We start from the raw sequence: 57671 nt of genomic DNA on the forward strand, positions 1-57671 counted from the left end.
CTTTCTACCACAACTGTGCTTTCAGCAAAACAGGACGAATTTCCTGGTACAAATGCTTTAACTGTATAAGTACCTGGCAAAGTAACTACCCTATCTGGATCTTGAGGATTATCGCCCGGTATAAGTACCATTGAAGGATCATACCATTTAATTTCTGCTCCCTGTGGAGAAACATTTGTAGCTGTAATTGTAGCATCTTGATTAACACAATCGATGACACGATTAACGGTTGCACTTACTGTTGGAGTAATAGTAGTTCCAAATAAATACGGACCCGCAAAATCTTTTAGTTCACTACCAAAAGCACCTTCGGTTGGACCTCCACCACTACTTCTAGTTTTAACCAACAAGCTACCTAATAAATTACTACATGGACCTTGTGTCCCCCCTTTATCCAATCCGAAAGCCGTAAGATTAATACCAACTTCTACAAATTGTAAAGCTTGAAAATCGGTTACTGGGTCTGGTCCGGAACCAGTAAAAGTACCCCATGGAGGCCCTAATGTACTGGCGTTATTATTTACTCTACCCCAAATATTTGTCGTCCCTACATTAGACAAAATAACACCATACCCAAAATTTCCAGAACCTTCCCCTTTTTCAAAGGTTCCAGGACTGGTTGTAAAAGGGCGTAATGGTTTGGTATTATCATAGTTATTAAAAACGGTTTCATCCATCCAAACCCTAATTCTAACTTGTGGTACCGTTCCTCCGTTTGTATAATCTACAGAAACAATAAGAGTTCCTGGAACATTAACACTTCCGTCAGCATTAAATGTCCAAGCCGTTCTACCACCATCTAATCCTGTACTATTAGGCACTAACAAGTCTGAAACTTCATCTAATTCAGTTCGAAAAAATTCAAAATCAATATGTTTATTGCCATCAGTTACCACAATAGTAGCTCCAGCATAGGCCCAAAGTGTAGTATACGGTCTTGGATTATTACCATCTGGGGTTCTAATACCTTCCCCCCTTAAATGAGCAAATACGTCTACAATGTCCGTTTTTTGTGGTACACTTCCCGAAGTTCCTATCGACCAAGTAGAAGGATTATCCGAATTTTTATCTCCAGATCCTGCAAAATAAGAGGTTTCAGAATTACCTCCTTTGACGTAAGTATCTCGACCATATACAGCATCTAGCCATAAGAAGTCTGCTTGATCAGCACCTAAACCACTACGAACCACAGGATATCCGTTAATAGATACATAACCTGGAGTTGTAGAGGTAATCGATTGTCTTCTTGAAAACGGGGTATTGTTTAGTAATGGAAATGGTAAAGATTGATCTATCACTCCAAAACCAGGCCCAGGATAGGTTTGTTGAAACCAATCATCAGTCCCGTTTTGATTTGAAAGACTACCAAATTGTAACAGGTTAGCATATGCATCTCCTTCTACCCCAAAATTTGCTTTGACTGCGGCACCACCAACAAGTTGACCATAGGTGTTTTGACTAAAACTCAATCCTAAAAAGAGTATCATTCCAACATAAACAAACCTCTTATAAAAAATTTTGGTTCCATAAGATAATGCCAAAAATGGAATAGAAAAATAAGATAAAACACATGAACAACCTTGGATGCTTTTAGCTTTAAATAAAATAGAATTTTTCATAATATAATGGTTTTAGGACCAAAACATTAGGAAGTTGGATTTAGTAGTAGATGGGATAAAAAAATGCTTTAGTAGTTTGTTCCATTATAATTTAATAAAGTAGTTGATACAATAAGTACTAAACTTTTGCATGATTTTCTATATAATTTCAAATACGCTATGCTGTAATGAAACGCAAGAAAATAAAGTAAAACAGTTAAGTACTGGATAACTAAATCAAAGACATCGATTTGGGAAAAAACTTTGACAAAATTAGCTTCATAAAAAATACGTTTATGAAAAGCTCCTTCTTCCAAAAAAAAATAGTGCTGGGTACAATACAATTTTTTAGAACCACGTATTTATTTTAAATTTTAAATCAAATAATAAATAAATACACTTAAAAGTAAAAAATTTAAACAGACATCATAAAAAAAACTAAATAAACATCGACTAACAACACTAATAATCGATAAAAAAAAAGCTTATAAGAATACTTATACAAGCTGAGCTTGAACAACTTACAAAAAAAACAGATTTATATTAACAATTGTTTACGATAAAAAACACATATTGACAAGCAACACTAGAGGATGCTTTTGCTTAAGTTTAATCCAAACATTTTTCATCATCAAAATAAACCCAAATGCATATGTAATTATTGACTAAATTCCTTTGGCTACGAAATCTTTTGTGTAATTGTTCTTTATAAAATAGATTTATAAGGCAACCATAAAAAAACGCATTTAGTCAACTCTTAGTCAACCAAATGCGTTTTAAACTGAACAAATACAAACAAGGATAAACGTAAAAACCTTTAAAACAAGGGATTTATTTAATCCTAATTTGCAAGTAGCGAATTTTACATATTCCTTCTATACTGCCCCCCTACTTCAAACAAAGCAGCTGTTATTTGCCCTAAAGAACAAACCTTTGTGGCTTCCATCAAATGATCGAAGATGTTTTCATTGTTGATTGCTGCATCTTGTAAGGTTTTCAAATGTTGGGTTACCAAATCAGCATTTGCTTGGTGTAAATTATTCAACATGGTGATTTGGTATTGCTTTTCTTCTTCGGTAGCACGAATCACTTCCGCTGGAATCACCGTTGGAGATCCTTTAGAACTCAAGAACGTATTAACTCCAATAATTGGAAACTCACCTGTATGCTTTAATGTTTCGTAATACAAACTTTCTTCTTGAATTTTAGAACGTTGGTACATTGTCTCCATAGCGCCAAGTACGCCACCACGCTCTGTAATTCTATCAAATTCTTGTAAAACCGCTGCTTCCACCAAATCAGTCAATTCTTCGATGATAAAAGCACCTTGAATTGGATTCTCATTTTTAGCCAAACCTAACTCTTTATTAATAATCAACTGAATGGCCATCGCTCTACGCACCGATTCTTCTGTTGGCGTAGTAATCGCTTCGTCGTACGCATTGGTATGCAAAGAGTTACAGTTGTCATAAATCGCATACAAAGCTTGTAAAGTCGTACGAATATCATTGAAATCAATTTCCTGAGCATGTAAAGAACGTCCAGAAGTTTGAATATGGTATTTCAACATCTGAGCTCTTTCATTGGCACCATATTTATTTTTCAAAGCTTTCGCCCAAATTCTTCTGGCCACGCGTCCGATAACTGCATATTCTGGATCGACACCATTTGAGAAAAAGAACGATAAATTGGGTCCAAAATCATTGATATTCATTCCTCTACTCAAGTAATATTCTACATAAGTAAAACCATTGGCCAAAGTAAAAGCCAATTGCGTAATAGGATTAGCTCCAGCCTCGGCAATATGATAGCCTGAAATAGAAACCGAATAAAAATTTCTAACATTTTTAGCAATAAAATACTCCTGAACATCTCCCATTAGTCGCAAGGCAAACTCCGTAGAGAAAATACAAGTGTTTTGTGCTTGGTCCTCTTTTAAAATATCGGCTTGAACGGTTCCGCGAACTTGCGCTAGTGTTTTGGTTTTTATTTCATTATAAACTTCTAAAGGCAACACTTGATCTCCGGTTACTCCCAAAAGTAGTAATCCCAAACCATTATTCCCTTCTGGTAAATCACCTTGATATTTTGGACGCTCTACCCCTTTTTCTTGGTAAATCGCTTTAATTTTAGCTTCCACTTCTTCCACCAAATCATTCTGCTTGATATAGATTTCACATTGTTGATCGATAGCAGCATTCATAAAGAATCCAAGCAACATAGGCGCTGGTCCATTGATAGTCATACTCACCGAAGTCATAGCGTGCACCAAATCAAAACCAGAATACAATTTTTTAGCATCATCCAAGCAACAAATAGAAACTCCTGCATTTCCGATTTTACCATATATATCAGGACGAACATGAGGATCGTTTCCGTATAAAGTCACACTATCAAAAGCAGTGGAAAGTCTTTTAGCTGGTAAACCCGCACTTACATAATGAAAACGTTTGTTCGTTCTTTCTGGTCCACCTTCACCGGCAAACATTCGGGAAGGATCTTCTCCTTCGCGTTTAAAAGGATACAATCCTGCAGTAAATGGAAACTCTCCTGGAACATTTTCTTGCAAACACCAACGCAAAATATCACCCCAAGCTTGATATTTAGGCAAAGCCACTTTTGGGATTTGAGTATGCGACAAACTCTCGGTATGCGTCGCCATTTTGATTTCACGATCTCTAACTTTAAAGGTATAGACTGGATTCTTATACTTATTCACTTTTTCATTCCAAGTCAGAATCATTTCCCAATTGTAAGGATCTAAATCCATTTTTACTTTGTCGAATTGATTCAACAATAAATTCAAAAAGATGCGGTTTTCATCATGCGACGCTGTAGCTGTTGGCAATACAGATGCGTCATCAATTCCTGCTTTATTAAGTTCTGGTTTCTTGTTGGAAACCGTTTCAATCGTTTTGTAAATTCCGTATAACTTTTGGGCCACTTGCTCTTGGGTTAAAGCCGTTTCATCATACTTACGGTTGTTCTCAGCAATTTCAGATAAGTAACGCGTGCGATGTGGCGGAATCACAAAAATTTTCTCACTCATTTCACGAGTAATCTCGAAAGTCGACTTTAAGTCCGAACTCGTTTTCTCTACAATTTTATCCATAATCGATTTGTAGAGCGTGTTCATTCCTGGATCGTTAAACTGAGAAGCAATCGTTCCAAAAACCGGCATTTCATCAGGATTTACATCCCATAAATTATGATTGCGTTGGTATTGCTTTTTCACATCTCTAAGCGCATCCAAAGCACCACGCTTGTCGAATTTATTCAAGGCTACTAAATCGGCAAAATCAAGCATGTCAATTTTTTCCAATTGCGTAGCTGCTCCAAACTCAGGTGTCATTACATATAATGAAACATCTGAATGGTCCATAATTTCAGTATCCGATTGCCCGATTCCTGAAGTTTCTAAAATAATAATATCGTATTTCGCCGCCTTAAGCACCTGAATCGCTTCGGCTACATATTTAGATAAAGCCAAATTAGATTGACGTGTCGCCAACGAACGCATATACACTCTAGGATTATTGATGGCATTCATACGAATTCTATCACCTAACAAGGCGCCGCCTGTCTTACGTTTCGATGGATCTACAGATATTAATCCAATGGTTTTCTCTGGAAAATCAATTAAAAAACGACGAACCAATTCATCTACCAAAGAAGATTTTCCTGCTCCACCGGTTCCTGTAATTCCTAGAACTGGAATTTTAGAAGTTTCATTTTTAGCATGAATCTTATCAAAAACTGGTTTTGCAATTTCTGGAAAATTCTCAGCCGCCGAAATAAGTCTTGCAATCGCAGTTGGTGTTTTATCTTCAATTAATTCTAATTCATTAGACAATTGATCACCAATAGCAAAATCAGAACGTTCCACCAAATCATTAATCATTCCCTGTAATCCCATAGCACGACCGTCATCTGGAGAATAAATTCTGGTGATGCCGTATTGATGTAATTCTTCAATTTCTGAAGGTAGAATAACACCTCCGCCTCCACCAAAAATCTTGATATGTCCGGCTCCTTTTTCTTGAAGCAAATCATACATGTATTTAAAGTATTCGTTATGTCCCCCTTGATAAGAAGTCATGGCAATAGCATTGGCATCTTCTTGAATGGCAGTATTTACTACTTCTTCAACACTTCTATCATGGCCTAAGTGAATTACCTCCACTCCTGTAGATTGGATAATACGACGCATAATGTTGATCGCGGCATCATGGCCATCAAAAAGTGAGGCCGCAGTAACAATTCTTACTTTATTAATAGGGGTGTATGGTTTTTGTTGTTCCATTTTGTGAATATGATATTTTAAGTAAGCAATTTACATCTTTTTTAAAATAAAAAAGACGGTTTAGTGGAATTACCATAAATCTGCTTTTACACAATTTTTGTTAAAAAAATAAAGCTAGTTTTGGTTAAAAAAAAGAACTAATCGCAATGGTTTTCGTGTAATACACTACAATTTATTTTGGACCATTGCTTTAACCAAAGTAAAAACAAATAAAAATCAATCGATTTCGCTTTTTTATTTTAAATTATTTAAAAAAACAATCATAATTCCCCTTTGACAAACATAAAATGCAAAAAATTACCATCCTCATACATTGTAAAGATCAAAAGTCAATTATAGCCTCAGTTACCAACTATATCGCTTCTATAGAAGGAAACATTATTTATTTGGACCAACACGTTGATGCCGATGAAAATGTTTTTTTTATGCGATTGGAATGCGAATTAGAGTCGGAAAAATGGCCTATCGATGCCATAAAAGCTGATTTTGAAACCAATCTAGCCATTCCATTTGCTATGGATTGGAAAATTTATCCGCAACATCAAAAACCGAGAATGGCTTTGTTTGTTTCAAAATACGATCATTGTTTATATGATATTTTGGGACGTTATAGCGCTGGCGAATTACCACTTGAAATCCCTGTAATCATTAGCAATCACGAAGATTTACGAAAAGTAGCCGAACAATTTGCTATTCCTTTTTATTGTGTTCCTTTCACCAAAGAAATTAAAGAAATTGGCGAAAAAGGACAATTAGAATTATTAGATAAATACAATATCGACTTCATTGTATTGGCGCGCTACATGCAAATCATTACCCCGAAACTGATAGAAAAATATCAAAACAATATCATCAATATCCACCATTCCTTCTTACCCGCTTTTCCTGGGGCTAAACCTTATCATTCTGCTTTTAAACGCGGTGTAAAAATCATTGGCGCTACCAGTCATTATGTAACCGAAGGTTTGGACGAAGGACCAATCATCGAACAAGACATCACCAGAGTAACCCACAGTCATTCCATTGAAGATTTTATAATGAAAGGACGAGACTTAGAACGCACTGTTTTGGCAACAGCAATAAAATTACATGCTGAAAGAAAAACCATGGTATACAACAACAAAACGGTTGTTTTCTATTAATTTAGAAAAGCAACCGTTTCATCATTATCAAAAAAAAAAAAACTATTTATAGGCTATTGCTGCACTTGTTGGGCCAGTCAATGGCATGATAATGGTGTTTTTAAAACCGACACTTTTGGTCCATTTATCAAAACTAGAAAAAGTATAATCAAAACCAGTTCCTGTTTCTATCAACATATTTAAACTCATCATTAATCCAAATACATTTTTAACTCTTTCTTCATCTATAATATTTTCTATCGCTACAAAGGCCCCACCCTCTGGAAGTGCGTCATAGGCTTTTTGGATTAATAAAAGTTTTTGAGATTCATCCCAATCATGAAGAATATTTCCCATAACAATTACATCAGATTTTGGAAAATCATCCGTAAAAAAATCACCATTTGCAATTTTCACACGTTCTGAAACATCGGTCTTAGCTATTTTTGCTTTTGCTATTGGTCCCACAGCTGCTAAGTCAAAACTGGTACAAGTCATATGTGGTTGATGTTTTGCAACTACAACCGATAAAACCGCACCAGATCCTCCAATATCAGTTAAAGTTGCATAAGATGAAAAATCAAATTGTTGGGCAAAGACATTAAAATTTCCATATTGAATGCCTCCCATGGCATTGATAAACTCAGTTAATTTTTCTGGAGACTTGTATATTTCTTCAAAAAGATTTTGGTTTCCAGATTTTATTTCATTTTGAGGCAAACCAGTAAGTAAGCCATCTTCTAAATTACCCCAGAATGCATACAATCTATTATTTAACATTTCGAGTAACCCACCAATATAAGTTGGTTTATTAGCATCTAAAAAAAGGGCTACATCGCTACTATTAGAATATAAAGCAGACTCTAAAATACCTTCTCGAGTAAGAAAACCAAAACCTGTGAGTGCATCTAAAAAGTCAAACAAATGAATATCTGAACATTGAAAATTAAGCATCGCTTTAATTTCGTATCCACTCATTTTACTTTTTTCTTCTAAACGGGTAAACAACTGAAAATGAATGGCTGATAAAAGGATTTTTGATGCCCAAAATCCGGAACCAATTTGCATAATCATAGTTGGTGATGGTTGATTGTTTAGGTGTTTCATTTTTACATTTTATTAAATTCATGCCTACTCTTGTTGGTTTTCAGCTAACCCATGATTGAAAAGCGAATAATTATAAAAAATTAAATCTGCCAAAAGGACTGATTCAAGTTTAAAACAGAGGACAATTTACTAAAAAATACGACACATCACAAATACAACACCTTGTATATCAATATTTTAATGCGGTGTTCTTTATAATAAATAACAATCATTTATTATAAATCCCTTTAAACAATACTATTTTTCATTGAAAAGCTTTTTTTACATTTGAAAAAAAAAAAAAAAAAAGAAATAAAATGAAAAAAGCCCTAGTACTACTATTTATTCTACCAACAATTTGTAATGCCCAATTAAAAACGTTACTAAAAAAAAACGCTGAATCTGCCATTGGAATTATAAATTCTCAAGAAACTTTAGATATCTCCACTGGACTAAAAGAAGCTTTAAACAAAGGAATCACCGATCAAGTTTCGAAATTGACCCAAGTAGATGTTTTCTACAAAAACGAATGGGTCAAAATCGTAATGCCCGAAGAATTATCCAAAGTGGATAAAACCATGCGAAAACTAGGAATGGGTTCGTTAGCCGATGACGGAATCAAAGCCCTAAACAGAGCCGCAGAAGATGCTGTAAAAGAAGCAACTCCAGTGTTTGTAAACGCCATAAAAAACATCAAATTTGCAGACGCCAAAACCATTTTAATGGGCAATGAAAATGCTGCAACAACCTATTTGCAACAATCAACCAACAAAGAATTATATGCTAAATTCATACCTATAGTACAACAATCTATAGGAAAAGTTGGTGCCGATAAAATTTGGAATGGAATCATTCAAAAATACAATACCCTTCCTTTGGTATCAAAAATCAATCCCGACTTGAATGATTATGTCACCAACAAAGCGCTAGAAGGTGTTTTTAAGATGATTGCTATTGAAGAAAAAAACATTAGAACCAATTTGCAATCAAGAACTTCGACTGTTTTAAAGAAGGTTTTTGCTATGCAAGATTAGCCTAAAATTGGAGCTAAAAAACAATAAATTTGACTCACAAAAAAACTTAACTCATTGACAACAAAGTAATAACATAATTTTAACAGTTACCTATCAACTTATTGCTGACCTTTGTACTGTAATAAACTGGTTATTTATTATTTGGTTTTGGTTAGTTATAAAAATGCCGATATCTTGCGATGTCGGCATTTTTTATTTTGTTGTATTTAAAAAAGAAATCACAGCAGTATTGAAGGCTAAAGGTTGCTCAACATTCACCACATGGCCGCATTTTTCTATCACAAAAAGCTTGGAAGAGCGATAATGATTTTCAACTACTTTACGAACCGAAGGCAAAAACATATAATCTTCTTCTCCCATAACGTAAAGTGTTGGAATATTCAATTCTACTTGTCGAAACCATTTCAGAACAGGATTGATTTCGGCTGTGAGTTTAAACCATTTTATAAACTCCTTTTGGTATAATTTTTTAGCTTCATTGATAAACAATACTCTGGATTGTTTATGGCTTTTCTTGGGCATAATGACGAAAGCAAAAAAACGATACAATACCAAGTAAGGTAATACATATTTGAAGGCATTACCCAAACGCATTAAAATTTGAGAACGGAAATTCATTTTCAAAATGGCGCCTCCCAAAATCATACTTTGTACTTTTTGAGGATACATTTCTGCCAATTGACGAATTAAAATTGTACCAAGTGAAATACCTACAAAATGAGAGCGTTCAATTTTCAAATGCTCTAAAACCTCCACAATATCATTCGCCAAAGCCGAAAAAGTATATTTCTGTGTAAAAGCCGATTTCAGGGTTGGTTTAGATTCTCCGTGTCCTCTGAGGTCCAAAAGTAAAACGTTGTATTGTTTTTGAAAATCTCGAATTTGCTTAAACCATATCGACGAACTACCGCCTGCACCGTGCACAAAAGTTACCCATTGTGTACTTGTTTCATTCTTGTAGATAGTGTAATTAAGCATTCCTAAGTTTTTTGGCAAAAATAGAATAATAATTTTAAAAGCCAATTACTATCTTGAAATTAGCAATTTACACACAAAACACTTTCTAACAACTTAAATATTCAAAAACAACTCTTGATGCCATTTTTTGAAATAAGGAATAGCCTTCAACAAACGGCTGCCGTGCCAAGAGAAATACTCGCCATCGACTAAACGTATTTTGGCGTTGGGAAAAAAGGAAGCAAATTCGGCTACATCTTGGTTCTTAAAAGGATAAGGTTCCGAAGAAAGTAACACCAAATCAACAGCCTCAAATCGGGTTGACGAATCAACAACAATTTCAGGATAACGGGATTGTGTTCTGAAAAAATTAATGAATCGATTCAATTGCAACAACTTGTTGATAAAAGTACCTGATCCTGCCACCATATAAGGTTTTTTCCAAATAAAATAGGCTGCTTTTTGAGGAGGAATGGCTGCTATAAAAGTCTTAAAATCAGCCAAGACCAAGTCTATACTTTGATTTAAGGTTTGAGCCTCGATTGTTTTATCGAAAAGCAACCCAAAATCAGTAATCATTTGAGAATTATCTGTAATCGTAACTACATTGGTCACCCAAACTGGCGCAATTGCAGAAAGTTCTTGCACCATTTCTAGTGTATTTTCTTCTTTGTTGCAGATAATGATATCCGGTTGTAAGGCTTTGATTTTATCAAAATGAACCTGTTTGGTTCCTCCTACTATTTTTTTTGTTTTAAGTAAATGCTTTGGATGCACGCAAAACTTGGTAATTCCAACGATTTGGTCTTCTAATCCTAAATCAAACAACAACTCTGTTTGTGAAGGAACCAACGAAACAATTCGACACGGTGTCGATTCAAATAAATGAGAAGTACCGATTTGATCTGTTAGTTGTTTCATATTGTTTGGATTTAACCGCAAAGCACGCAAGGATTTACGCAAGGGTCGCAAAGAAAAACTTCAATGACCTTAAAAGCCTTAAATGGTTTAAAAAAATTAACTACAAAGTTCACAAAGACTTACACAAGGGTCGCAAAGAAAAAACTTCAATGAACTTAAATACCTTAAATGGTTTGAAAAAATTAACCGCAAAGTACGCAAGGATTTACGCAAGGGTCGCAAAGAAAAACTTGAATGACCTTAAATGCCTTATATGTTTAAAAAAAATAACCGCAAAGCACGCAACGGTTTAACAAACAATATTAAACTTTAAAACCTTAAACTTTAAAACCTTAAACTTTAAAACCTTAAACTTTAAACATTTAACCTAAGAATCTCCTCCATTTCCTGTTGCATTTTCAACGCTTCAGCTCTTGCAACTTCGGCAAAATCTTCTTTATTTGAAGCATAAATTATGGCTCTAGACGAATTGATCAACAAACCAACTTGACTATTCAATCCGTATTTGCAAACCTCTGACAAACTTCCTCCTTGTGCGCCAACACCGGGAACCAACAAGAAGCTATCAGGAACAATTTTACGAATCTCAGTAAAGTATTCTGCTTTTGTGGCACCAACAACATACATCAAGTTATGGCTGTTTTTCCACGATTTTGAGGTTTCTAAAACCTGTTTGTACAATTCTGTACCATTTACCGATAAGGTTTGGAAATCAAAAGCGCCCTCGTTAGATGTCAAGGCCAACATTATGGTGTGTTTGTTTTCGAAAGCTAAAAATGGCTCTACCGAATCTTTCCCCATATAGGGCGCTACCGTTACACTATCAAAGTTCAAATCCTCAAAAAAGGCTTTGGCATACATTGAAGAAGTATTGCCAATATCACCGCGTTTTGCATCCGCAATCGTAAAGAGTTTTGGATAATTGGCATTGATGTATTCGATGGTTCTTTGTAACGACTGCCACCCTTTTATGCCATACGCTTCAAAAAAAGCCGTATTGGGTTTGTAGGCAACGCATAAATCGTGCGTCGCATCGATAATGGCTTTATTGAATTCGAAGATTGGATCTTCCGTTGCTAATAAATGTGGCGGAATTTTATTCAAGTCAACATCTAAGCCTACGCATAGAAAAGACTTTTTCAATTGTATTTGTTCTAGTAGTTGTTGTGTAGTCAAAACAGGAGTTGTTTGTTGTTTGTTGTTGTTGGCAAAGTTCGCAAAGTTTTTTCCAAAGTTAGCAACCTGTTAAAAAAAATGCCAAACATTTCAGTATGGCATCTTTTCTAATATCTTAATACTTAATACTTAATACTTAATACTCAATACTTTGTACTTAATTAATTAAAAAACCTCGCTAGCTTCTTTCAGTTTTTCCATATTATTCACCAATTGCAATTCGGCTACAATTTTCTGAATATCACCGTTCATAATGTTACCCAAATCATATAAGGTCAAACCAATTCGGTGATCCGTTACACGACCTTGAGCATAGTTATAAGTACGAATTTTAGCAGAACGGTCACCTGAACTCACTTGCGAAGTACGTTTTGAAGCGTCTTCGGCTTGTTTTTTGGCCAATTCCATTTCGTACAAACGAGAACGCAATACGTTCAACGCTTTGTCTTTATTCTTATGTTGTGATTTTTGATCCTGACATTGCGCCACCAAACCAGTTGGAATGTGCGTCAAACGAACAGCTGATTTTGTGGTATTTACCGATTGCCCACCAGGTCCTGACGAACAGAAAAAGTCCACACGAACATCGTTCATATCAATTTGTACATCAAATTCCTCTGCTTCTGGAAGCACCATAACCGTTGCTGCCGAAGTATGCACACGTCCTTGTGTTTCTGTTTGTGGGACACGTTGCACACGGTGAACACCCGCTTCAAACTTCAAAGTACCGTACACATCCTCTCCTGTAACTTCAAAAATCACCTCTTTGAAACCACCCGAAGTTCCTTCATTCATATCCACAACCGATGTTCTCCAACCTTTACTTTCGCAATATTTGGTATACATACGGAACAAATCTCCAGCAAAAATACTCGCTTCATCACCACCCGTACCTGCACGAATCTCGACCATTACGTTTTTCGCGTCTTCTGGGTCTTTCGGAATCAACATAAACTTAATTTCGTCTTCCAGTTGTGGTAAGCGTTCTTTAGCTTCCTCCAATTGCATTTTGGCCATTTCCACCATATCGGCATCACTACCGTCAGCAATGATTTCGTTAGCCTCATCAATATTGGCTAAGACAATAATGTATTCTTCTCTTTTTTCAACCAATGCTTTGATGCTTTTATATTCTTGGTTGAGTTGCACATATCGTTTTTGATCCGCGATAACATCCGGCTGAATAATCAAATCCGAAATCTCGTCGAAACGCTGTTTTACATATTGAAGTCTGTCTAACATTTTTTATCCCTTTATTTTGGTCGGCAAAAATACAAAAAAGTATTCAGTATGCAATGTTCACATTTAGCTAAATAGACATAGCGCTACTATTTTAAATCCATTGCTTTTTATTAAAATTTAAATACCATCTAAAAAAGGGTTGCTTTTACTTTTGTCATTAGTCATCAGAAAGTCCAATTGCACTATTCTTTTTTTTACTATTTTAGCCTTTCAAAACAATTTTAATGCTTTCCTTATGTTTCGTAAATGTACTCTTGCAATCGTTTTTTTGGCAGTCATCTCATGTAACAACAACACGCACAAAAATGAAAAAATAAAAGCTTCTCAATGGTTGTTGGGGAAATGGACTAGTCAATCCGAAGAAGGAATCCTAGAAGAAACATGGAAATCTTTAAATGACAGTACTTTTGAAGGCACTTCGTATTTTATTAAAGGAAAAGACACTTTGCACAACGAAACGATTGTTTTACAACAAAATGGAGACAATCTCATTTACAATGCAAAAGTGTCAGGTCAAAACGAAGATGAAGCAATCCCTTTTGTGCTTACCGCTACTACAGATAAAAAACTCCTATTCGAAAATCCAAAACACGATTATCCTAAAAAAATCAGCTATACACTTTTTAAGAAAGACAGTTTAGTGGCTGAAATCTCAGGAATTCAACTCGGAAAACAAACGTCTGAAAAATTTGGAATGAAGAAAACTCAATAAAAAACGTATTTCGCTTTTTCCTAATAACCTTGCCCATTAAAGGCAAGGTTATTGTTTTTGTCTAACACCTTAATGCTTATTATCTTAAAAAAAGGAATAAAATAATTAGCACTATTTCAACCAAATAATTTTGCTCCTTTACTATATATATTTATATTTGCGACATTATTTTTAATCGTTCTAAATAATTTTATTTTATACAAAAACAATCGACCGTCACTTGCTCAATAATTTTAACTTAATTGGGTAAAACACACACAAAAATTAATTCTAGTATCTATGAAAAAAATCAATTTCAGAAGCTTACACCGTGATTTGGGCTACTTTTACATTGGACTAATTGTTTCTTTTGCTTTCTCAGGTTTACTGATGAATCACAGAGATATGTGGCATCCCGAAAAATACACCACAGCAACCAAACCAATTGAAGTAGTACTTCCTGATGAAAGTAAAATTACTGAAGAATTTGCTGAAGAAATAGGAAAAAAATTAGGCGTAGAAGATAAATTCCGACGTCATAACATCAAAAAAGGAACTTTAAAAATCTCATTTGAGAACCATGATATTGAGATTGACCTGAAAACTGGAAAAGGTGAAATGGTTTCATTTATCAAAACTCCCATTATTAGTCAAACGATGAAACTGCATAAAAACACCTCCAATTTTTGGATTTATTATTCTGATATTTTTGCTTTGAGTTTAATCACAATAGCTTTAACAGGGACCATTATGATAAAAGCCGGAAAATTCAGTTGGAAAAACCGTGGATGGAAGCTAGCTGTAGCGGGTGTAATTTTTCCATTACTCTTTTTGATTGTATTTGGATAAGACTTCAATTCATAAAAAATTCATAATCCTCATCTAGCAATATATGGGGATTTTTATTTTAAATAGTACCTATTGCTATTTGCTAAAAGATCAATCAATGCTCTTCATCAAGTCAAATCAAAAACAAAAAGAATACAAAATACTTGCCCACAATTACCACAATAATATCCTTACTAATTCGCTCTCCAATTACAAAATTGTCAAATTGTAGTATTCAAAACAGTGACAGAATCAAAAACAACTGACAGACATTTCATTAGAAACAAAATCTTATTTTTATTCATATTTAATCTAAATAAGCTTTGTGGTTTCAAAAGATGGTTTTATATTTGCAATGTTATTTTTAATTATTCCAAATAAAAAATGAAATATATACTCCTACCTATTCTCCTTTTCTCCTACTACGGAAGTAACGCTCAAGACAATCTTCAAGCAAGCACTGTTACCGACGACAAAAAAACAACAATCGAGTTCTTTACTATTGATACTATCAAAAACAAAAAGGCAGCCATTTTAAACGAAGTAATAGTCAAAGCGCATAGACAAAGAAAACCTATTTCAGCCATTCGCTCTGGTTTAAAACCATTGGACAACCCACAAACGGTTCAAGTTATTGGCGCTGAAATCATAGAACAACAACAAGCTATTCGATTGAGTGATGTGATTAAAAACGCCAACGGAATTTATGTAGGTTCTGCTCGAGGTGGCGCACAAGAATCATTCTGGTCCAGAGGTTATGATATGACGGCAAATAATATGTTCAAAAATGGCTTTCGATATAATGCAGGTTCTATTCCTGAAGTTTCTGGATTAGAAAAAGTTGAGTTTTTAAAAGGGGGTGCCGCCTTATTATATGGTAACGTAGCCCCAGGAGGTATTCTAAATTTGGTTACCAAAACGCCAAAATTTACTGACGGAGGAGAATTTTCTATCCAAATGGGAAGTTATAATTATTCTAAACCAGCCTTTGATGTTTATGGCCCTTTAAATAAATCTATAGCTTATCGTTTCAATGGTTCCTATGAAAAATCAGAAAGTTTTAGAGATGTTGTTACCAATGATCGAATCTATTTCAATCCTTCATTCTTATTTTTATTATCCAAAAAAACACAAATTACACTTCAAGGAGATTACCTAAGCGCTGATTGGACCCCTGACTTTGGTACAGGAATCATTGGAAAAAAAATACTAGACTTACCAAGAAATCAGTTTTTTGGGGCTAAATGGTCTAATGGAAACACGAAATCTTCAAGTGTATCGATTCAATTGCACCACGATTTTAACAGTAATTGGAAATTGAACTTCAATTCATCATTTCAGAATTATGACAGAAGCCAAAAATCCACAGCACAACTTGCTAATTTAAACACCTATGCTGTGCCTGGAACTTGGAACAGAGGCCTGGTTCAAAATAAAAATTTAGAAAAAATATTTGGTGACCAGTTAAGTATTCAAGGTACTTTTTACACTGGAAAAGTAAAACATCAAATCTTTACTGGAGTTGATTATGAATTGTCTATTGCTGATAACTACACCTATGTTTTTAACGAAAAAGCGGTAATAGTTAACGGAAAATACGATCCGAGTTTATATGACACTATCAATCTTTTTAATTTTAATCCTAATACACAAAGAAACGACATACCCAATGCAACCAATACACAAATTGCAGTAACAGAAACTAGTCGATTTGGTGGATTTACACAAGACTTGATCTCAATTACGGATAAAATTAAAGTTTTGGCAGGTATTCGTTGGTCTTGGCAAGAAGCTCAAGTAGTAACCACAGATTTTACAAAAAATACTGTTACTGAAGGGGCTAAAAATTTAAATAGAGCGTTCTCTCCAAAAGCAGGTTTAGTATTCCAACCGAATAAAACCACAACGTTGTTTGGTAGTTATTCAAATTCTTTCACGCCTAATACAGGAACTACTGTAGATTTTAAACCACTTGACCCCTCAATCATTGACCAATATGAAATAGGAATCAAAAAGGATTTTATGAAAGGGTTAATAACCACAAATATTACTGCTTACCTCATCGAAAACAATAATTTAGCACAAACAGCTCCTTTTGCAGCTGATGGAGTTACTCCAAATGTTAATACTAATTTAAAAGAATTAGTTGGGGGAACTAGAGGAAAAGGGATTGAAATAGATGTCAATGCCAATCCAATTAAAGGCTTAAACATCTTGGCAGGTTATAGCTTTAATGAAACTATAATTTCAAAATCATCTGGCACTAATGGAAGTCTAGTAGTAGGCGATCTTTTGACAAGAACACCAAAACATACTGCCAACTTTAGTGTGTTTTACAAAATTCCAGAAGGCTTTTTCAAAGGAATTACCATTGGTGGTGTTACTAATTATATAGGTGACCGATTAGGTGGTTGGAATGACCGTTATGTTTGGACAGAAAACATACCTGCAACCAATCCAAAATCGTATACCATTACTATTGAAGACCGTGACATCCCATTAAAAGGATATACTACTGTTGACATTTCAGCAGGCTATGATTGGAAAAAAATCTCATTGCTATGCAAAGTTTCCAACATCACCAACGAGTTGAACTACACCGTACACGAAAATTATAGTGTAAACCCAATTGCGCCAACTCAAGTAATGGCGATCTTGAAATACAGATTGTAATCAGTAATTAGTATTCCATAAAAAAAACCAATGTTGGCAATTCAACATTGGTTTTTTTGGTTTTATACTTTAACAGATGTTATTTCAATCCCGCTAAACTTTGCTCAATAGTCGCAATTTTTGCTAAGGCATCTGCTTCTTTTTTGCGTTCCATTTCAATTACTTTCTCTGGTGCGCCAGCTACAAATTTTTCATTAGCTAATTTTCCTTGAACGGATTTCAAAAAGCCTTTGGTGTAATTTAATTCTTCCGTAAGTTTAGCAATTTCGGCTGCTACGTCTATGTTTCCAGTAATCGGAATAAAATATTCGTTGGATTTTACACGGAAAGACAAAGCACCATCCACTTTTTCTGAAACGTATGCTAATGAAGTTAAATTCCCCAATTTAGATACAATTGCATCGAAATAAGTAGAAGCTTTATCATTGTTTACCACTTTCAATTCGATAGTATCTTTAAACGGAATGTTTTTGTCTTTACGAATGGTTCTAATCCCAGAAATTACTTCGATTGTATTTTCAAAATCAGCTATTAATGCCGCATTGAATGGTTTAATTTCTGGCCAAGTTGAAACAATTAAAGCCTCCTCTTTGGTTCTATCCGCAATTAAATGCCAAATTTCCTCTGTCAAGAAAGGCATAAACGGATGCAATAATTTCATATTGTTTTCCAACATTTCGATGGCTTTATCAAACGTAGCTTTATCAATTGGTTGTTGGTAAGCAGGTTTGATCATTTCTAAGAACCACGAACAGAAATCGTCCCAAACCAATTTGTAAATTCCCATCAAAGCATCTGAAATTCTATACTTTTCAAAATTATCTTCAATCTCAGCCAAGGCTTGTTGCAACTTCGCTTCGTACCATTCAATGGCAACTTTTGAAGATTCGGGTTGTGGAATCGTTTCTGAAACTTCCCAACCTTTGATCAATTTGAAAGCGTTCCAAATTTTATTAGAAAAAGCTTTTCCTTGATTGCATAATTCTTCGTCAAACATAATGTCGTTTCCTGCAGAAGCACTCAAAAGCAATCCTACACGAACACCATCAGCACCAAACTTTTCAATTAATTCCAAAGGCTCCGGAGAATTCCCCAAAGACTTCGACATTTTGCGACGTTGTTTATCACGAACCAAACCTGTTAAATAGACATTCGTAAATGGTTTTTCGCCAGCATATTCATATCCTGCTATAATCATTCTGGCTACCCAGAAAAATAAAATATCTGGTCCTGTAACCAAATCATTCGTTGGATAATAGTATTTAAAGTCTTCGTTTTCTGGATCCATTATGCCACCAAAAACAGACATTGGCCATAACCAAGATGAGAACCAGGTGTCAAGAGCGTCAGGGTCCTGTTTCAAATCGTTTGTGGTTAATTGTTTGTTGTTAGTTGCTTGCTGTGCTAATTGCAAAGCTTCTTCAATGTTTTCAGCCACTACAAAATCTTCTTTTCCATCTCCATAGAAATACGCTGGAATTTGTTGTCCCCACCACAATTGACGGGAAATATTCCAATCGCGAATGTTGTTCAACCAGTGCGCATATGTATTGTTAAAACGAGAAGGATGCAATTTAATAGCTCCGTCTTCTAAAACCGATTTAATGGCTGGTTTTACTAAATCATCCATTTTCAAGAACCATTGGTCAGACAATCTTGGTTCGATTACAGCCTTAGTTCTTTCAGAAGTTCCTACTTTATTTAAATGAGTTTCGGTTTTAGCCAAAGCACCAATGGACTCTAATTCTTGAGCAATTTCGGTACGAACTACAAAACGATCTTTTCCTTGGTAGTGTAAACCAAAACTATTCAAAGTCGCATCTTCGTTGAAAATATCAACAATCTCTAAATTATGCTTCTCACCCAAAGTTTTGTCATTCATATCGTGTGCTGGTGTCACTTTCAAGCAACCCGTACCAAACTCCACATCTACATACTCATCTTCAATAATTGGAATTACACGACCACAAATAGGTACAATCGCTTTCTTTCCTTTTAAATGGGTAAAACGTTCATCATTTGGATTGATACAAATTGCAGTATCTCCAAAAATCGTTTCAGGACGCGTAGTCGCTACGGTCAAGAAATCTTCTGACCCTTCAATTTTGTATTTTAGAAAAAATAATTTTCCTTGTTGTTCTTCGTAAATTACCTCTTCATCAGATAATGTAGTTTTTGCTTCAGGATCCCAATTTACCATTCGGTAGCCGCGGTAAATCATTCCTTTGTTATACAAATCAACAAAAGATTTGATAACAGAAGCCGACATATCTGGATCCATAGTGAATTTGGTTCTATCCCAATCACAAGAGCAACCTAACTGTTTCAATTGTTCTAAAATGGTTCCACCATATTTATCTGTCCAATCATAAGCGTGTTTCAAAAATTCTTCACGAGTCAAATCGGCTTTATTAATTCCTTCCGATTTTAATTTAGCCACTACTTTTGCCTCAGTAGCAATCGATGCGTGGTCTGTACCGGGTACCCAACAAGCATTAAAACCTTTCAAACGAGCTCTTCGGATTAATACATCTTGAATCGTATTATTCAACATATGTCCCATATGTAACACTCCCGTAACATTTGGGGGAGGAATCACAATGGTATAAGGAGTTCTATGATCTGGTTCAGAATGAAAATAATTGTTTTTCATCCAGTAAGCGTACCATTTATTCTCAATGGTTTTAGCGTCAAATTGTGCAGGAATACTCATTTTATTGTAGATATATTATTTAGGAAGCAAGCAATATCATAACGTAGCAGTTAATCGCTTTATAAAAAACATTGACTTATTATCCCTCTTTGGTTCGGTATTTGTACTATTCAGTTGGCAAAAGTAATTAATAAAGTAGAGTATAAAAAGCGATTTAATAATTTGTACTCTAATTAAAACAAACTATATTTACTTTACCCAAACTAAATTTAGCGATATGAAAAATCTTATTATTTTAGTAACAACCACCCTTTTCACTTTTACAACTTACAGTCAAACAGGCCCAAAAATAGAATTTCTTGCCACTGACAATACTATAGATTATGGAAAAGTGAGTAAATCAAGTGACAACGGCGTTCGTACTTTTGAATTCAAAAACACAGGAGATGCCCCTTTAGAAATCATCACTATTCTATCTACCAAAGAATGCAGCATTTTGAGCAAACCCACTTCGGCTATTCAACCTGGGCAAAATGGCAAAATTGAAGTAAAATACAATATGACTCCAGGACCTATCAGAAAAACGATCACCGTTGAGACCAATGCTGTGAATCAAGAAAATGGCAGAGTTGCCTTAAAAATCAAAGGAGAAGTTATATAAACCTATTTAAAGTTCGCTTTCTAACTTGAAAGCGAACTTTAATTGCATTTTATCTCTTAAAACCACTATGGTGATATTTTTATCCTCCTCTACCATAAAAAGATTATTTATTTTTTGAAGTGAATACTTAAAAACAGGTACACCACCAATAGAAACAATCTCATCTCCCACTTTTAATCCGCATTTTTCAGCTGCCGATTTTTTACGGATATTAGCTATTACATAATTAGGTTGTAACTCAAACTTATATTTGTAGTCATTTCTAACCATTACTTTTCCCGATTCTTGATTACCATACCCATAAGAATTCACAAGGCTGTTTTCAAGCTTTATATAATCTTCTACCCATTTCAATCCGTTTTGCTCAATCTCAATACCACTTTTATTATATTTAAAATGGGATTTATAATTAGCATTTTTTTTAAGATAAACTGAGCCATTTTCATAATCAAAAACCACCTTGAATCTTCTGAAAATTTCTGCTCCTACAGACCCGACTCTATTCTCAACCATTTTTACATGCTTAAGAGAACTTGAATCTGGAAAAGCAGCAATTGGCCAAGAAAACTTAAAATCGGCAATTTTTATTTCATTTATTTTAGCTCTTTTCCCTTCTATATCACCGCTAAATCCCTTTCCTAAAAAATCATCATAATTCTTCTCAGGAACCTTAATTCCTTCTTTATAATTTTGAAAAACCCAAATAGCATCACTGTTGCCAATATCGATTAACATTTTTGATTCGATAAAAGTGTCCTGAATTTTTAGTTGACTTTTAAAATAGGGCTTTCCTAATTCTATCGAGATAGGAATCTTGACAAATTTTTTATCTAACCTTTTAAAGAATTCAAAATTGGGTTTTGTAACAGTTATTTTCTTTTTGAGATAATCAATCTGTACAAGATTATTTTTAAAAAATTGCTTACCAATAATCCCATTTACAGGAATTCCAATATGAGATGACAGGTTGAAATTTTGATCTAAGATAATATAAAACACTTGTTTTGAAGATACCAATCCTTTTACAAACATATAATTATTAGAAGACTTCAATCCTTCAATAGACTCATTACTCCCTAAACCTCGAAGTTGAATTTTATCCACATTGTATAGGTTGAGCTCTTTTTTATCATCCAAACTAAATAATAAAGTCTCCTCCACACCCGTATCCAATAAAAAATTAAGTTCAACGCCATTTACAGTAATTGGGATAAAAATCAGATTATTAATCAACTGAAACGGAATTTCCACTTGAGTTTGATTGGCCAAAAATTGAAACCCTTCCTGTGCACGGTTACTAAATTGTCCTAGAAAAAAAAACAGAAAAAAAAGAGTGATTCTCATTAAAAAAGGATTTCGGTAATATTACAAAAAATACAACATATTTGTTAGAATCTGATAACAAATAGGACTTAAATTTACATTTAATTTGGAAAAAAAATCGCAAATTTGCATTTCAATTTTTTAAAAAATGCCAAATATATCCAACAGAGGCAGACAAATGCCAGAGTCACCTATTCGAAAATTGGCTCCCTATTCCGAATCAGCAAAGAAAAAAGGACTAAAAGTATACCATCTAAACATCGGACAGCCCGACATTAAAAGTCCTAAAATTGCCATAGATGCGATCAAAAATATTGATTTAGATTTATTAGAATACAGTCCATCAGCCGGTTATGAAAGTTACAGAAAAAAACTAGTATCCTTTTACAACAACCAAAATGTTGCTGTTGAATTTGAAGACATTATAGTTACCACTGGCGGATCGGAGGCCTTACTTTTTGCCTTGGGAAGTATTATGGACGCCAATGACGAAGTAATCATTCCTGAACCCTTTTATGCTAATTACAGTGCCTTTTCAGCAGCATCGGATGCTATTGTAGTACCTGTAAATTCAACTATTGAAACAGGTTTTGCCTTACCTCCTATTTCCGACTTTGAAAAATTAATCTCCAATAAAACTAAAGCTATACTCATCTGCAATCCAAATAATCCAACAGGATATTTGTATTCAAAAGAAGAAATAGAGCAATTAGGCACTTTAGTTAAAAAACACGATTTATTCTTAATTGCAGACGAAGTCTATCGTGAGTTTATTTATGACGGCGACCAGCATTACTCTGTTATGAATCTGAAAGGTTTAGAACAAAATGTCATCATGATCGATTCGGTTTCCAAAAGATACAGTATGTGTGGGGCTCGAATTGGTTGTATGGTGACGAAAAACAGAGCAGTTATTGCCGCTGCTATGAAATTTGCACAAGCGAGATTGAGTCCACCAACCGTTGAGCAAATTGCTTGCGAAGCAGCCATTGATGTACCTGCATCTTATTTCACTGAGGTCATCAATGAATATAGAAATCGTAGAAATACCGTTATTTCTGAATTACAGAAGATCGACGGAGTTGTAGTTACTGCTCCAAAAGGCGCATTTTATTGTATTGCTCAATTACCCATCTGCAATACCGAACATTTTGCACAATGGCTTTTGGAAAGCTATCAATTGAACGGTGAAACCGTTATGGTTGCTCCAGCCGCAGGATTTTATTCAACACCTGCTATGGGATTGAATCAAGTGCGAATTGCTTATGTTTTAAACCAACAGGAATTAATCAAAGCGGTTCAAATCTTAAAAGAAGGACTAAAAGAATACAGCCAACTATTTTAAAGAAAAATACCTTACGCACAAAAGGCAGTAATTCCAGTGAATTATTGCCTTTTACTGTTAAATTTAAGCTGAAACATTAAGAAAAATGCCCCAATTAATTCCCTCAAGCGATTGAATTTGTTACTATTTATTATTTATCTTTACCCCTTGAAAAATACACACCCAACAAATAGTAATTTTTAATGACAAATAACGAAGAATTTCACGACGAAATAGGAAATAATCATATTAGTACCAACGCTAATAATCCGATAAGAGAAGATGCTTTTGCTATTTCGGATGAAGAAAAAATTGAGCGCATCAAGAAAGATGTAGAGAATATGTTGCTTACTTTGGGTATGGATTTAACAGACGACAGCTTAAAAGGCACTCCAAATCGTGTGGCAAAAATGTTCGTAAAAGAAATTTTTGGCGGTTTAAATCCAAATAAAAAACCAAAAGCCTCAACGTTTGACAATAACTACAAATATGGTGAGATGTTGGTTGAAAAAAACATCACCTTGTATTCAACCTGTGAACATCATTTGTTACCCATTATAGGAAGAGCTCACGTGGCTTACATTTCGAATGGAACTGTAATTGGCTTGTCTAAAATGAATCGAATTGTTGAATATTATGCGAAAAGACCTCAAGTACAAGAGCGTTTGACGATGCAAATTGTTCAAGAACTTCAAAGAGCTTTAGGGACCGAAGATGTTGCTTGTGTAATAGATGCCAAACATCTTTGTGTGAATTCTAGAGGAATAAAGGATATCGAAAGCAGTACGGTAACCTCTGAATTTGGCGGAAAATTCAAAGAAACTCAAACCAGAAGAGAATTCTTGGATTACATTAAACTAGAAACAAAATTTTAAGAGTTTATGGTTTGTTGTTCTTAGTTTATAGTTTATAGTTTATAGTTCTGATGGGGAAAATTCAAAAATTTGAAGATTTAGAAATTTGGAGTTTGGCACGAGAAATATTCCAGCTTTTTGAATTTCTTATTCAAAACACTAACTTAAAAACTAATTATTCACTGAGAGACCAAATCGATAGAAGTTCAGGGTCAATAATGGACAATATTGCCGAAGGTTTGAGCGAAATGGCAATCGAGAGTTTATTCAATTTTTAAGTATTGCAAAAGGTTCTGCTGGGGAAGTAAAATCACAATCCTACAGAGCTTTGAAAAAATCTAATTACAAAAGAACAACATTTCAAATTGAATGAAATAGTTGAATTAGAAAAAAACAAAATCGGTGCAATGATGAATTATTTAAATAATTGTGAGATGAAAGGTCTCAAATTCAAATGATTTAATCTACACAAAACAACAAACTATAAACTAAGAACAATAAACAATAAACCATTAATAAATATGCCTTTATATAGTAATCAACCCCTCAAAATATACAATTCTCTATCTGGAGAAAAAGAACCATTTGTACCCGTTCACGAAGGAAATGTAGGAATGTATGTTTGTGGTCCAACAGTGTATAGCAATGTGCATTTAGGAAACGTGAGAACTTTTATGTCGTTTGATGTAATATTCAGGTATTTATTGCATTTGGAATACAAAGTTCGTTATGTGCGTAACATTACCGATGTAGGTCATATCGTGGATGATGTGGATGAAGGAGAAGATAAAATTGCAAAAAAAGCAAGATTAGAACAACTAGAACCGATGGAAGTAGTACAGCGTTATACCGTTGATTTCCATCGTATTTTGAGTGCTTTTAATTTTTTACCTCCAAGTATTGAACCTACGGCTACTGGACATATTATTGAGCAAATTGAAATTATCAAGAAAATAATAGACAATGGTTTTGCTTATGAAGCCAATGGTTCTATTTATTTTGATGTGGTAAAATTTAATGAAAACCATCATTATGGTATCTTGAGTGGTAGAAATATCGAAGATATGCTGGCCAATACTAGAGACCTAGACGGTCAATCCGACAAACGAAATCCTCAAGATTTTGCTTTATGGAAAAAAGCAGAGCCGCAACATATTATGCGTTGGCCTTCGCCGTGGAGTGATGGATTCCCAGGTTGGCATTTAGAATGCACTGCAATGAGCACCAAATACTTAGGTAATCATTTTGATATTCACGGTGGCGGAATGGATTTGAAATTCCCACATCACGAATGTGAAATCGCTCAAAATGAAGCTTGCACAGGACACACACCTGTGAATTTTTGGATGCATGCCAATATGCTTACTTTGAATGGTAAGAAAATGGCAAAATCGACTGGAAATAATATTTTACCCGGCGAGATTTTGACTGGAGACAACACTATTTTGAGTAAACCTTTCTCTGCTTCAGTTACTCGTTTCTTTATGTTACAGGCACATTATAGAAGTATTCTTGATTTTTCGGATGATGCTATAGTGGCGGCCGAAAAAGGATACAAACGATTAATGGAAGCCCTTTCGTTATTGAAAGACTTACCTACAAGCGCTCAATCGTCTGTTTCTATTGAAGATTGGAAACAATTGTGTTATGACGCGATGAATGACGATTTTAATACACCAATTTTGATTGCGCATTTATTTGAAGGCGTTCGTTATATTAATGTTATCAAAGATGGTAAAGAAACTATAACAGCTGAAGATTTGGCAACATTTACGACTGCTATAGAAGCTTTTGTGTTTGAGGTTTTGGGTCTTGAAAATGAAAAAATTGCCGATAGCAGCAACGATAAACTAGAAGGTACCATTCAGTTGTTGATTGAAATGAGAAAGCAAGCCAGAGAAAACAAAAACTTTGCGCTTTCTGACCAAATTAGAGACCAATTATTGGCTTTGGGTATTCAATTGAAGGACGGGAAAGAAGGAACTACCTTTAGTTTATAAAACAGAAATTAGAGGTTAGAAATTAGAAGTTTAAAGTTTCCAAAAAAACAATTTCTATCCTTTTAGCCCCGATGGGAGTGGCATCCTTTGCCTTTTTCTTTAAAAAGGCAAAGATATAACGGACAGCGGGAACTATGATTACTGAAAAAACACCTTTGTTTACTGCTCCTAATGATTAGTTGACTAACAAAAGATGATGTTAAATAAAATTTTTACCTACCCATTAATTCTTTTGGTACGCTTTTATCAAGGAGCCATCTCCCCTTTTACACCAGCCGCTTGCAGGTACGAGCCCACTTGCTCGAGCTATATGATAGAAGCATTGCAGAAACACGGCTTTTTGTTTGGCACTTATTTGGGTTTGAAACGCATTTTGAGTTGTCATCCTTGGGGAGGAAAAGGCTACGACCCTGTTCCTGAAAAAAAATGCACGCACAAATAGTAATTAAACGTTCTCAATTTGATTAGATTTAAAGTTTATATTTACAAAAAAAATACACATGACACACGCTTTGAACTTGGTTTGGAATCCATCTGAAGGATTAGATTTAGGTTTTTTTATGATTCGATATTACAGTCTAATGTTTGTAGTAGCTTTTGGATTGGGTTGGTACATCATGAAACATATTTTTGAACGCGAAGGAGAATCGATAGACAAATTGGATTCGCTTTTTATATGGACTGTCTTTGCGACACTGATTGGTGCTCGATTAGGACATGTTTTATTTTATGATTGGGAATATTACCGCAATCACTTGCTTGAAATCGTACTACCATTTCGTTTTGAACCCAAATTTGAGTTCACTGGTTTTCAAGGATTAGCCAGTCATGGTGCAGCTGTTTCAATAATTATTGCTATGTATTTCTACAGCAAAAACATACTGAAACGCCCACAATTATGGATTTTAGATCGCGTAGTTATTCCTGTGGCTAGTGGCGCTATTTTTGTGCGTTTGGGTAATTTTTTCAATTCGGAAATCATAGGAAAAGAAACTACTTCTTCTTTTGGAATTCGCTTTTTGAGAGATCAATTTAGTCCAAGAGATGTTGTAAATGCTACTGGAATTGCCAATCCAAATGAAGCGTATACAGCCATTGCAACCGATCCAAAGTTTGCTGATTTATTGGCTCAAGTTCCTGTTAAACATCCAACTCAGTTATATGAGGCATTTTGCTATATCTTCGTTTTTGCGATTTTGTTTTTCTTGTATTGGAAAACAGAGGCAAGAAAAAAATCAGGCTTTTTGTTTGGACTGTTTCTAGTACTTTTATTCACGGTTCGTATCATTGTTGAATCAGTAAAAGAAAGTCAAGGTGGTTTTGAAAGTGATTTAGGCAACATCCTTTCTACAGGACAATGGTTGAGTATACCTTTTATTCTTATCGGTTTGTTTTTTGCTTATAGAGCCAAAAAAGAAGCTTAAAACAATCTTGTTGTATATTAATCAAGCGTTACTTTATAGTAGCGCTTTTTTTTAATAGTGTAAAAACAATCGCATGATCGTTATTTGATTAAACCCAGAATCCGCATTAGAAATCTACTACAACTTAATTACTTCACCATTTTTATATTTTTTAGCGGAGTTCAGTGAATGAATTTCTTCTTCAAAACCAAAAACTTACTCCTCCCGAAAGCTTTCGGGATAAATTCAAAAATACAAAAGTAGAAGCTCATTGGTTTATATTTTATAGGTATTCGCTGAACGTTGTTTCCTTCTTCAAAAAAGTCCGTGAGCTCTTGCTTTTATTGAATAATTCAGTTTCGCTACGAAGTCTAATGCGGATTCTGGGTTAAACAAAAAAGCATTCCTATGAATCTAGGAATGCTTTCAAAAGTAAACTAAAAATTTGTATTATTTAGGAAGGGATTTAAATCCCATATTGAACAAAGTAAATGCCTGAATATCGGCAGCTTCTTCAATGGTTTTAGACACTGGTTTTCCAGCACCGTGTCCTGCATTGGTCTCAATTCGAATTAAAACAGGATTACTACCTGATTGCTTTTCTTGCAGTTCAGCCGCAAACTTAAAACTATGGGCTGGCACTACTCTATCATCATGATCTCCCGTAGTTACTAATGTAGCAGGATATTTTACACCTGATTTTACATTATGCACTGGTGAATACCCTTTTAAATAGCCAAACATTTCTTTAGAATCTTCGGCTGTGCCATAGTCGTACGCCCAACCTGCACCAGCAGTAAATGTATGATAACGCAACATATCCAAAACACCAACCGCAGGAAGCGCTACCTTCATCAAGTCGGGTCTTTGTGTCATCACAGCGCCAACCAATAAACCTCCATTAGAACCGCCTCGAATTGCTAAGAAATCAGAAGAAGTATATTTTTGAGCAATTAAATATTCACCTGCTGCAATGAAATCATCAAAAACATTTTGCTTTTGCATTTTAGTTCCAGCGTCGTGCCATTTTTTACCGTATTCTCCGCCTCCACGCATATTAGCAACGGCATAAATTCCACCCATTTCTAACCAAACCGCATTGGCAATGCTAAAACTTGGTGTTAAACTCACATTAAATCCACCATAACCGTACAAAATGGTTGGATTCTTTCCATTTAATTGCAATCCTTTCTTATGGGTAATAATCATTGGAACTTTGGTTCCGTCTTTTGACGTAAAAAACACTTGCTTAGACTCATACTCATCAGAAACAAAATCAACTTTAGGCTTAACATAAACCGAAGATTTACCACTTTCAGGGAAGAAAGTATAGGTAGTACCTGGAGTAACATAGTTGGTAAATGAGAAATACAACTCTTTATCTTTGGCTTTTCCTCCAAAACCTGAAGCTGTTCCAACACCCGGCAAGGCAATAGTTCGGATTAGTTTTCCTTTATAATCAAATTGTTTCACCACAGAAACAGCATCTTTCATATAATTAGCAAAAATATATCCAGCACCAGTCGATGGATTCAATACTTGCTCAGTTTCAGAAATTAAATCTTTCCAATTTTCAACACCTGGATTCGCTACATCAACAGTAACAATTCTTTTGTTAGGCGCTTTTAAATTAGTAACAATAAACAATGTACTGCCTTCATTATCCAAAACATCAACATCATACTCAAAACCTTTATGAATGGGAACAATAGGGCTGTTTGGAACAGATAAATCTTTTAAGTACAATTCATTTCCTGAAGTAGAATTGGCTGCAGAAATAAACAAAAAACGATTATCATCGGATACATAGCCACCAACATATCTGCGTTTTTCTTGATCACCAAATAGTATTGCATCTTCGGCTTGTTTGGTTCCAAGCTTGTGAAAAAACAAACGGTGTTGGTCTGTTTTAGCTGATAGTTCACTACCTTTTGGTTTTTCATAACTCGAATAAAAAATCCCTTCATTTCCTTTCCAAGACAAACCACTAAATTTCACATCAACTAATGGTTCACCGATACTTTTTTTAGTTTTAGCATCAATAAAAATTACCTTTCTCCAATCACTTCCCGCTTCAGATATCGAATAAGCCACTAAAGAACCGTCTTTAGAAAAACTTACACCATCCAATGAAGTTGTAGCGTCTTTAGAAAAAGTATTGGGATCTAAAAACAACTCTTCAGTTCCTTTAGCATCTTTTCTATACAATACTGATTGGTTTTGCAATCCATTATTTTTATAATAATACGTATAGTCTCCTTCTTTAAAAGGTGCTGAGACTTTTTCGTAGTTCCAAAGTTTTTCCATACGAACTTTAATCGCATCTCGAAATGGAATAGCTGCTAAATAATCGAAGGTCACCTTGTTTTGCTCTTTCACCCATTCGGCAGTCTCGGCGGAACGATCATCTTCCAACCATCTAAAAGGGTCTGGAATAGAATTACCAAAATACACATCTACTTTGTCAATCTTTTTAGTGGCAGGATACTTTATCGCGGATTGCCCAAACGAAAGCACAGAAGAAGAAATAATCATAGTACTTAAAATTACTTTTTTCATATATCTAAAATTTATTTTTTAGCGGTCATATATGGTATCGCCTTTTATTTATTAGTGTTTGTTTGCAACAAACCTGATTATAATGGCGATATCATATTTGTGAAATTAATTTAAAATGAAAGACAATTTGATAAAAATACTTCAAAACAAATCTAATAAATTACCCTCAAATTAAATATAAAACAAAAGTTATTTTTGGGCGTCCCCCTTCATAAAAATTCCGTGTCGGGCTGTACGTTTCCGCTTCCCGATGAAAAATCGAGAGAGCTCCACTGCCATCCCTCACAAATCAAACAAAAGCAAACACCTCTATAAGCCTAAATATGCAAACAAAAAAAGGGCGCATCCTACAATGCGCCCTTTATTACCAATAGAGTATCAATTATTTACTCTCGTTATGTCTTTCTTCAATTAATTTTTTATCTGCAATTGAAATAGTATCAACTAACACCGGTGTTGCGATAAATAGTGAAGAATACGTTCCTACTATAATACCAATCAACATAGCAAAGATAAATCCTCTGATAGACTCTCCACCGAATATGAACATGATTAACAATACCACAATCATCGTCAATGACGTATTGATAGTTCTTGACATGGTAGAGTTGATAGAGTTATTTACGATTTCACTAAAATTACCTTTAGTTTTACCATCTAAGAATTCACGAACCCTGTCGAATACAATTACGGTATCATTCATAGAGTATCCAATTACTGTTAGAATTGCCGCAATAAAATGTTGGTCAATTTCCATTCCGAAAGGCATGAATTTGTAACATAATGAATAGATTCCTAATACAAAGATCACATCATGCGCAACCGCAGCAAGAGCTCCTAAACTGTATTGCCATTTTCTAAAACTGATTACCAAATACAATCCTACAATTAGCATTGCACCTAAAACGGCCCAATAAGCATTCGTTTTAATATCTTCTGCAACAGTTGGTCCAACTTTTGAAGCCGACATTACTCCAATATTTTTACCATCATATGCATTAACAAACTTATCATAAGTAACCCCAGCAGAGAAATGTTTTTTCAAACTTTCATATAACATTTTATTAACTTCCTCATCAGCTTCACTGCCATGTTCTTGAACTTTGTATTTAGTAGTGATCTTTAACTGGTTGTCATTACCAAATACTTTAGCTTCTGCGCTACCAAAAACTTTAGTCAATTCTTCTTTAATTTCTTCTGCTTTGACAGCTTTCTCAAATCTTACTTGGAATGTTCGACCTCCAACAAAATCAACTCCTTGATCAAAACCATTGGTTGCAATAGAGATAATAGAAACCACAGTTACAACAGCAGAGAATACATAAGACCATTTTTTAATTCCTAAGAAATTAAAGTGGAAATTAGTAAAGAAATTTTTAGAGAAATTAGTCACAAATGACAAATCATTTTTACTTGCAATATTTCTATCGATAAAAATTCTAGCAATAAAAATAGAAGTAAATAAAGAGGTCACGATACCAATTAACAAGGTTGTAGCAAAACCTTTAATAGGTCCTGATCCAAAAATAAACAAAACCGCACCAGTCAATATGTGTGTTACGTTTGCATCTACAATAGAACGCATAGCACCTTTCCAGCTATAAGAAGCTATAACAGCCTCATTTAAAGTTTTTCCTGCTCGTAATTCTTCTTTCGCCCTTTCATAGATAATGATGTTTGCATCTACAGCAGTTCCCATTGTCAATACGATACCAGCAATACCAGGCAAAGTTAATACCGCACCTAAACTTGCTAAAATTCCAAACAAGAACAATAAGTTTACTGCCAAGGCCAAGTTAGCATACCAACCTGCTTTACCATAATACACCATCATCCAAAGCGATACTAACAATAATCCAACAAGTGCAGAAGTAGTTCCATTATCAATAGCTTCTTGACCTAAAGATGGCCCTACTACTTCAGATTGAACGATATCAGCAGCAGCAGGTAATTTACCAGCTCTCAAAACGTTAGCTAAATCCTTAGTTTCTGTAATATCAAAGTTTCCTGAAATTTCAGATCTACCGCCAGAAATAGGGCCGCTTGAAACACCTGGAGCTGAATACACCACGTTATCTAAAACGATAGCTATATATCCTTTTGAAGTATAAGCTCTTCCAGTTAATTCTTCCCATTCTTTGGCACCTTTGCTATTCATTTGCATAGAAACTGCAGGTTTACCCATTTGGTCAAAAGTATCCATTGCATCAGTAACTACGCCACCAGCCATAGAAGGTGCATCGTTACGATTTCCTTTTAAGGCATATAATTCAACCGCATCTATTTTTTTATCTTTTGCTTTTGCATCTTGAATAGTTGTAGGTTTTCCCCATACAAATTTAGCATAACGTTGTTCACCTGCTAATAGAATCTTTACATCTGGTCTTTTCAAATACCCATTGATAACAGCAGTATCTTTAGGAGAAAACATTCCTAAAACAGGTCCTCCTCCTTGAGCAATAATTTTATCGAATAAAGGATTTTTACCAGCTTTTGTTGCAGTAGAATCTTTCTCATCGGTCAACAAAGCACTCAAAGTATCTTTAGCTACTTTTTTAGTTGCTATTTTAGCAACTTCTGTTTTTTTCAAAACATCATTAGCTGCCATTAAGAAATTACCAATTTCTTCAATTTTATAAGTTTCCCAGAATTGTAATTCTGCTTTACCTTGTAACAATCTTTTGATTCTATCTACATCTTTAGCTCCAGGTAATTCTACAAGAATTCTTCCTGTTTCACCAATTTTTTGAATGTTAGGTTGTGTAACTCCAAATTTGTCAATACGCTCTCTTAATACACCAAAAGCACTTTCAACAGATTCGTTCACTTTTCTTTTGATTACTTTTTGAACTTGAGCATCGGTCATTTGAAAATCAACACCACCATCACCTTGCAAGCTTCTATTAGCGAAAATATCGGGAGAGGCTAACTTTGTAGTTCCATTAGCATTGGCTTCAAAGGCTTCAAAAAAAGCATCCAAATACGTTTGATTTCCTTTTTGGTTTTTTGTTGCATCCGCTAAAGACTTGTTGAACACAGGATTTTTGGAATTATTCGATAATCCTTTCAAGATATCTTTAACAGAAATTTGAAGAATTACATTAATCCCTCCTTCTAAGTCAAGACCTTTATTAATTTGTTTGTCTTTAACTTCGTTATATGTAAAATCTGTAAACCCAAGGTTAAACACTTTTTCTTTCCCTATGGAATCTAAATATTTTACTTCTTTTTCAGTGTTTCCTCCAGCGAAAGTTTTAGCCTCAGTTTGAATCTTATGAGATACAAATGAGAACGAAAGTTGGTAAATGCTTACCAATGCAAATAGAATTGCGAAAAATTTAATAAGTCCTTTATTCTGCATTATTACTAAAAATTAATTATTTTATAACTTTTTTGTTTTAAAATCTCTATAAAATAAGCTTTGAAATCCTTTTATTTAAAACAAAAAAATCAACTGAGCATTACATATATTTTTTTAAATCGGGCAAATATATCATTAACGAAATGATTAACCAATTTTTTTATTAATTAATAACAAAAAAAACTGCATTGCTGCAGTCTTTTTTTTTAAGCTTATTAAATCGTTATGATAAGACCGATTTTAAATCGCCATTCATACTTCTAACGGCATCTGCACTTTTAGCAAATGCTGCTTTTTCAGCTTCATTCAAGTTGATATCGATGATTTGCTCTACACCGTTTTTACCAATAATACATGGTACACCAATGCAAATATCGTTTTGACCGTATTCTCCTTCTAAAAACACGGAACACGCAATCATTTTCTTTTGATCATTTAAAATACTATCCACTAAGTAAGCTACTGAAGCTCCTGGCGCATACCAAGCAGAAGTCCCTAGTAAACCTGTCAAAGTTGCACCACCTACCATGGTATCTGCGGCAACTTTATCTAATACTTCTTGAGAAGCAAATTGTGATACCGGAATACCATTATAAGATGCCAAACGAGTTAATGGAATCATAGTTGTATCGCCATGCCCCCCAATAACCATTGCTGAGATATCATTTGAAGGAACATCTAATGCTTTTGACAAATAATATCTAAAACGAGAGCTATCCAAAGCCCCACCCATTCCGATTATTCTGTTCTTTGGTAAACCTGTAGCTTTTAATGCTAAATAGGTCATCGTATCCATAGGATTTGAAACCACAACCACAATACAATTTGGTGAATGTGCTAATACATTTTCTGAAACTGTTTTTACAATCCCAGCATTGATTCCAATCAATTCTTCTCTGGTCATCCCAGGCTTTCTTGGTATTCCTGAAGTAATAACTACAACATCGCTATTAGCTGTTTTGGAGTAATCATTTGTACTACCAGAAACTTTGGTATTAAAACCAGTATTAGTGGCACATTGAGAAATATCCATTGCCTTTCCTTCGGCAAAACCTTCTTTAATATCCAATACTACTACTTCACTTGCAATTCCTCTATAAGCAATTACATCTGCGCAGGTTGCTCCCACATTTCCTGCTCCTACAATGGTAACTTTCATTTTTTTTTAAAATTATATTTATATTTAAAATTATCTATTTAATCATTCCTTTACTTTACGCATCTATATTAGCATACACTGCATTTTTTTCAATAAATTCTCTTCTTGGTGGTACTTCATCACCCATCAACATAGAAAAAACGCGATCTGCTTCAACCAAACTATCAATATTTACTTGACGTAAAGTTCTGAAATTTGGATCCATAGTTGTTTCCCATAATTGTTCAGCGTTCATTTCTCCAAGACCCTTATAACGTTGGATAGAAGCGCTACCACCCATTCGTTCATTGGCTTGATCTCTTTGAACATCAGTCCAAGCGTACTCTTTTTTATTTCCTTTCTTAACCAAATACAATGGTGGCGCTGCAATATAAACATGTCCTTCTTCAATCAACTCTTTCATAAATCGGAAGAAGAAGGTTAATATTAAGGTAGCAATGTGACTACCATCGACATCGGCATCACACATGATGATTACTTTATGATAACGTAGTTTAGAAATATTAAGCGCTTTACTGTCTTCTTCTGTTCCTACAGTAACACCAAGGGCTGTAAAAATATTTCGAATCTCTTCGTTTTCAAAAACTTTGTGATGCATGGCTTTCTCGACATTCAAAATTTTACCTCTCAAAGGCAAAATAGCTTGAAATGCACGATCACGACCTTGTTTTGCAGTTCCACCTGCCGAATCACCCTCGACAAGGTACACTTCACATCTAGCAGGATCTTGCTCTGAACAATCGGATAGTTTACCTGGTAAACCTCCACCGCCCATAACGGTTTTACGTTGTACCATTTCACGAGCTTTCTTAGCTGCGTGTCGCGCTTGAGCCGCTAAAATTACTTTTTGGATAATTATTCTAGCATCATTTGGATTCTCTTCCAAATAATTCTCTAGCATTTCTCCTACCGCTTGACTTACAGGAGAAACCACTTCTCTATTTCCTAATTTGGTTTTAGTTTGTCCTTCAAATTGAGGTTCCGCTACTTTTACAGAAATAATAGCTGTCAATCCTTCACGGAAATCATCACCAGTAATTTCGAACTTTAATTTATCCAACATTCCAGAAGCGTCAGCATACTTTTTAAGGGTTCTTGTCAAACCACTTCTAAAACCTTGCAAATGCGTTCCACCTTCGTGCGTATTGATATTGTTTACATACGAAAATATATTTTCAGAATAACTGGTGTTATAAATTAAGGCTACTTCAACAGGAATTTCTCCTTTTTCGTGATCCATCGAAATTACGTGTCCGATAATTGGCTCACGGTTTCCATCTAAATAACGAATATATTCTTTTAAACCTTCGGTAGAATGAAATACTTCTCCTAAGAAATTACCCTCTTTATCGACTTCTCTTTTATCAGTAAAAGTAATCGTAATCCCTTTATTCAAAAAAGACAATTCACGCATACGCGCAGATAGTGTATCATACGAATACTCTATGGTTTGGGTAAATATGGTAGGATCTGGATAAAACGTTACTATTGTACCTCTTTTGGTTGTATCTCCAATTTGTTTTACGGGATATAAAGCCTTTCCTCTTTCGTACTCTTGTTCATACACTTTACCATCACTACTATGAACAGTCGCTCTTAAATGAGAAGATAAAGCATTCACACAAGAAACCCCAACACCGTGAAGACCTCCAGATACTTTATAAGAATCTTTATCAAATTTTCCTCCAGCTCCAATTTTGGTCATTACTACCTCAAGAGCAGAAACGCCTTCTTTTTTATGAATTCCAACCGGAATTCCACGACCGTTGTCTTCAACTGTAATAGAACCATCCTCATTAATAGTTACACCAATGGTATCACAATGACCTCCCATTGCCTCATCGATAGAGTTATCTACCACCTCATACACTAAATGATGCAAACCACGGACACCTACATCTCCAATATACATTGATGGACGCATTCTTACGTGCTCCATTCCTTCTAATGCCTGAATACTGTCTGCTGAATAATTGTTCTTATTGATTTCTTCGCTCATATATATTTATTCTAAAAATGTATTTTTTGTATAACACGCAAATATACAAAAGCAGAAAGGAATTTAGTTCTAAAATGCCTTTTTAAGCGTCCAAGTTATCAACATTTATAGTTTATATCCCAACAAAAAAAACACGCCCTAAAAAGAGCGTGTTTTCAATAGTACAACTAATAATCTAATTCAAATAATAACTATGCTTTTACATAGGCATCATCGTGAACATTGGCCACGGCTCTACCTGATGGATCGTTTAAGTTTTTAAATGCTTCATCCCACTCCAAAGCGATTTTGGTACTACAAGCCACACTAGCTTCTTGTGGTACACACAAAGCCGCTGCATCACTTGGGAAATGTTCTGCGAAAATCGAACGATAATAATACTCCTCTTTTGATGTAGGAGTTTGCAATGGGAATTTGTATTTAGCATTCGCCAATTGTTCATCGGTTACTTCTTCAGCAACAACAGCTTTCAAGGTATCAATCCAACTATACCCCACTCCGTCACTGAATTGCTCTTTTTGTCTCCAAGCAACACTTTCAGGCAACATATCCTCAAAAGCTTTACGAACTACCCATTTTTCCATTGGATGCTCTTTGTTGATCATTTTATCTTGTGGATTGATACGCATCGCAACATCCATAAATTCTTTGTCCAAAAATGGTACACGTCCTTCAATTCCCCAAGCTGCTAAGCTTTTGTTCGCTCTCAAACAATCATACATATGTAGTTTACCTAATTTACGAACGTTCTCTTCGTGAAATTCTCTAGCATTCGGCGCTTTATGGAAATACAAATAGCCTCCAAATAACTCATCGGCACCTTCACCAGACAATACCATTTTAATTCCCATTGATTTAATGACTCTCGCCATTAACCACATAGGAGTTGATGCTCTTACAGTAGTAACATCATAGGTTTCTAGGTTGTAAATCACATCACGAACGGCATCCAATCCTTCTTGTATGGTAAATTTAATTTCGTGGTGAATTGTTCCAATATGATCCGCTACTTTTTGAGCAGCGGCTAAATCTGGCGAACCTTCTAATCCTACAGAAAACGAGTGCAATTGTGGGTACCAAGCATCTACTTGATCGTCTGATTCAATACGTTTTTGAGCGTATTTTTTAGCTACCGCCGATGTAATTGACGAATCTAATCCTCCTGAAAGTAAAACTCCATAAGGTACATCACTCATTAATTGTCTGTGAACCGCAGCTTCTAAAGCTTCTTTGATTGCAGGAATACTAGTTTCATTATCTTTTACCGCTTCATAGTCTGTCCAATCTCTTTTGTACCATTGTACAAACTCCCCATCTTTACTTGACAAATAATGCCCTGGAGGAAACAACTCTATTTTTGTACAATAGCCTTCTAATGCTTTCAATTCAGAAGCTACATAAAAAGTACCGTGTTGATCCCAACCTATATATAAAGGAATAATTCCCATGTGATCGCGAGCTACGAAATATTCGTCTTTAGCCACATCATAAATAGCAAATCCGAAGATTCCATTCATTTCATCAATAAAATGAACTCCTTTTTCTTTGTATAAAGCCAAGATTACTTCGCAGTCACTTTCGGTTTTAAACTGATATTTACCTTCAAATTGTTTGCGTAAATCGCGGTGGTTATAAATTTCGCCATTGGCAGCCAAAATCAAATTCCCATCTTCACTCAACAATGGTTGTTTCCCTGAAGCTGGATCTACAATGGCCAAACGTTCGTGAGACAAAATCGCTTTTTCATTACTATAGATTCCACTCCAATCTGGTCCACGGTGGCGGATAATTTTAGACATTTCTAAAACTTGAGGTCTTAGGGTTTCTGATTTCTGTTTTAAGTCAAAGGCACATACAATTCCGCACATAATTATTTATTTCTTTATTCTGATTATTTAATTTGATGAAGCAAAGATGCTATAACAGATATAAATAGAAAACACAAAATCGATTTTTAGTTATAAATTGTAACTAAAAATCGATTTTTAAGTAAAATATGAAATACAAAACCGATTCAACAAGAAGAATCGCTTAAAATCTGTAAATCGAAAGCTATTTGCAATTGCAATTACTTTTGTTTCGCTCCTTTAACAAAAGTATTGGATGGCTTCATCTTAACCACCTGACTAGCTTCTACTTGCATTAAATCGGCATCAAAAACCACAAAATCGGCCCATTTGCCCACTTCCAAACTACCTTTTTCGTTTTCTTCGAAATTAGAGTAAGCTGCCCAAAGTGTCATCCCTTTTAAGGTTTCTTCGCGAGACAGAGCATTTTCGATTTGGAAACCATTTTTAGGAAATCCTTTTACATCTTGACGTGCTACTGCAGCGTGAAACGTAAGCATAGGATTGACTTCCTCCACAGGAAAATCAGTTCCTAGGGCTATTGTACCTGCTTTTTGAAGTAACTTTTTATACGCGTATGCATTTTTTAAACGGTCTTTCCCTAAACGATCTCCCGCCCAATACATATCGGAAGTGGCGTGTGTGGGTTGAACGGAAGGAATGATTCCGAGTTTGAAATAATCAAAATCGGATTCCTGAATTACTTGTGCGTGTTCAATTTTCCAGCGACGGTCTTTTTTACCCGTCAATACTTCTTTGTAGATTTTAAGCAAAACGGTGTTGGCCGAATCTCCGATCGCGTGCGTATTGAGTTGAAATGGTGAATTAGCAATTTGTTGGGCTACTGCTTTCAATTGAGGCACTGGTGACAACAACGCTCCAAATTGTTTCGGACTATCCGAATACGGTTTGTGCATACAAGCGCCCCTAGAACCCAAAGCTCCATCGCCATACATTTTGAATGAGCGCACATTTAATTGGTTGGTTTTGTAGATTCCTTTTTTGAAATACAAATCCATATTTTTTTGATTGGCTGTAATCATCGCATAAACGTTGATTTTCATTTTACCCGCTTGTTGCAAACTGTCTATCAAATGAATAATATCAGGATCTAATCCTGCGTCGTTTACTGTTGTCAAGCCATAATCAAACATTACTTTTTCGGCATCCAAAAGCGCGGCGATTTGTGTTTTTCGACTAGGTTTTGGAATGATTTTAAAAACCAATTCCATAGGATTGTCAATCAGAATTCCGGTTGGCTCACCATTTTGAAGTTCAATTTGTCCGCCATCGGCATTGGTTTTGGCTGTAATTCCAGCCATTTGCAGTACTTTGGAATTGACCACAATAGCGTGTCCATCAATACGGTTGAGTACCACAGGAATGTTTGGAAAAGCGGCATCGAGTGCTGTTTTGGATGGAAATTTCTTCACCGCCCAATCGTTTTGGTCCCAGCCATTACCGACAATAAATGCTGGATTTTTTGCTTTTTGAAACGCTTTAAGACGAGTGATTATCTCTTCGAAGCTTTTGGTACCTCGTAAATCTACTTCTTGTAAGGTTAGTCCATACCCATAAAAATGACAATGCGCATCTATTAATCCAGGATAAATAAATTTTCCTTTGTAATCTAAAATGGCTTTGGAAGTATATTTCTTTAGAAGCGAGTCCGTATTTCCGATGGCTAGAATTTTTCCATCCTTAATGGCCATAGCAGAAGCTTTATCAAAGGCAGCGTTTACGGTGTAAATTGTGGCATTGGTCACAAGCGTATCCACTTCGGTCTGTGTGCTAGTTGAACAAGAAAACAGGAATAGTGATAGAAAAAACAGAGCAATTGATTTCATATATGTAAATTTTGTTTTTTAGAGGTCATATATTGTATCGCCTTTTACTTATCGTTGTTTGTTTTCAACAAACTTGTTGTTAGTGGCGATTTCATATTTTTGAAATTGGGTTTGGTCTTGCTAAGATAAGGAAAAGTAAAGTTTAAAACACTTTACCCTTCTTCCCAAAAAATCCAAAATAATCCCTGCTAGCCCCGGGAGGAGCGGCATCCTTTGCTGCCGGGGTTCGGCAGCAAAGATATAGCGGATCACGGGACGATGTAACTAAAAAAGCCTATTGCTTCCCGCTCCTACTCTAACTTATAAATTACAAAATTTCTTGAATGGTGTACTTGGTGGTGTTGATTTCGAATTCGAAACCTACTTTGTTACCCATTAATTTACTACCCAATGGCGATTGGGGCGAAAGCGCGATGATGTTGGTGCCTTCGATGGTGATTTTGGGCAAGGCCAAACTGAGGTACAGGTAAATGCCGTTGGCCACAACTAAACTCCCCACGACTATGGTTTCGGGAACGATGGTAGGATCGATTTTGTCTAAAACGGCTTTTTGAGCCAAGACTTCTTGGAGTTTGTGATTGAATTTTTCTTGCTCGAGATGCATCATCGAAAGTGCGGTTTCGTGCTTGTCGCCCGCAGATCCTTTGGCATCATTTTTTGAATCTTCGGTCAATGCCGAGATCATATCTCGAAACGCATCGATGCGGTCTTGCACTAATTGCAGGTAGTAAGTGTGTATTTTTTGTTTGAAGGTCATAGAAAAAACTATAACTCTGACTTGGTTTTGAACCTTGTCAGAGTTTTTATAAAAAAATTAAAAATCAAATTTATAACTCGCTCCAGCTACAATTTGAAATCCTTGAACGGGAAGATTGAGCCATTTTTGATAGGCTTGATTAGCAATATTATTGGCTTTTAAAAAAGCGGTAATGCGTTCACTGTATTTATAACCTACATTCAAGTTTACATCAAAATAAGAAGGCAAAGTAATACTAGTAGAATTGGTAACCAAATCGGTATTGAATTGATTCTCTTTTCGCTCGCCTACAAAAAAGACTTTGGCGCCCGCAAACCATTTATCTGTAATGACAACATCTAATGTCGAATTGATTTTCATAGAGGGTAAATTCCACGCTTCGGCTTGAATATCGGTGGTATAAGTATTTAAAGTAGCATTGATTCCGAAGGCCACGTTTCTAGAGAAATCGGCTTTTAATTCTGCAAAAAGGCTCATCGTTTTTACATCATCATAGACTATCCCTAATGAATTACCGAAAGCGTATGGCTCATTGGCACTGTTTTCTGTATAGTTATTTGCCTTGAACAAGGCTTTGTTCCCTTCATTCAAATAAGACGCACTAATAGTGTAACTCACTGAATTTGCCAATTTCCCCTTTAATCCAGCAAAAAGAGTGTACTTGGTATCCGTTGGTTGTACCAACAAAGTTGGAGAAAGAAATGGATTTTCATTCACAAAATCCATATATGTATTCTGTTTTAAACTACCATCGGCACCTAAATAAAAAATCATCAAATCGTCCACCACTTTGTAGGATGCTTTGAAATTTGGATAGAAATACAATTTGCTTTTACTCGCTTGGGCATCTAAACTATAAAACAAACTCGCTCCTATTTGCAAGGTCCAATCGTCCTCGGCAATGGCAAATCGAGGGGCTAATCCAAAATTTAAGAAGCGATACGCAATAGCCTCTGTATTAGTTTTAGTATAATTATTTTCAAAGGAACCTCCCAAATAATCCAAAACAACAGAGGTGGTGACTGCTTCATTCCAAAGATCCATTCCAAAAATAGATTGCGCTAACAAACGATTTTCAGAAGATCCAAAAGCATCTGAAAAATGATGAAATTTTATTTTGGATTCATCTAACATACTTTCATCCATAGTGAGATTCCCTGAAAACGTAATGGCATTGTATTTTTGTTCAGAATCAATTCCTTTGATTAAATCGTTACGCTCACTTTGGGTCAAAGAACTTCCAAAATCAGCTGGTAATCCATACCAATTATAGGTTTGACTTTGAAAACCACCGGCAATATCCCAAGAATAATCACTTTCTTTTACTCCATAAAACAAATCTAATTTGGTGTCATAAAAATGGTCATCGAGTAGCACATCATTTATACCACCTTGAGAGGAATGATGCTGAAAGCTTGCCCCTATAAAATCTCTAGCTTGTAATTTTTTATACACAAATAACGAACTTTGAAGCGTTCCATAATTCCCAATACCCAATGACGCATAATTTTCGAACAATCGTTGCGCTTTTGCTTTTTCTACACTTGCAGCAATTCCCTTTGCAGGAGTAAATGTAGACGCTACAGGAAAAGGCAAAACTGTATATTTTACTGTTTCTTTTTGGGCATTTCCTTTATCGTCAAGCAACGGGGTCTCTTTAATCTTGAAGGCATCCGATACGGTAGGCGAAAAAGATTTCACAACATTTACCTCTTCTGCCCCAATGGTTCCTTTCTTTTCTTGAGCAGTTCCCAAAGAGAAAACAAAAAACAGCGTAATGATACTGGTGATATTGATTGGAAAATACTTTATTTTATCGTGTAAACTCATATTATTTTACTCTTTTGAACTAATTTTTAGTAGGATTTTCTAGGAATCTTTACAACTCCCTAATTGCATTTGAACTATTTTTTTAACTAATAAAAGTGATAAAAACAAATGCTTTTTGATTGCTTTATTTTGAAATAGAAGCGTTCGTTTTAGCTTCCTCTTTTTTTATGGTATCCAATGCTGTTTGCGCTGCAGCAACCACATCTTTATAATCGGTGAAATTTTTGATGACACTTTCTAATATATAAGTCGCTTGAAAACTATCTTTTAATCCATAAAAATTATTAGCCATAACGACCAAACCTTTGGCACCTAAATAACGATAGCTGGAATAATTTTTGGCTAATTTTTGAACTGCTTCATTTGATGCTTCAAATTTCCCTTCTTTATTTTTAAAATAGGCATCATAATATATCGCTTCGGCGGCTAATTCCCCTTTCGCAATGGGCAATAATCTCGCATAAGCTTCTTTTGCTTTTGTTTCGTTTCCAGCTTGAATAGCGCTTCGTGCAATAATTATTTGCGCATCGCTTTTTACCATTTCGTCAATCTTGGCTTCGGCTAAAACTTTTTCTGCATAAACAACTGCTTTTGGGTATTCTTTTGTGTCATAATACAACTTCATCAAATTAGAGAGTGCAAAAAACTTATTTTGTGCAATATCCGATTCGGTTTCTAAACGCAACAATACCGGAATGGCATAATCGGCTCTTTTGTCTTTTAGATGAATTTGAGCCAAACGCACCAAAGATGGCTCTGTATATTCAGAACGTGCTTGTTGCACTACAAAATCAAAATGTGGAATCGATTTACCTGCGGCACCTTCATCATAATACGCTTGCGCCAACTGATAATTGGCTTTCAAAGCATGAACGCCATTAGGAAAGGAGGTCACATAGGCATTAAGCCCAGCTATCGCTTGCTTAGTATTGCCTTGTTGCAACTGTTTTTCGGCGGCTTCATAACTGTCATTATCTAATTCTACATCGGTTACAGATACAAATGACAACGTACGTACCCAAGTAGCATATTCATTTACTTTCCCGCTATCTACATAAATCAAACGCGCCGAAGCAACTGCTTCTAAAGCTTCTGGTGTTTTAGGAAAATCGGTTGCTATTTTTTTAAATTTGGTTAAAGCCAAATCATCTTTATCATCATTGTAATACACTAACCCTTGTCGTAGTAAAGCTTTTGAAGTAAAGGTTCCTTCTGGAAATTCGGTTATTAACTGGTTGTAAGTAGTTATAGCCAATTCGTCTTTTTTGTCAGCCACGTATGTATTTCCTAATTCGAACAGCACATCATCTCTATAAACAGATTGTTTGTAACGCTCCAAGAAAGCTTTCAACTCCACTATTTTTTTATCATTTTTGGCTAAAAAACCATAACAAAGTGCTTTTTGAAAATAGGCATAATCAGCATCTACACTTTTTAGATCAATAGCTTTTACATAATTATCAATGGCTGGCCAATATTTTGACCCTACAAATCTGCAATCTGCTAAACGCAAGTAAGCGTCTGCCAAACGAGTTTTATCCTCTGTATTAGTATCGATTTGCTTTTGAAAATAACTCGCTGCCGATTCGTACTCTTTTAATTTAAAACAAGAATAGCCTAAATTATAATTGCTGTTTTTAAATTCAACCGTAGTCGGAGCACTAGGCAAAACAGCAAATTGTTTGAATCCTGCCAAAGCCGATTTATAATCTTCTAAAATAAAATCAGATTCGGCTTTCCAGAAAGTAGCTCTTGCGTTGATATTCGCGTCTTTAGACTCATTTATTGCACGATTAAATAATTTGTTAGCAGTTGCATAATCGGCAGCAGTAAAAGACTCTAGTCCGCTATAAAACAATACTTTTTGATAAGCCAGTTTATTCTCAGCCGTTTTATTTCTTTCTAGCAAAACCAATGCTTCTTTATAATTCTTAGAGGAGATATAAGAATCTATCAACAAACGCTCCACCTCAGCCACATTTGGATTACGAGGATATTTATCTAAAAAAGCCAACAAAATAGAAGGTACACTTTCGTACGAATTTCCAATTTCATAACTCAACTTGGCATAATTAAGTGTGGCATCTTCCTGCAATTCGCTATTAAAATCCATTTCAGAGGCATTCTTAAACGCGTTCAATGCCTGTGTTTTTTGGCCTAAATCCAAATACGATTCTCCCAAATGATAATAGGCATTTTGAGCCACAAAATCTTTTCCATCAATGATTTTATTAAACTGAGCAATGGCATTTTCATATTGCTTTTGTTGGAAATACGCATAACCCAATTGATAAAAATCGGTATTGTTCCACTTGCCTTTTTTTCCTTTGTATTCGGACAAATACGGAATCGCTTTCTCGTAATTTTTTAAGTTGAAATAACTCTCACCAATAATTTTATTCAATTCAGACAACTCCATTTCATTCGATTGTGCCATCGCTTTCACCCCTAAATCAATCGCTTTTTGGAAATTGCCCAACTTAAAATTCATATCTGCCTGAAAATACGACAACTTCTCTTTGTATTTTTCTTCGCCAGAAACCTCATCAAAATACTTAGTTGCCGCTTTGTAATCATCCCCTTCATATGCCATAAACCCTAGATAATACTTAGCCTGAGCACCGTATTCAGGCGAGTTCAAAACCATATTCAAGTATTTTGTAGCTTCTTTTTTCTTTCTCGTGGTGTAATAGCAATACCCTTTTTGAAAATTAAATCGCTCCAATTCTTGTTTTGTCAATTCGTCAGACTCCACTTTATCAAACCAATACAAGGCTTTCGGGTAATTATTTTGTTCAAAATAGTAATGTGCTGCTTCAACATAAGCTTGATTGCGCTTAGAGCTAGTAGGATATTTTTTTACGAACAATGCCACCAAATCCTCAGCATTATTGGCATTAGTTCGGATAGCACAATTAGCAATGTAGTACGCACAATCCCCTTTGACATCCTCATTAGAAGCATTCTGCTGCACTTTTTCAAAAAGAACTTGAGCGCTAGCATATTGCTTATTCGTATACAAATCCATTGCCGTATCAAAACGCTGCAAATCGTGAGTATAAACAGTAGATTTTTGTGCAAAAACACCAGAAAAACAAAGTAAAAAAGGTAGAGTTAGGAGCCAATAAAAGGTACGCATTGTGCTATTTTTTTGATGATTCAAATATATCATATTTATCGTATTACAAACGAGAAGAAACAACATTTTATTATCTCACTCCAATCGAGAATCATAATTAGGAACAGAAAAATAAGGCCTTTTTGGAAACATCGTCCTGCTCTACACTATATCTTTTGTTTCGCTATCGCTTCACAAAAGGATGCCGTTTCGATCAGGGTTAAAAGCCAACATTAAGGCATTTTTGGATGCATTAAAATTCGACTTAAACTTCCCTAAATTACTTTACAAAAAAAACTAAAGCCTTTCGCTATTACCATTACACAACGAAGCAACAATCAAACTGATGATTTTAGCTCATTAGCTTCGAATTTATTTTGAATACAAAGGCTAACTTCTTACTTTTACGCAATAAATCACTTCAATCATGTCACAAACCGTATTAGCTTTACACAACGTAACCATTTATCAAGAAGGAAGAACCATTTTATCCGATGTTAATTTAGAGGTAAAACATGGTGAATTCATCTACTTAATAGGAAAAACAGGTTCAGGAAAAAGTAGTTTACTCAAAACCTTATACGGTGACTTACCTTTAACAGAAGGTACTGGACACATTGTAGATTACAATTTAGAAACCTTAACCGAAGAAGAGATTCCTTTTTTAAGAAGAAGAATCGGAATTGTTTTTCAAGATTTCAAACTCTTACCAGACCGTTCTATAAATGATAACATGTTGTTTGTACTCAAAGCAACGGGTTGGACAGATTTGAACGATATGAATAACAAAATCGAAGAAGTGCTTACCAAAGTAGGGATGCAAGATTTTGGTAACAAAATGCCGCACCAACTTTCTGGAGGAGAACAACAAAGAGTTGCTATTGCAAGAGCTTTGCTTAACGATCCTGAATTCATTCTTGCCGATGAACCTACTGGAAACTTAGACCCACAAACCAGTGCCGAAGTACTTGAGGTACTAAAAACCATCAATGCTCTTGGCAAAACCATCATTATGGCCACTCACGATTATGCGTTGTTAATGAAATACCCTTCTAAGACCTTAAAATGTGAAGACACCAAAATTTTTGAGGTAGTTCAGCGCACGGTATAATGCTTTCTATTCTTATTCCGGTATACAATTATGCGGTATTTCCATTGGTTTTGGAAGTACACAAACAATGTATTGCCGCCGGAATACCGTTCGAAATCCTTTGCCAAGACGATTGTTCTTCCTCATTTATCGAAGAAAATCGTACTGTTGAACAATTATCGAATTGTACATTTTCACAAAACACAGTCAATTTAGGTAGAGGAAACAATAGAAATTTACTGATTCAAAAAGCACAATTTGATTGGTTACTGCTTTTGGATTGCGATATGTTTCCAAAAGATTCATTTTTTATCAAAAACTATCTTTCGTTTATACAAAAACCAATGTCGAATTTGGTCTTTGGAGGCATTATATATCATCCCAAAAAGCCTCATAACTCACAATTGTTACGCTGGGTATATGGTCAAAAAAGAGAAGCTTTATCTTGTGAATTCAGGAATAAAAAACCTAACAGCCGAGCACTCACTTCGAATTTAGTCATACGAAAAGAAATTGCAATGAGCCATCCATTTCCTGAATCGGTAAGCGATTATGGGTATGAAGACTTGTCTTTTCTATCGAATTTGGGGCAGCAGAACATTACTGTTTTTCATATTGACAATCCTACTTTTCATCTTAATTTAGAAACCTCCACTCAGTTTTTGGCTAAAACAGAAATCGCATTGCAAAACTTAGTCATGTTGATTCAAACGAAAACAATAAAGCCCAATGAAAGTAGAATTATAACAACATTTTTATGGGTCAAAAAACTACATTTGATACAATTGACGGCTTGGCTTTTTCAACAAACCAAAACAGTTACTACAAAAAATCTATTGTCTGACAATCCTTCGTTGCAACTTTTTGACTGGTACAAGTTGGGCTATCTTTGTCTATTGCAAACGCTCAAATAAGGTCTTCCACTGCAACATAATCGCATCCAAATCATATTCCGAAACACTTTGCCGAGCGCTGGCTCCCAGCTTTTTTCTTAAATCTTTATCCTCAAAAAGCAAGGCTAATTTCTCTGAAAAAGCGGTTGCATTACCATCCTCAACCAAAAAACCATTTACACCATCCGTTATAATTGACCTTGGACCTACTGGGCAATCGTACGCCACACAAGGCAAACCCGCAGCCATAGCCTCAAGTAGCACCAAACCCAATCCTTCAGAACGAGAAGTCATCACCAACACCGAAGCCTTTGCATATAGCGTAGCAACTTCCGAAACTGGAGGATAAAAACGAACGGAAGAAGCAATTCCTAAAGCATTTGCCAACGGAATCAGATTTTCTTCAGGAGAAAGCGTTCCATAAATATCCAGTTTCCAATCAGGATGCTTTTGAAATACCAAAGACCAAATCTCCAATAATCTATCGAGTCCTTTTTCGTAGGAATTACGGCTAACAGCTAGTACTTTTTTAGCATCTAACAGAGCTGGTTCTTCTGATTTAAAAGACAATGGATTAGCAATAATCATACTGTTTTTAGTATTCCATTCTTGGGCACTTTCTTTATTCAACACCACAAAAACATCAAAAGTTTTAGCGCCCAATTTTTTAATAGAAACCCCTATTCGAAACCATAATCGAGAAAAAAAAGGAAATGCAAAAGGTCTTTCATTGACATACTTTGAGCCATGACATTCAAAAATCACAGGTGAGTTCTTACCAATTAAAAAAGGAACCAAGTAGCCTTTCAATCCATTATCAGCAACAATAATACTATCGGGTTGCACTTGTGATATAATCGTTTGCAATTGCTTTTTGTAAGCATAAATCGCAGTCAAAAAATGGCCTTTTCGTTCGATATCATGCCAAACAATTTGCGCATTAAATTCAAAAAAAGGATGCTCATACCCTTTATTTTGCGTCATAATATGCACTTCGTACCCAAAATTTTGAATGAAATAGTCGGTTTTGGTAGCCAGCACTTTTGCAACCCCACCCGCTTGATTGACCGAAGGAACTAAATACAGTAATTTCATTTTTTAGTTTCCAAAAATTGTGGATAGTCTCGAATATAATCCGATTCTTCAAAAACATCCGATGCCAAAACCAAACAAACAGAACCCGAAGAAAAATTTTGTAATTCTCTCCAAATCCCTGTCGGAATCAGTAATCCCAACGAAGGTTTATTGAGCAAAATTGTTTTTTTCTCAAAACCGTCATCCAAAACTACCTCAAAGCTTCCGCTGAGAGCAATCAAGACTTCTTGTTGTTCAATATGAGCGTGTCCACCCCTAAAAGCACTACTAGGCACATCAAACAAGTAATACACTCGCTTAAAATCGAAGGTTAGGATATCATTTTGAATAAATCCTAAATTCCCACGGGTGTCTTCTACTACTGGGATTTTTATAAACTCATAGTTATTTGGCATGTTCTTTTATTCTAGCAATTAACAATTCCCATTGTGGACCAATTTTACTAATATCAAATTTTTTAATACTTTCAAAAGCATTTTTTTTACAGTGAAGATAAAAATCATTTTCGTCTTCCATTTTATTTATTGCTTTTACTAATTCATTAAAATTCTGGTTATCAACCAAAATTCCATTTTCTCCATTAACGATAATTTCATCAGGACCTGAAAAACAATCGAATGCAATTACTGGTGTTTCACAACATAATGATTCTAGAATTACCATGGGAAATCCTTCAAACAAACTTGATTGTACTAAAAATTTTGCGTGTTTAACAATCTTATAAGGATAAGCAATTTGCCCTATAAAATGAATTAATTCAGAAACTGACTTTTTTTTGGCTAGATTTTGCAATCGTTCTAATTCAGGTCCAGAACCCACAATTACTAAATGAATATTTTTAATTGGTAGCACAGATAAACAATAAGCCTCTATAAGTTTATCAAACTGTTTCGTATCAGCTAATCTACCAACAGCAACAATATAATCAAAATCGTAAGTTTCTATCTTTTCAGAAAAGCACTTTTCTTTTATAAAATCAATGTCTATGGGATTATAAATTGTTTGAACATTAGTAAAATTCAAATCCGAATTAATCTTTTTTTCCAATCTTTTTGAAACCGTAATGATTTTATCAAATTTTTTAAAAAAATAATTAGACAAGAACTTGTACTTAAACAAATAACTATGATAACTTCCGCTATGAACAGTTTGAATTCTTGGAGTTTTGTATATGAATTTATAAATAAAAAACTCTTGGAAATAAACCACTCTAAAGCGAAAATCAATTAAAATATCAAATTCATTATTCTCAATATACTTTTTAAACTTATAAAATCGTCTAATTTTATTTAGCAAATTATTAGATTTATTCCTAAGAGCCCCAACATTAAATAATTCTCCTCCATATGAATAAGTAATTTCATCTATCATTATGAGTATATGCACATCATGATGATTATTGTGAAGATATTGAGACAAAGTAGACAAAACTCTCTCTGCGCCTCCATTACTTAACTTATATCCAACTAATGCTATTTTATATTTATTTGGAGAAACATTCATCGCATTTAGTTATTTTTGGCCAAATTTAATAAAAGAATATAGATTTGAATTCAGAAAAACCTTTAGTCAGCATTATATGTCATTGTTTTAATCATTCTAAATTTATTTTAGAGACTTTAAAATCAGTTCTAAATCAAACCTATAATAACATTGAAATTATTGTAGTAGATGATTTCAGTACCGATAACTCTGCTGATGTTATTTCTTCTTTTATAGTAAAACATCCTGAAATTAAATTTATTCAAAATCAACGCAATTTAGGAATTACAAAATCATTTAATAGAACTCTTAAAAAAACTAAAGGAAAATACATCATTGATTTAGCAGCAGATGATCTTTTACTACCAAATTGTGTAATGGAACAAGTTCATTGTTTTCAGAATTCATACTATCAAAATCTTGGAATAGTTTATGGAAATGCCGAATTAATTTCTGAAAACGGCAATTTTGAAGATTATTTTTTTGAAGTAAACTCGAATAAAAAAGTGATTAAAAAACGACCAACAGGAAGAATTTATGAAAGTATTATAACATCTGGAAAGACTTTTTGTTCAGTATCTGGAATGGTCAAGAAAGAAGTTTTTGATTCTTTGAATGGATATGATGAACTTTTAGAATACGAAGATTTTGATTTTTGGATTCGTGCATCAAGAAATTTTGACATTGACTTTATTGATGCACCATTAATTCAAAAAAGAATTGTTGCAAATTCATTAGGAAGTAATTTTTTCAAAAAAACAGACGCTCGTGCTAAAAGAATGAATCATTCCACCTTTTTAATTTTGAAAAAAGCATTGGCTCTTAACCAAACAAAAGAAGAAGATTTGGCTTTACAAAAAAGAATAAATTATGAAATTGTACATACTTTTAAAATGAATGATTTCAGACTATTTTTCAAAAATCTAGGATTACGTATAGTACTTTATAAAAGAAGGTTGATTCACTAATAGATTTTAAATTCTTTCAACCAGAAACCCATTCTATTTAGGTATTCTTACTCTTATTAAACCGTTTATAATTATATCTTCAACAACAAATAAATGTGCTATAATTGAATACGTATTTGAAACATCTACTAAAGGATTACTAATCAATAAAGATTTTCATATAAATAGAATTAAACCTAAGATATTAATACTCAACAGCAAATAAATTAACAAACAGTATCACATAAAATCGCCCAAAAGTACCTAGCCGCTTGGAAGCTTTAAATCTTTGGTAAAAACAATTTCCTAAACACTATTAAAACTAAAATAAAACCTAAAGCACTAGCGCAGCAATACGCTTGAATCGCTCCTTCATATCCCCGAGTTTTTATCCAATACAGTGATAGTAGTAAATAGCTTAGATTAAAAGTTATTTCAAGAAAAAAATAAACTTTGAGTCGGGCTTTGACCAAAATTTGGTACCCAAAAGCTAAGGTTAATATTTTAAAAAAATCACCGATAAACTGCCATATCAATACCGTTTTTATTTTCAAGAATTCAGCAGTAAAAATTAGTTCTAAAACCCACTCTTTCAAAAAAAACAAAACGAGTAACATTATCAAAAACAAAGGAACAAAGGTCGAAAAATACCCCATAAGTTCTTGCTTAAATTCGGATTCGGTTTCTAACGAAGCTAGTTTAGGCATATAATACAATGACAATCCAGCGTTAAAAAAATGCATATAAAAACTCGATAATTTTGTAGTAGCCTCCCATAAACCAGCTTCAGGTAACGAATATCCAGCTGTTATGGTATCACGAATTAAAAGCAAAGTTAAAGGAACAATTATAGCCGACAGCAACGCCATTGCCGAAAACTTTTGAATGGAAATTAGATATTCTTTTTTTATTAAAAACCGAAGCTTAAATTGAAAAAAGCGTTTGTCTTTTACGACAAAAACAAAAGTAGCAAGCACCATAAGTAGTTCACTTAAAGCAATCGCCCAAATCGCTCCATCAATTGCTTCAAAATAAATTAAACTTATTGTTACAATAAAAACCAAAACAGAAGACACCAATTGTACTAAAACAATAGTTTTGAATTGTTCCAAACCATTATAAATGGCTAACCAAAATGTAGTAAGCAATACCAAAGGCAAAGACAAACCCACTATTCGGATTGGAGTTGTCCATTGGTTGGAATAAAACAAAAGCTGTCCGATAGTCTCCGCAAAAAAGAAAACACCAATGGCTAAAAAAGAAGAAATAATAATAAAAACAGAAAGAAAAGTAGCATACAATTCCGAAAGTGCTGTTTTATTTTCTTTGTTTTCAGCCACCAATTTCACCAGTGAGGTACTAATCCCAAGTGTTGCAACGGATTTTAGCATAGCACCTAAGTTTCTAAAATTACCTAGTATAGCCATTCCGGAAGGCCCTAAGAAAACAGCGACCAACTTGTTCGAGATAAATCCCAATACAAAAGTGACTCCCATTGAAAAGGAATTTAGAGTTAACACTCTAAGCAACGTATTTTCTCTTGGGATTTTCAATGTGGTAACATTCTAATTATTCGAGCAGGATTACCCGCAACAATTGCATTTTTTGGCACATCCCGAGTCACTACAGTTCCATTTCCTATTACTGCATTTTCTCCCACAGTTACTCCTTTAAGAATGGTTACATTCGAACCAATAAAAACATTATTTTCTATGACAACAGCTTGTCCAGAAGGCGGCTGATTTCTATTATTAAATGCTAGCTCATGCCCATCATTATCCATAATAGAACAATTGACACCAATTAGTACATCATTACCAATAGTAACTTTAGCATAAGTCACTATCGAGAACCCATTGTTTATGGCAACATTTGAGCCGATTACAATCTCTGATTCTCTGTATCTGGCTTCTAAGTAGGTGTAATGAGAATAAAAATTAGGAGAAGAAATTACCCCAATTTGTACATTTTCTCCAAATGAAATCTTTCCTTCGCCTTTTAGCAATAAAGGATGATGTAGTATAGGATTTCCTGAAACTCTCTTACAATCCGATAACAATTTGTACTTTATGATGCGTAAGTTCACAAAACAAAATACTTTTATTTTAGAAAAAATACTCATTAATATTGGTTTAATGCATTAATAATAGCACTAACTTCTTCGTCCTCAAGAGCTGGATGTAATGGCAAACTTAAAATTTCTTCATGAATTTTTTCAGTGATAGGAAACGAGAGCGAATTCATATATTCTAAAGCCTTTTGCTTATGCGGCGGAATGGGATAATGAATCGCTGTTTCAATGCCGTGTTCTAGCAAATAAGCTTGTAATTCGGCTCTTTTTGGAGTTCGAATCACAAACAAATGGAAAACGTGATTATTAGAAAAATCCCAAAATGGTAAGATAATCTTATCGTTTTTAATTTCGGTCAAATAGCGTTTGGCAATAGTTCTTCGCTTTTCGTTATCTGCATATAAGTTGGATAATTTCAGGTTCAAAAAAGCGGCTTGAATTTCGTCTAATCTCGAATTAACACCAACAAACTCATTCTGATATTTTGTTTCGGAACCATAATTTCGGAGGGATTGTATCACTTTCGCCAATGGAGCATCATTAGTAACAACTGCTCCTCCATCACCCAAAGCTCCTAAATTTTTACTCGGATAAAAACTGTACGCACGAGCCCATAGTTCGGTTTTGGAATTTGGAATTTCAAAATTAGAATTTCTTTCTATTCCGTGAGCCTGAGCTGCATCTTCGATAACTAATAAATCATTTTGTTCAGCAATTGTGTGAATACGCTCCATCTCTGCTAACTGTCCGTATATATGAACCGCCAAAATAGCTTTTGTCTTTGAAGTTATCTTTTCTGGAATCAAATCAGGGTTAATGTTGTAAGTTTCCAATTTGGGTTCAACTAAAACAGGAACCAAATCAGCAGCTAGAATAGCTAAAATACTTGCGATATAAGTATTGGCTGGCACAATAACTTCATCCCCTTTTTGCAATTTCCCTAATTGAATATAGGCTTTAAAAATCAAAGTCAAAGCATCCAAACCATTGCCCACACCCACACAATGTTCCGACTTACAATAGTTTGCAAAATTATTTTCGAAGGTTTCGACTTCTTTACCTAAAATATACCAGCCTCTTTCTAAAACCGATTTCAATTGATCTTGAAATGCCGTTTCATAGCGTTCGTTTATTTTTTTTAAGTCTAAAAATCGTATCATTTTAGGGTGATTTTATAAAAATCCTGATTCCATACGGTGCAACCCAATTCTTCTTTTTGCTGTAATAGGCCGCTATGAAATCCTTTTTCGCCAGAGTCATTTACAATTCCCATATCAAAAAAATGCTTGCCTCTTTTTTTAAAAATATCCAAAAGGGAAATAAATAAAAAATCCAAAGCACGGTATTTTTCACCTTTTTTAGAAGTAGCACCGTACTGCGATTTTACTCCGTTTTCAAATTCAAAAATGGTTATTCCTGCAATAATTTTATCTTCTAAATATGCAGAAAATTGTTTGATATTTTTGGGAAATCTTTCGTGAAGCAACTGAATTTCAGCCAGACTATGAACTGGTTTTACACCATATTTTTCACCTAACCTTGGTTCCAAAATTTTTTCCCAAAAAGGTTGAAAATTGGTTTCTTCTACCACTCGTAATCCCAATAATTCTGTACGTCTAAAGTTCTTTAATTTACTTTTAGAAATGGGGATTTCTTGATGCAATTGCGCCACCATATTCATTTCTTTTCGGTATAGTTGCGCTCCTTTTTTCATCAAAAAAAAGTCAATCGCTGCGTTACCTTGTCCTAAGTAAAATGAAGGAATTGGATGCAAATAAAAATATTCTATACGCTTACTTTTGAAAAAATCAAACAACAAATTTAGAATCAATTCTATCCTTTCTATTTTTAACTTGGAAGTATGAACCAATCCACCGTAAGTTAATCCTTGATGCGAATAAACCTTATTTTCAATTCTATTGGCTGGCAAGACTGCGACCAATTTAACTTTATCAAATACTAACAGTGAAAAATCTTCAAACCGTTCTTTATGGTACTCCATAAAATCCCTATGAAACAAAAATGTAGCATTTTTAGCGGCACTCACAAAGGTGTTCCAAAGCTCGTAATCGCTTTCTTGATAAGGCCTTATACTATATTTTTTCACATTTATTTTAATTTTAAATCCAATGTAGGCAACGACCAATTGAATTTGACCACCAACAATCGAACAATGATAATTACCAAAGATGTTACTAACTGAATGAATTCATCAGGTACGTTTTCTTTCTTTAGTACAAAAAAAACAATTCCTCCCAAAATACAAATGGTAGCATAGATTTCTTTTCTGAAAATAACTGGAATTTCATTACACAAAATATCGCGAATAACTCCTCCAAAACAAGCCGTCATAGTTCCCAAAGCAGTACAAATGATAGGATGTAAACCGATGCTAACCCCTTTTTCTAAACCAATAAGCGTAAAAACCCCCAAACCAATAGTATCGAATAAAAACAAGGATTTGCGCAATTTATCGAATCTTTTTCTGAAAAGAATCGCCAAAACATAACCAATAAAAATCACGTAAACATAATTGAGATTGAGCATCCACCCCACGGGAGTTTTGCCAATAAGCACGTCTCTTAAGGTACCGCCGCCAACAGCAGTGACAAAGGCAATAATCAATATCCCAAAAGGGTCCAATCGTTTATTCATTGCCGTAAGTGCTCCCGATAAAGCAAAAGCCATAGTCCCAATAATATCTAATAAATAAAACATGTTGCTCTTATTCGTTTACTCTTAAACAATGTTGTTGCTTTTTGAAGAAAACAAAATTAAAGAAATACTTATTAAATAACTGCAGTAATCTTTAAATATCCCAATTCAAGTGTATTCTAAGTAATACTCTGTGTATATTTGTCATTAAAAAAAAGCTTGAAACAAATTACTTCCATACAGAATCCGTATATCAAATCCTTGGTTTTATTACAGGAAAAAGCCAAAGCTCGCAAACAAACTGGCACTTTCTTGATTGAAGGACAACGAGAAATTAGCATTGCCATAAAAGGAGGCTACGAAATTGAAACCTTATTATTTGTTCCCGAAATTTGTGCTGAAAGTCAAACCAAACAATTGGCTCCAAATGCAGATTTAATCGAAATTACTTCCGCCGTTTATGAAAAGCTAGCCTATAGAGATTCTACAGAAGGTGTCTTGGCTGTAGCCAAAACCAAATCGACATTGTTATCGGATTTAAAACTTTCCGAAAATCCGTTGATTCTAGTTGCAGAAGCTCCTGAAAAACCTGGCAACATTGGCGCATTGTTGCGAACTGCGGACGCAGCTAATTTGGATGCCGTAATCATTGCCAACCCCAAAAGTGATTTATATAATCCAAACATCGTTCGTTCGAGCGTGGGTTGCTTGTTTACCAACCAAATCGCTACTGGAAGTACCGCTGAAATTATTGCCTTTTTGAAAGCAAAAAATATTAATTTTTATTGTGCTACTTTACAAAACTCCAATAGCTATCATCTTGAAAATTACACGACTCCAACCGCTTTGGTAGTGGGAACAGAAGCTACAGGATTGACGCAAGAATGGCGCGATGCGGCCACACAAAATATTATCATCCCGATGCAAGGCGAAATTGATTCGATGAACGTTTCGGTTGCTGCGGCTATTTTGATTTTCGAAGCCAAAAGACAAAGAGGGTTTTAGATTTTAGATTCTAGATTTTAGATTTTAGATTTTTACAAGATGAATAAAAATACCATAAATAACCAAAAATGAAAAAACAATATTTCTCCTTATTCCTAGTATTTGCAA

General features: G+C 34.7%; 42 protein-coding genes and 1 pseudogene (1 of these 43 running past the window's edge). 17 read left to right on the top strand and 26 right to left on the bottom strand.

Annotation, left to right across the window (positions count from 1 at the left end):
* Window positions 1-1619: hypothetical protein (locus ACSVH5_RS07890; RefSeq protein ID WP_438060898.1), on the bottom strand; the 1619-nt coding region annotated here is incomplete at its 3' end.
* A gap of 841 nt (window positions 1620-2460) precedes the next feature.
* The gene (locus ACSVH5_RS07895) at window positions 2461-5901 is read right to left on the bottom strand and encodes a methylmalonyl-CoA mutase family protein (protein WP_438060899.1); all 3441 of its coding nucleotides are present in this window, start codon (window positions 5899-5901) and stop codon (window positions 2461-2463) included.
* A 287-nt stretch (window positions 5902-6188) separates the two neighbouring features.
* Here ACSVH5_RS07895 and purU point away from each other — a divergent pair, with 287 nt between their 5' ends.
* A complete protein-coding gene (purU, locus tag ACSVH5_RS07900) occupies window positions 6189-7043 on the top strand; it encodes a formyltetrahydrofolate deformylase (protein WP_438060900.1) in 855 nt (284 codons plus the stop codon).
* Window positions 7044-7085: 42 nt separating this feature from the next.
* Here the strand turns inward: purU and ACSVH5_RS07905 are convergent, their stop codons facing one another.
* Entirely contained in the window at window positions 7086-8129 is a 1044-nt protein-coding gene (locus tag ACSVH5_RS07905; RefSeq protein WP_438060901.1) for a methyltransferase, read from the bottom strand.
* Window positions 8130-8425: 296 nt separating this feature from the next.
* Between ACSVH5_RS07905 and ACSVH5_RS07910 the strand changes: the two genes are divergently transcribed.
* Window positions 8426-9142, top strand: coding sequence for a DUF4197 domain-containing protein (locus ACSVH5_RS07910; RefSeq protein ID WP_438060902.1), 717 nt, complete (start codon window positions 8426-8428; stop codon window positions 9140-9142).
* Window positions 9143-9334: 192 nt separating this feature from the next.
* Here ACSVH5_RS07910 and ACSVH5_RS07915 read toward each other — a convergent pair whose 3' ends face one another.
* From ACSVH5_RS07915 to prfA, 4 genes are all read right to left on the bottom strand, one after another.
* Window positions 9335-10120, bottom strand: coding sequence for an alpha/beta fold hydrolase (locus tag ACSVH5_RS07915; RefSeq protein WP_438060903.1), 786 nt, complete (start codon window positions 10118-10120; stop codon window positions 9335-9337).
* A 93-nt stretch (window positions 10121-10213) separates the two neighbouring features.
* Window positions 10214-11020: an ABC transporter substrate-binding protein gene (locus ACSVH5_RS07920; protein WP_438060904.1), complete on the bottom strand. Its 807-nt coding sequence runs from the start codon at window positions 11018-11020 to the stop codon at window positions 10214-10216.
* 354 nt (window positions 11021-11374) lie between these two features.
* A complete protein-coding gene (gene pyrF, locus ACSVH5_RS07925; RefSeq protein ID WP_438060905.1) occupies window positions 11375-12196 on the bottom strand; it encodes an orotidine-5'-phosphate decarboxylase in 822 nt (273 codons plus the stop codon).
* 165 nt (window positions 12197-12361) lie between these two features.
* Window positions 12362-13438, bottom strand: a complete 1077-nt coding sequence (gene prfA / locus ACSVH5_RS07930) for a peptide chain release factor 1 (RefSeq protein WP_438060906.1) — start codon at window positions 13436-13438, stop codon at window positions 12362-12364.
* 235 nt (window positions 13439-13673) lie between these two features.
* On the opposite strand from prfA, the gene ACSVH5_RS07935 reads away from it, so the two are divergent.
* The 3 genes from ACSVH5_RS07935 (at window position 13674) to ACSVH5_RS07945 (ending at window position 17630) form a co-directional block, all read left to right on the top strand.
* The gene (locus ACSVH5_RS07935; RefSeq protein ID WP_438060907.1) at window positions 13674-14150 is read left to right on the top strand and encodes a DUF6265 family protein; all 477 of its coding nucleotides are present in this window, start codon (window positions 13674-13676) and stop codon (window positions 14148-14150) included.
* Between the two features lie 279 nt (window positions 14151-14429).
* Entirely contained in the window at window positions 14430-14978 is a 549-nt protein-coding gene (locus ACSVH5_RS07940; protein WP_438060908.1) for a PepSY-associated TM helix domain-containing protein, read from the top strand.
* A gap of 363 nt (window positions 14979-15341) precedes the next feature.
* The gene (locus ACSVH5_RS07945) at window positions 15342-17630 is read left to right on the top strand and encodes a TonB-dependent siderophore receptor (RefSeq protein WP_438060909.1); all 2289 of its coding nucleotides are present in this window, start codon (window positions 15342-15344) and stop codon (window positions 17628-17630) included.
* Window positions 17631-17709: 79 nt separating this feature from the next.
* On the opposite strand, the gene ACSVH5_RS07950 is transcribed toward ACSVH5_RS07945, so the two are convergent.
* Entirely contained in the window at window positions 17710-20343 is a 2634-nt protein-coding gene (locus tag ACSVH5_RS07950) for a valine--tRNA ligase (protein ID WP_438060910.1), read from the bottom strand.
* Window positions 20344-20560: 217 nt separating this feature from the next.
* On the opposite strand from ACSVH5_RS07950, the gene ACSVH5_RS07955 reads away from it, so the two are divergent.
* A complete protein-coding gene (locus tag ACSVH5_RS07955) occupies window positions 20561-20944 on the top strand; it encodes a DUF1573 domain-containing protein (protein WP_438060911.1) in 384 nt (127 codons plus the stop codon).
* Window positions 20945-20950: 6 nt separating this feature from the next.
* On the opposite strand, the gene ACSVH5_RS07960 is transcribed toward ACSVH5_RS07955, so the two are convergent.
* Window positions 20951-22288, bottom strand: coding sequence for a PDZ domain-containing protein (locus tag ACSVH5_RS07960; protein ID WP_438060912.1), 1338 nt, complete (start codon window positions 22286-22288; stop codon window positions 20951-20953).
* Window positions 22289-22415: 127 nt separating this feature from the next.
* Between ACSVH5_RS07960 and ACSVH5_RS07965 the strand changes: the two genes are divergently transcribed.
* The 6 genes and pseudogenes from ACSVH5_RS07965 (at window position 22416) to lgt (ending at window position 27869) form a co-directional block, all read left to right on the top strand.
* Window positions 22416-23612 carry a pyridoxal phosphate-dependent aminotransferase gene (locus ACSVH5_RS07965; protein WP_438060913.1) on the top strand — a complete coding sequence of 399 codons (1197 nt, stop codon included), beginning with the start codon at window positions 22416-22418 and terminating at the stop codon, window positions 23610-23612.
* Window positions 23613-23794: 182 nt separating this feature from the next.
* Window positions 23795-24466, top strand: a complete 672-nt coding sequence (gene folE / locus ACSVH5_RS07970; protein ID WP_438060914.1) for a GTP cyclohydrolase I FolE — start codon at window positions 23795-23797, stop codon at window positions 24464-24466.
* Between the two features lie 50 nt (window positions 24467-24516).
* A pseudogene (locus tag ACSVH5_RS07975) lies at window positions 24517-24903 on the top strand (four helix bundle protein).
* A gap of 63 nt (window positions 24904-24966) precedes the next feature.
* The gene (gene cysS, locus ACSVH5_RS07980; RefSeq protein ID WP_438060915.1) at window positions 24967-26445 is read left to right on the top strand and encodes a cysteine--tRNA ligase; all 1479 of its coding nucleotides are present in this window, start codon (window positions 24967-24969) and stop codon (window positions 26443-26445) included.
* Between the two features lie 196 nt (window positions 26446-26641).
* The gene (gene yidD / locus ACSVH5_RS07985) at window positions 26642-26887 is read left to right on the top strand and encodes a membrane protein insertion efficiency factor YidD (protein ID WP_159690806.1); all 246 of its coding nucleotides are present in this window, start codon (window positions 26642-26644) and stop codon (window positions 26885-26887) included.
* A gap of 58 nt (window positions 26888-26945) precedes the next feature.
* A complete protein-coding gene (lgt, locus tag ACSVH5_RS07990; RefSeq protein WP_438060916.1) occupies window positions 26946-27869 on the top strand; it encodes a prolipoprotein diacylglyceryl transferase in 924 nt (307 codons plus the stop codon).
* A gap of 429 nt (window positions 27870-28298) precedes the next feature.
* Here lgt and ACSVH5_RS07995 read toward each other — a convergent pair whose 3' ends face one another.
* The 9 genes from ACSVH5_RS07995 to ACSVH5_RS08035 all read right to left on the bottom strand — a co-directional run bounded on the left by ACSVH5_RS07995 (window position 28299) and on the right by ACSVH5_RS08035 (window position 46346).
* Window positions 28299-30407 (bottom strand): prolyl oligopeptidase family serine peptidase, encoded by a 2109-nt coding sequence (locus ACSVH5_RS07995; protein ID WP_438060917.1) that lies wholly within the window; start codon window positions 30405-30407, stop codon window positions 28299-28301.
* Between the two features lie 382 nt (window positions 30408-30789).
* The gene (gene secDF / locus ACSVH5_RS08000; protein ID WP_438060918.1) at window positions 30790-33768 is read right to left on the bottom strand and encodes a protein translocase subunit SecDF; all 2979 of its coding nucleotides are present in this window, start codon (window positions 33766-33768) and stop codon (window positions 30790-30792) included.
* A 223-nt stretch (window positions 33769-33991) separates the two neighbouring features.
* The gene (mdh, locus tag ACSVH5_RS08005) at window positions 33992-34927 is read right to left on the bottom strand and encodes a malate dehydrogenase (protein ID WP_438060919.1); all 936 of its coding nucleotides are present in this window, start codon (window positions 34925-34927) and stop codon (window positions 33992-33994) included.
* 55 nt (window positions 34928-34982) lie between these two features.
* Window positions 34983-36926 carry a DNA topoisomerase (ATP-hydrolyzing) subunit B gene (gene gyrB, locus ACSVH5_RS08010; RefSeq protein ID WP_438060920.1) on the bottom strand — a complete coding sequence of 648 codons (1944 nt, stop codon included), beginning with the start codon at window positions 36924-36926 and terminating at the stop codon, window positions 34983-34985.
* A gap of 191 nt (window positions 36927-37117) precedes the next feature.
* On the bottom strand, window positions 37118-38794 hold the full coding sequence (gene asnB / locus ACSVH5_RS08015; RefSeq protein WP_438060921.1) for an asparagine synthase B: 1677 nt from the start codon (window positions 38792-38794) through the stop codon (window positions 37118-37120).
* 200 nt (window positions 38795-38994) lie between these two features.
* Window positions 38995-40620 (bottom strand): amidohydrolase, encoded by a 1626-nt coding sequence (locus ACSVH5_RS08020; RefSeq protein ID WP_438060922.1) that lies wholly within the window; start codon window positions 40618-40620, stop codon window positions 38995-38997.
* A gap of 307 nt (window positions 40621-40927) precedes the next feature.
* The gene (locus ACSVH5_RS08025) at window positions 40928-41377 is read right to left on the bottom strand and encodes a hypothetical protein (protein WP_438060923.1); all 450 of its coding nucleotides are present in this window, start codon (window positions 41375-41377) and stop codon (window positions 40928-40930) included.
* A 57-nt stretch (window positions 41378-41434) separates the two neighbouring features.
* Window positions 41435-43207: a TonB-dependent receptor gene (locus ACSVH5_RS08030; RefSeq protein ID WP_438060924.1), complete on the bottom strand. Its 1773-nt coding sequence runs from the start codon at window positions 43205-43207 to the stop codon at window positions 41435-41437.
* A 124-nt stretch (window positions 43208-43331) separates the two neighbouring features.
* A complete protein-coding gene (locus ACSVH5_RS08035) occupies window positions 43332-46346 on the bottom strand; it encodes a tetratricopeptide repeat protein (protein WP_438060925.1) in 3015 nt (1004 codons plus the stop codon).
* A 406-nt stretch (window positions 46347-46752) separates the two neighbouring features.
* Between ACSVH5_RS08035 and ACSVH5_RS08040 the strand changes: the two genes are divergently transcribed.
* Both ACSVH5_RS08040 and ACSVH5_RS08045 read left to right on the top strand, forming a co-directional pair.
* On the top strand, window positions 46753-47436 hold the full coding sequence (locus ACSVH5_RS08040) for a cell division ATP-binding protein FtsE (RefSeq protein ID WP_438060926.1): 684 nt from the start codon (window positions 46753-46755) through the stop codon (window positions 47434-47436).
* On the top strand, window positions 47436-48329 hold the full coding sequence (locus ACSVH5_RS08045; RefSeq protein WP_438060927.1) for a glycosyltransferase family 2 protein: 894 nt from the start codon (window positions 47436-47438) through the stop codon (window positions 48327-48329). The genes ACSVH5_RS08040 and ACSVH5_RS08045 overlap by 1 nt, the downstream gene beginning before the upstream one ends.
* On the opposite strand, the gene ACSVH5_RS08050 is transcribed toward ACSVH5_RS08045, so the two are convergent.
* The 3 genes from ACSVH5_RS08050 to ACSVH5_RS08060 are packed head-to-tail and all read right to left on the bottom strand — an operon-like array spanning window position 48309 to window position 50906.
* On the bottom strand, window positions 48309-49403 hold the full coding sequence (locus ACSVH5_RS08050; protein WP_438060928.1) for a glycosyltransferase family 4 protein: 1095 nt from the start codon (window positions 49401-49403) through the stop codon (window positions 48309-48311). The genes ACSVH5_RS08045 and ACSVH5_RS08050 overlap by 21 nt on opposite strands.
* A complete protein-coding gene (locus ACSVH5_RS08055) occupies window positions 49400-49798 on the bottom strand; it encodes a sugar 3,4-ketoisomerase (RefSeq protein ID WP_438060929.1) in 399 nt (132 codons plus the stop codon). Before ACSVH5_RS08055 ends, ACSVH5_RS08050 begins: the two co-directional genes overlap by 4 nt.
* Window positions 49788-50906 carry a glycosyltransferase gene (locus ACSVH5_RS08060; RefSeq protein ID WP_438060930.1) on the bottom strand — a complete coding sequence of 373 codons (1119 nt, stop codon included), beginning with the start codon at window positions 50904-50906 and terminating at the stop codon, window positions 49788-49790. The genes ACSVH5_RS08055 and ACSVH5_RS08060 overlap by 11 nt, the downstream gene beginning before the upstream one ends.
* A gap of 44 nt (window positions 50907-50950) precedes the next feature.
* On the opposite strand from ACSVH5_RS08060, the gene ACSVH5_RS08065 reads away from it, so the two are divergent.
* Window positions 50951-51853 (top strand): glycosyltransferase family 2 protein, encoded by a 903-nt coding sequence (locus ACSVH5_RS08065; protein WP_438060931.1) that lies wholly within the window; start codon window positions 50951-50953, stop codon window positions 51851-51853.
* A 260-nt stretch (window positions 51854-52113) separates the two neighbouring features.
* Here ACSVH5_RS08065 and ACSVH5_RS08070 read toward each other — a convergent pair whose 3' ends face one another.
* The 5 genes from ACSVH5_RS08070 to ACSVH5_RS08090 are packed head-to-tail and all read right to left on the bottom strand — an operon-like array spanning window position 52114 to window position 56621.
* Complete coding sequence (locus ACSVH5_RS08070; protein ID WP_438060932.1) at window positions 52114-53328, bottom strand: O-antigen translocase; 1215 nt, start codon at window positions 53326-53328, stop codon at window positions 52114-52116.
* A 53-nt stretch (window positions 53329-53381) separates the two neighbouring features.
* On the bottom strand, window positions 53382-53954 hold the full coding sequence (locus tag ACSVH5_RS08075) for an acyltransferase (protein WP_438060933.1): 573 nt from the start codon (window positions 53952-53954) through the stop codon (window positions 53382-53384).
* Window positions 53954-55063: a DegT/DnrJ/EryC1/StrS family aminotransferase gene (locus tag ACSVH5_RS08080; RefSeq protein WP_438060934.1), complete on the bottom strand. Its 1110-nt coding sequence runs from the start codon at window positions 55061-55063 to the stop codon at window positions 53954-53956. Before ACSVH5_RS08080 ends, ACSVH5_RS08075 begins: the two co-directional genes overlap by 1 nt.
* Window positions 55060-56010, bottom strand: a complete 951-nt coding sequence (locus ACSVH5_RS08085) for a FemAB family protein (protein WP_438060935.1) — start codon at window positions 56008-56010, stop codon at window positions 55060-55062. Before ACSVH5_RS08085 ends, ACSVH5_RS08080 begins: the two co-directional genes overlap by 4 nt.
* Window positions 56011-56012: 2 nt before the next feature.
* Window positions 56013-56621 (bottom strand): trimeric intracellular cation channel family protein, encoded by a 609-nt coding sequence (locus ACSVH5_RS08090; protein WP_438060936.1) that lies wholly within the window; start codon window positions 56619-56621, stop codon window positions 56013-56015.
* Between the two features lie 156 nt (window positions 56622-56777).
* Between ACSVH5_RS08090 and ACSVH5_RS08095 the strand changes: the two genes are divergently transcribed.
* Window positions 56778-57563 carry a TrmH family RNA methyltransferase gene (locus ACSVH5_RS08095; protein ID WP_438060937.1) on the top strand — a complete coding sequence of 262 codons (786 nt, stop codon included), beginning with the start codon at window positions 56778-56780 and terminating at the stop codon, window positions 57561-57563.
* Between the two features lie 68 nt (window positions 57564-57631).
* Window positions 57632-57671 carry the 5' portion of a serine hydrolase gene (locus ACSVH5_RS08100; protein WP_438060938.1) on the top strand. It continues 1511 nt past the right edge of the window, so only the first 40 of its 1551 coding nucleotides appear in the window; its start codon is at window positions 57632-57634; the stop codon falls past the right edge of the window.

This window comes from Flavobacterium sp. RSSA_27, from assembly GCF_051547125.1.
Taxonomy (GTDB): Bacteria; Bacteroidota; Bacteroidia; order Flavobacteriales; family Flavobacteriaceae; genus Flavobacterium.

Bases quoted from the DNA above. Each gene is read 5' to 3' on its own strand.
- ACSVH5_RS07895 (WP_438060899.1), bottom strand. From the start codon at position 5,901: ATGGAACAACAAAAACCATACACCCCTATTAATAAAGTAAGAATTGTT.
- purU (WP_438060900.1), top strand. From the start codon at position 6,189: ATGCAAAAAATTACCATCCTCATACATTGTAAAGATCAAAAGTCAATT.
- ACSVH5_RS07905 (WP_438060901.1), bottom strand. From the start codon at position 8,129: ATGAAACACCTAAACAATCAACCATCACCAACTATGATTATGCAAATT.
- ACSVH5_RS07910 (WP_438060902.1), top strand. From the start codon at position 8,426: ATGAAAAAAGCCCTAGTACTACTATTTATTCTACCAACAATTTGTAAT.
- ACSVH5_RS07915 (WP_438060903.1), bottom strand. From the start codon at position 10,120: ATGCTTAATTACACTATCTACAAGAATGAAACAAGTACACAATGGGTA.
- ACSVH5_RS07920 (WP_438060904.1), bottom strand. From the start codon at position 11,020: ATGAAACAACTAACAGATCAAATCGGTACTTCTCATTTATTTGAATCG.
- prfA (WP_438060906.1), bottom strand. From the start codon at position 13,438: ATGTTAGACAGACTTCAATATGTAAAACAGCGTTTCGACGAGATTTCG.
- ACSVH5_RS07935 (WP_438060907.1), top strand. From the start codon at position 13,674: ATGTTTCGTAAATGTACTCTTGCAATCGTTTTTTTGGCAGTCATCTCA.
- ACSVH5_RS07940 (WP_438060908.1), top strand. From the start codon at position 14,430: ATGAAAAAAATCAATTTCAGAAGCTTACACCGTGATTTGGGCTACTTT.
- ACSVH5_RS07945 (WP_438060909.1), top strand. From the start codon at position 15,342: ATGAAATATATACTCCTACCTATTCTCCTTTTCTCCTACTACGGAAGT.
- ACSVH5_RS07950 (WP_438060910.1), bottom strand. From the start codon at position 20,343: ATGAGTATTCCTGCACAATTTGACGCTAAAACCATTGAGAATAAATGG.
- ACSVH5_RS07955 (WP_438060911.1), top strand. From the start codon at position 20,561: ATGAAAAATCTTATTATTTTAGTAACAACCACCCTTTTCACTTTTACA.
- ACSVH5_RS07960 (WP_438060912.1), bottom strand. From the start codon at position 22,288: ATGAGAATCACTCTTTTTTTTCTGTTTTTTTTTCTAGGACAATTTAGT.
- ACSVH5_RS07965 (WP_438060913.1), top strand. From the start codon at position 22,416: ATGCCAAATATATCCAACAGAGGCAGACAAATGCCAGAGTCACCTATT.
- folE (WP_438060914.1), top strand. From the start codon at position 23,795: ATGACAAATAACGAAGAATTTCACGACGAAATAGGAAATAATCATATT.
- cysS (WP_438060915.1), top strand. From the start codon at position 24,967: ATGCCTTTATATAGTAATCAACCCCTCAAAATATACAATTCTCTATCT.
- yidD (WP_159690806.1), top strand. From the start codon at position 26,642: ATGTTAAATAAAATTTTTACCTACCCATTAATTCTTTTGGTACGCTTT.
- lgt (WP_438060916.1), top strand. From the start codon at position 26,946: ATGACACACGCTTTGAACTTGGTTTGGAATCCATCTGAAGGATTAGAT.
- ACSVH5_RS07995 (WP_438060917.1), bottom strand. From the start codon at position 30,407: ATGAAAAAAGTAATTTTAAGTACTATGATTATTTCTTCTTCTGTGCTT.
- secDF (WP_438060918.1), bottom strand. From the start codon at position 33,768: ATGCAGAATAAAGGACTTATTAAATTTTTCGCAATTCTATTTGCATTG.
- mdh (WP_438060919.1), bottom strand. From the start codon at position 34,927: ATGAAAGTTACCATTGTAGGAGCAGGAAATGTGGGAGCAACCTGCGCA.
- gyrB (WP_438060920.1), bottom strand. From the start codon at position 36,926: ATGAGCGAAGAAATCAATAAGAACAATTATTCAGCAGACAGTATTCAG.
- asnB (WP_438060921.1), bottom strand. From the start codon at position 38,794: ATGTGCGGAATTGTATGTGCCTTTGACTTAAAACAGAAATCAGAAACC.
- ACSVH5_RS08020 (WP_438060922.1), bottom strand. From the start codon at position 40,620: ATGAAATCAATTGCTCTGTTTTTTCTATCACTATTCCTGTTTTCTTGT.
- ACSVH5_RS08025 (WP_438060923.1), bottom strand. From the start codon at position 41,377: ATGACCTTCAAACAAAAAATACACACTTACTACCTGCAATTAGTGCAA.
- ACSVH5_RS08030 (WP_438060924.1), bottom strand. From the start codon at position 43,207: ATGAGTTTACACGATAAAATAAAGTATTTTCCAATCAATATCACCAGT.
- ACSVH5_RS08035 (WP_438060925.1), bottom strand. From the start codon at position 46,346: ATGCGTACCTTTTATTGGCTCCTAACTCTACCTTTTTTACTTTGTTTT.
- ACSVH5_RS08040 (WP_438060926.1), top strand. From the start codon at position 46,753: ATGTCACAAACCGTATTAGCTTTACACAACGTAACCATTTATCAAGAA.
- ACSVH5_RS08045 (WP_438060927.1), top strand. From the start codon at position 47,436: ATGCTTTCTATTCTTATTCCGGTATACAATTATGCGGTATTTCCATTG.
- ACSVH5_RS08050 (WP_438060928.1), bottom strand. From the start codon at position 49,403: ATGAAATTACTGTATTTAGTTCCTTCGGTCAATCAAGCGGGTGGGGTT.
- ACSVH5_RS08055 (WP_438060929.1), bottom strand. From the start codon at position 49,798: ATGCCAAATAACTATGAGTTTATAAAAATCCCAGTAGTAGAAGACACC.
- ACSVH5_RS08060 (WP_438060930.1), bottom strand. From the start codon at position 50,906: ATGAATGTTTCTCCAAATAAATATAAAATAGCATTAGTTGGATATAAG.
- ACSVH5_RS08070 (WP_438060932.1), bottom strand. From the start codon at position 53,328: ATGGGAGTCACTTTTGTATTGGGATTTATCTCGAACAAGTTGGTCGCT.
- ACSVH5_RS08075 (WP_438060933.1), bottom strand. From the start codon at position 53,954: ATGAGTATTTTTTCTAAAATAAAAGTATTTTGTTTTGTGAACTTACGC.
- ACSVH5_RS08080 (WP_438060934.1), bottom strand. From the start codon at position 55,063: ATGATACGATTTTTAGACTTAAAAAAAATAAACGAACGCTATGAAACG.
- ACSVH5_RS08090 (WP_438060936.1), bottom strand. From the start codon at position 56,621: ATGTTTTATTTATTAGATATTATTGGGACTATGGCTTTTGCTTTATCG.